Origin of the sequence: Sphingomonas sp. CBMAI 2297, from assembly GCF_029870595.1 — a bacterium.
Lineage (GTDB): Bacteria > Pseudomonadota > Alphaproteobacteria > Sphingomonadales > Sphingomonadaceae > Sphingomonas.
Genome location: NZ_JAPDIR010000024.1, coordinates 1 through 54523 on the forward strand (window position 1 = coordinate 1; position 54523 = coordinate 54523).

Consider the following 54523-nt stretch of genomic DNA (forward strand, 5'->3'; position numbering starts at 1 on the left):
CCGCCCGGCACGGGCACCGGCTTGGGCCGCGGTGCCGGATCGACCGCGCGGGAGCGGACGGCGAACTGCAGGTTCGACGCGGCCTTGCCGCCGCCGGGCCTGGCCAGGACGGTGCGGAAAGTGACCAGGTCGTGCTGGCGGATCTCGTCGACATCGCCCGCGGGCATGTCGCCCAGCCAGAAGGGGCCGTAGCGGGTGCGGATCAGCCGGTTCACCTCCAGCCCCAGATATTCGAGCACCCGGCGCACTTCGCGGTTCTTGCCCTCGGTCAGCGTCAGCTCGATCCACACATTGGCGCCGGTGCGCCGCTCGATATTGGCGTTGATCGGCCCGTAGCGCACGCCTTCGATCTCGACGCCGAGCATCAGCGATTCGAGCTGCGCCTGGGTGACGTTGCCATAGGCGCGGGCGCGGTAGCTGCGCTCCACTCCGGTGGCGGGTAGTTCGAGCGCACGCTTCAGCTCGCCATCGGTGGTGAGCAGCAACAGGCCCTCGGTGCTGAGGTCGAGCCGGCCGACGGGCATCACCCGGGGCAGCCCGTCGGGCAGGCGATCATAGATGGTCGGGCGGCCCTTGGGGTCGCGCTCGGTGGTGAGCAGCCCGGCGGGCTTGTGATAGCGGAACAGGCGCGCCGGGGCGGGCGCGGCAACCGGCTTGCCGTCGACGGTCACGCCGCGCAGCGAGGGGAGCAGCGTCGCGGGCGTATCGAGCACTTTGCCGTCGAGCGCGATTCGCCCGTCCGCGATCATGCGCTCCACATCGCGACGCGACGCGATTCCGGCACGGGCCAGCAGCTTGGCGATGCGCTGCGCTTCTTTGGTATTGGATGATGACACCCGGGCGATATAGCGATTGTGGCGGTCGCTTCAAAAATTATTGCGCCCTCGAAAGGGATTGGCGCGTTAGCGCCTCGGGTTCAGTGGCTTGGCGGGTTTTCAGGCGAGATGATGTTCGGGCGGAAGAAGCGGCGGATCGAGCGGTTGCTGGTAGTGGAGGACGAGCCGCTGGTGGCGTTCGACACGGAACATTTCCTGACGGGCGAAGGCTTCGCGGTGGCGGCGACGGTGGACACCGTGGCCGAAGCGCTGCGGGTGATCGCGGCGGATGCCGGGCTGGACCTGGTGCTGGCCGATGTGAGCCTGGCCGATGGCAGCGGCGTGGAAGTGGCGCGCGCGGCGCAGGGCCGCGGCCTGCCCGTGCTGTTCGTGACCGGCAGCTTTCCCGAGGAAGCGCGCGCGCTGGCGGCGGGATGCCTCGCCAAGCCCTATCCGCAGCGCGACCTGCTCGCGGCGATCACGGCGATCGAGGCGGTGCTGGAGGGGACCCGGGCGCCCCGGCGGCTGCCGGGCAGCTTCAGCCTGTTCCTGAGCGCGGCCTAGGATCCATTGGCATTCAGCTCCAGCGGCGATATCGCTGGTGGCATATTGGACCCTTAAACGAGTTCAGGGTGGCGAGGGAGGGGCGAAGTCCGCGCCCTTGGCCTGAATGTCGCTTGGCCCCGGGCGATCCTAATAGCGCAGCACGATCAGCGCGGCGGCGACGACGATCGCCCAGCTCAACGCGCCGATCCCGAACGCGATCAGCAGCCCGGTGCCGCGCGGCTGGCGGGGTTCGTTGCTGGTCTCGAGCAGTTCCTTGGGCGGCAATCGAAGCGACATCGGGCGATCCTCTCGAACTACTTCATAGGTAGGCGGGAGGCCGGGCGCGCGAAATCCTGAGGAATTCCGCTCCGGATTCTACCGGAGCCGGGCGTTCACCGCGTCGTGGAAATGGCGAATGCCGAGTTCGAGGGTGCCCAGCGTCACCCGCTCGATCGCGCCCGAGGCGAGGCCCTGCTGGCCGAGCTCGCAGGCGCGGAAATCCTCCGAGGCGAAGACCCCGCCGTCGAGCAGCTCCCAGCTGCGCTCCCAATGGGCGAGCGCCTTCTCGGTGGCCGGCGGCTCCGGGATCAGCATGAAATCCTCGACCAGCACCCGCCCTTCGGACTGGGGCATCAGTACCATAAGGTTGATATAGTCGGGGCTCACCACCAGCACGGTGCCGGGGAACATCTGATAGGTATAGGTGATCGCGGCGCGCAGCGTCGCCCAGTCGCTGGAGGAAAGCGCGGCGAGCGCGGCCTCGCGCCCCACCGCCGAGCGCTGGTGCGGGCCGATCGCGTCGGCGGTGGAGACGCCGTCCTTGAAGAACGGGGCGATCGTGTCGGCATGGAGCCGCTGGATGTGATAGCCTTCGAGAAAGGCATCCATGATCAGCTTCCAGTTCGCCTGCACCGCATGGGTGCGGCGGCGGAACAGGTGCTGGCCGGCCAGGTCGAACGCCTCGAAATCGCGCGCCAGCGTCTCCGCCTCGGCGAAATCGGCTTCCTCCGCGAAGGAGAACCAGATGAGCCCGCCCGCCTCGTGCGTGGGCAGCCGCCTGAGGCCATATTCGCCCTTGTCCAGGCCCGGAAAGGCGTCGGGGCGGGGAAGGCCGACCAGCCGGCCGTCGAGCGCATAGGTCCAGGCATGATAGGGGCAGACCAGCCGTCCGCCCTTCACCGGGTCGCAGCCCTCGACCAGCCGCGTGCCGCGATGCCGGCAGACGTTGAGGAAGACATGTGCCTGGCCGGCCTTGTCGCGCGCCACCAGCAGCGGCTTGCCGAAGCCGTCATGCGGGATCGCCATGTTGGCCTCGGGGAGCAGCGCCGAGGGCGCGATCACCAGCGGCACGCGGGCGAAGATGCTCGCCTGCTCGGCGGCGAAACGCTCGGCGCTGGTATAGACCGAGGCCGCGACATACGCGATCTCGCCCTCGCCGCGCGATCCGCCCCGGGCCAGTGCCCCGGCCAGTGCCAGCTGTCCTTCGGTCGGCGCGTTCATGCCATGCTCTCCTCTGGCCTTCCCGATATTTTCGGCTAGTTTCCACCCAACACAGCGAGGGTGCAAGGTGAGCGACAAATTGAAAGGCTGGGCGCTGCTGCGCGCGGCGATGCGTAACCGCAAGACGGCGGCGATGCTGGTGCTGGGGTTCGCATCGGGCCTGCCCTTCGTGCTGCTGATCGGCACGCTCAACGCCTGGCTGGGCGAGCTCAAGGTGAGCCTGGCCACGATCGGCGTGCTCTCGTGGATCGGCCTGGCCTATGCCTTCAAGTTCCTGTGGTCGCCGCTGGTCGACCGGGCCCGGCTGCCGCTGATCGGGCAATTGGGCCGGCGCCGCTCCTGGCTGGTGCTCTGCCAGGCCGGGCTGGCGGTGCTGCTCTGCGGGCTGGCGCTCACCGATCCGCTGACCGCGATCGGCAGCTTCGCCGGGCTGGCGGTGATCGCGGCCTTCCTGTCCGCGACCCAGGACGTCGTGATCGACGCCTGGCGGATCGAGATCGCCGACGAATCGGCGACCGTCGACCTGCTCTCGGCGATCTACCAGCTGGGCAACCGGCTGGCGGCGCTGACCGGCGGCGCCCTGGCGCTGATCCTGGCGGCGCGGGTGAGCTGGCCGACCGTCTATATCGGCTTCGGCGTGGTGATGATCGGCGCGCTGGTGATGACGCTGTTCACGCCCGAGGCCGAGCGCAACGCCGCCGACGAGGCGTCGCCGCTGGCCGGCCATTCGGTGCCCGCCGCCGGCCAGCGCGCCGTCGCGCTGGGGATCGTGGCGGTCTGCTGGGCCTGGGCGATCTACATGCTCGGCAGCTTCATGATCGCGGCGCTGCGCCCGCCGGTGCCCGGCGTGCCGGCGCCGTCCGCGGGCGCGTTCACCCAGGTCTGGGGGCCGTGGATCATCGTCGCGACCGTCATCCTGCCGGCGCTGGTCGCGGGCTGGACCAACCGGCTGCCGCGGCATGTCGAAGGCGTGGATCCCGCGCCGAGCGCGCTGCGGGCAGCGGCCAACCACAGCTATCGCGCGCTGATCCTGCCGCTGGCCGAGATCGTCCAGCGGCTGCGCTGGGGGGCGATCCTCGTCCTCGCGCTGATCCTGCTCTACCGGATCGCCGATTCGATCTGGGCGCCCTTCGCCTTCCCCTTCTATCTCGACTTCCTCCACTATACGAACGACGAGGTCGCCTTTGCCTCCAAGGTGTTCGGCGTGGTGATGACGATCCTCGGCGTGGCGATCGGCGGGGTGATGCTCGCGTCGATCGGCCGGTTGCCGACCCTGCTGGTGGGCGGCATCGTCGCGGCCGCATCGAACCTGCTCTATGCCGATCTGGCGCTGGGCGGGCCCGGGATCGACGGGTTCGCGCACCTGCTCATGCTCGATCATGTCGGCATCGATCCGCGGATGATCCGGCTGATGCTGGCGATCTCGGGCGAGAACATCGCGGGCGGCCTCGCCGGCACGGCGTTCATCGCCTATATCTCCTCGATCACCTCGCGCGAATACAGCGCCGTGCAATATGCGCTGCTCTCCTCGATGACGTTCCTGGTCGGCGCGCTCGGCCGCGCCGCGGTGGGCGAGGCGATCGAGAAGCATGGCTATGCCAATATCTTCTACGTGACCGCCGGGCTCGGCATGATCGCGGTGGTGCTGGTGCTGATCGAATGGTGGCGCCCGGCGCCGCTGCCCAAGGGCGAGCCGATCGCCTCGACGCCGGAAGGCGCCGGCGCCTGATGCCCTATCTGCTTATCATCGGGCTGCAGGTGGCGTGTATCGTCCATCTGATGCGGCGCGGCGGCAACCCGATGTGGGTGACCGCGCTGATCTTCCTGCCCGTGGTCAGCGCCATCGCCTATTTCTTCGTCGAGATCCTGCCCGGCCTGGGCCAGAACCGGCACGTGCGCACCGCGCGGGCCAGGGCGGTGGCGACGCTCGACCCCGAACGCGAGCTGCGCGCCGCGCACGCCGCGCTGGAGCTGGCCGATACCGCCGCCAACCGGCTGCGCGTCGCCGATGCTCTGGCCGGGCTCGGCCGGCACGGCGAGGCGGTGCCGCTCTATCGCGAATCGATCCGCATGACCGCGGGCGAGCCCGATGTGCGGACCCAGGGCAAGCTCGCCGACGCGCTCTACGAAGCCGGCCAGAGCACGGAGGCGCTGGCGCTGCTCGACGCCGCGCCCGAGCCGCTCGGCCAGAGCGATCGCGATCGCCGGATCCTGTTGCGCGCCAAGCTGCTCGAGCATCTCGGCCACCCGGAAGAGGCGCTCGAGCTCTATGCCGATGTCGTCACCCGCCTGCCGGGCGAGGAGGCGCGCTGCCGCTATGCCGCGCTGCTGATCGCGCAGGGCTGGGACCGCAAGGCGCTGACGGTGCTGGAAGAAGTGGAGAAACGGATGAAGCGCATGGATCGCCAGCAGCGCGCGGCGGAGGCGGACATGTATCGCTGGGCGATGGATGCGCTGGCGGAATTGCGCGCGAGGGGCGTGGCGGCGTGAAGAAACGCTGGCTGATCGCGCTGCTGGTCCTGATCCTGTTCGCGGCTGGCGGCTGGGTCTGGGGATCGCCCTATTACACGCTGTGGCAGATGAAGCACGCGGCCGAGGCGCGCGACGTCGACGCGCTGGCGCGCCATATCGATTTCCCGAAGGTGCGGGAGAGCGTGAAGGCGCAGCTCGCGGCGCGGGCGGGCGGCGAGGGCGGCGGCATGCTGGATGCGCTGGTCCGTGCCGGGATCGCCGATACCGTGGTCGATGCGGCGGTCTCGCCCGAGGGGATGCGCTTCATCTTCGCCGCGGCGCCGCTGGCCGATACCGCGCGCCCGGGCACGATCAAGCTCAAGGCGAACGAGATGCGCTATCGCCGCGTCGCCTTCGGGCGCTTCCTGCTGACCCGCAAGGACGGGGCGGCGCTGGAGTTCCGGCTGCACGGCGCGAACTGGCTGCTGACCGACCTCAGGCTGCCGCCCGACGCGCTTCACTGATCGAGCGCCAGCCCCATATCGGCGAAGCTGTTGGCAAGGGCATGGGCGGTGATCAGCACGCCCGTCGCGTCGCGCACGCCGAGCATGTCGGCGAGCAGCACCGCCGAGACCTGGGGCTGGGTGCGCACCCGGGCGAGGATCTGGAGCAGCGCGGATTCCGCCCCGGTCATCCGCGCGCAGCACCAGGGCGCGATCTGGATCGGCCCGGCCGATAGCGCCGACATTTCCTGCATCAGCGCGCGCAACAGCACGAGCGGGCGCCGGAAGCTCTTGCCGAATGCCGTGACAAAGGCATGCGCGGTGCAGGCATCATGGATACCGTGCGCGCCCATCTGGCGGACCCCGAACAGCAGCAGCCGCGCACCGGGATCCTCGGGCTGGAGTTCGGGCAGGGCGGTGAGCGTGGCACTGACGGTCATGAGGACTCCGATCGCTGTGATCGGAAATCTTGCCCATCCGCTATTGATAGTCAATCGCAATAAAGGGGTTTGCGGCGGACGGTTCGCCGCGGGCGAGGCGCGGCTGCGCGGAGGCTCACATGGTTCGCCTCCGGTTGGGCACGCATATTCCTGCAACCGTCATTCCCGGTGGCGAGGGAGGAAGTTGAATGTCGAAGCCTCCCGCTCTTCCGCCATGCTGAACTCGTTTCAGCATCCAATTCTCCACCGGCGCTATCGCTGGTGGCACGTTGGACCCTGAAACAAGTTCAGGGTGACGAAGGAGGTTGGTTCGACGTGTTCCCCGCCAAACCACGCGCTTAGCCTGAACGTCGATTGGCCCTAGTAGGGCATTTCCCCATTCGCCTCGAGCACCGTGCCGGCCAGGTACAGCGAGCCCAGCACCAGCACCACCGGCGCGCCGCCTTCGCGGGCGATGGCGGTGAGCGCGCGGGGCACGTCGGGCGCTACTGCAGCGTGCGGGATGCCGAGCCCCTGCGCCGCTTCGGCAAGTCGTGCGGGCGGATGATGTTCATGGCCCGGGACCGGCACCGCATGCAGTTTCGCGGCGTGCTTCGCAAAGGGGGCGAGCAGGCCCCGGGCGTCCTTGTTGGCGAGCATGCCGAGCACGAGCTGCACCGGGCGGCCCCGTGCGACCTGGGCGAGCGTGGCGCTCACCGCCGCGGCGGCGGCTTCGTTGTGCCCGCCATCGAGCCACAATTCGCTGCCCGGGGGCAGGAGGCGAAGGAGCGGGCCGTCGCCCAGCTTCTGCATGCGCGCGGGCCAGCGGGCATTGCCGGGGGCCGCGCCAAGCGCTTCGTCGGGCACGGCCAGGGCCTGCTGGTGCCGCAGCATCGCGATGGCGAGCGCCAGGTTGGCGGGCTGGTGCGGCCCGGCCAGGAGGGGGAGGGCGGTCTCCACCGCGCCCCGGGCATCGCCATAGTGGAGCTGGTCGCCGCGCACTTCGAAGTCCCACGCCGTCCCCTGCGCGAACACCGGCGCGCCGGCGACCGCGACGATCTGGGCGATGTGGGGGGCATAGCGCATCGTCACCAGCGGCACGTCCGGCTTGGCGATGCCGGCCTTTTCCGCGGCGATCTTCTCCAGCGTGTCGCCCAGAAACGCCTGATGGTCGATGCCGAGCTGGGCGATGCCGGTCACTGCCGGCCGCGCCACGACATTGGTGGCATCCAGCCGCCCGCCCAGGCCGACCTCGAGGATGAGTGCATCCGCCGGCACCCGGGCAAAGGCGAGGAAGGCGGCGGCGGTGGTCACTTCGAAGAAGCTCGCCCCGATATCGCCGCCGGCATCCAGCACTTCCTCGAGCAGCGGCGCGAGCATGGCGTCCTCGATCAGCGAGCCGGCGAGCCGGATCCGCTCGTTGAAGCGCACGAGATGCGGGCTCGAATAGACATGCGCGCGCAGGCCGGCGGCCTCGATCGCGGCGCGCAGAAAGGCGCAGGTGGAGCCCTTGCCGTTGGTGCCGGCGACATGGAGCACCGGGGGCAGCGCCAGCTGCGGATTGCCGACGCGCTCGAGCAGCCGGGTGATGCGCTCGAGCCCGAGAATGTCGGCACCGGGCGAGAGCGCGCCGAGCCGGTCGAGCTGGCGTTGGACGTGCGGGTCGGAGGAGATTGCGTGGTCGGCCATCATTCCTTCTCCCCGTTGGGGGAGAGGGCCGGGGAAAGGGGGAATGCGGAGAACTGGCGATTCATGCCCCTCTCCCTAGCCCTCTCCCCGCAAACGGGGAGAGGGAAAATCATGTCACGCCGCCTTCTTCCCCTCGCACAGCAGGCCGATGAGCTGGCCCAGCGTCGCGCGGAGTTCCTTGCGGTGGGTGACCATGTCGATCAGGCCGTGCTCGCGATAATATTCCGAGGTCTGGAAATCGTCGGGCAGCTTCTCGCGGATCGTGTTCTCGATCACGCGGCGGCCGGTAAAGGCCAGCATGGCGCGCGGCTCGGCGATCTGGACGTCGCCCAGCATCGCATAGGCCGCCATCACCCCGCCCGAGGTCGGGTCGGTCAGCACAACGATATAGGGCAGGCCCGCATCATGGAGCATCTCGATCGCCACGGTGGTGCGCGGCATCTGCATCAGCGAGAGGATGCCCTCCTGCATGCGCGCGCCGCCCGATGCGGTGAAGGCGATATAGGGCGCCCGCGCGGCGATCGCCGCCTCCACGCCCTGGATGAACGCCTCGCCCACGGCCTGGCCCATCGAGCCGCCCATGAAGGCGAAGTCCTGCACGCCGATCACGGCCTTGCGGCCGAGGATCGTGCCCGAGGCGTTGAGGAACGCGTCCTGCTCGCCGGTGCTGGTCCGCGCCGCCTTGAGGCGCGCCGGATAGGGCTTCTGGTCGCGGAACTTGAGCGGATCCTCCGCCACCCTGGGGCTGGGCAGCACCGTGTAGCTGCCCTCGTCGAACAGATATTGGAAGCGCTCGGCCGGACCGATGCGATCGTGATGATCGCAATGCGGGCAGACATGCTGGTTCGCTTCCAGCTCCTTCATGAAGGTCATCTGCCCGCATCCCTTGCACTTGTGCCAGAGATTGTCGGGAGTTTCCTTCTTGGGCGTGAAGGCCAGGACGTTGCGGACGCGATCGATCCAGCTCATGCGACTTCTTTCCTTGCGGCTTCCACGGCCGTCTTGAGGGAGCGGATATAGGCGCGGATCTGCTCCGGCGCATCTGCTCCGTGTTTTCCAACCAGCTCCACGATCGCCGAGCCGACGACGACGCCGTCGGCCACCCGGGCGATCGCTTCCGCCTGTTCGGGCGTGCGGACGCCGAAGCCGACCGCGACGGGCAGATCGGTGGCGGCTTTCAGGCGCGCGACGGCATCTTCGATCGAAGCCTGGGCGGCCTGTTGTAACCCGGTGATCCCGGCGACCGAGACATAATAGAGGAACCCGCTCGCGCCTTCGAGCACCGCCGGCAGGCGCGCGGCATCGGTGGTGGGCGTGGCGAGGCGGATCACGTCGATGCCGTTGGCGGTGAAGGAAGCGACCTCGGCGGCCTCCTCGGGCGGGATGTCGACGATGATGACGCCGTCCGCGCCTGCCCGAGCCGCCGCCTCGGCAAAGGCCGTGGGGGTGGGGCGGGTCATGGTGTTGGCATAGCCCATCAGCACCAGCGGCACGTCCGGATGGCGCGTGCGGAAGCCGCTGACGATCGCCAGCACGTCGGCGGTGCGCGTGCCCCGGGCGAGCGCGCGCAGGTTGGCGGCCTGGATCGCCGGGCCATCGGCCATCGGATCGGTGAAGGGCATGCCCAGCTCGATCACATCGGCACCGCCCGCGACGAGCGCGTCGAGGTTGGCGGCAGTGTCGCCATCGCCGGCGGTGATGAAGGTGACCAGCGCGGCGCGATACTGCGCGCGTGCGGCGGCGAACGCGGCGGCCAGACGATCGCTCATGATTCCTTCTCCGCCATCATGCGCCGACGGGCATGCGCCGTGCCGACGCCGAACAATAATGCCCCACCGATCAGAAGGGCCAGCATGCCGAGAACTGGTAGGCTGCCGAACCATGTGTTGAACCACGAACCGCAGCCATGGGGATCGCAATCAAAACAATAATACGGGCCTCCCGCCTCTGTCACACAAGCCGCGATCCATGCATTCCTCCAGGCAGCCATGAATGGCGTACCCAGGCTCCAGAGAAACAGCAGGAAGGCAATGCCAGCCAGCAAGCCGCCGCGTATCAGGCTCAAGCCGACCCGTCTCACAGCTCGAATCCCAGCGCATCCGCCACGGTGAAGATGTCCTTGTCGCCGCGGCCCGAGACATTGACCACGATGATCTGGTCCGGGCCCATCTCGCGCGCCTTGGTCTCCAGTGCCGCGAGCGCGTGCGCGCTTTCCAGCGCGGGGATGATCCCCTCCAGCTTGCAGCAGAGCTGGAAGGCGTCGAGCGCCTGCTGGTCGGTGACGGGCAGATACGCGACCCGGCCGCTCTCGTGCAGCCAGCTATGCTCGGGGCCGATGCCCGGATAGTCGAGGCCCGCCGAGATCGAATGCGCCTCGGTGATCTGGCCGTCCTCGTCCTGGAGCAGATAGGTGCGGTTGCCGTGCAGGATGCCCGGCGCGCCGCCGGTCAGGCTGGCGGCGTGCTGGCCGGTCTCGATGCCGTGCCCGGCGGCCTCGACGCCGATCATCGCCACATCGGCATCGTCGAGGAACGGGTGGAACAGCCCGATCGCGTTCGATCCGCCGCCCACCGCGGCGATCAGCAGGTCGGGCAGGCGCCCCTCGGCCTTCTGGATCTGCTCGCGCGCCTCGGTGCCGATCACGCTCTGAAAGTCGCGGACCAGCTCGGGATAGGGGTGCGGGCCCGCCGCCGTGCCGATGATGTAGAAGGTGTCGTGGACGTTCGCGACCCAATCTCGAAGGGCCTCGTTCATCGCGTCCTTGAGCGTCTCGGCCCCGCTCGTCACCGGATGCACCTCGGCACCGAGCAGCTTCATGCGGAAGACGTTCGGCTTCTGGCGCTCGACATCCTTGGCGCCCATGAAGATCGTGCAGGGCAGGCCGAACCTGGCGGCGACGGTGGCGGTGGCGACGCCATGCTGGCCCGCGCCCGTCTCGGCGATGATCCGCGTCTTGCCCATGCGGCGGGCGAGCAGGATCTGGCCGATGCAGTTGTTGATCTTGTGCGCGCCGGTGTGGTTCAGTTCCTCGCGCTTGAAGTAGATTTTCGCCCCGCCGAAATGCTCGGTCAGCCGTTCGGCGAAATAGAGCGGGCTCGGCCGGCCGACATAATGCTCGAGCAGGTCGTCGAACTCGGCCTGGAAGACGGGATCGGCCTTGGCCGCGCGATATTCGCGCTCGAGCTCGAGGATCAGCGGCATCAGCGTCTCGGCGACGAAGCGGCCGCCGAACTGGCCGAAATGCCCATGCTCGTCGGGAAGATTGCGCAGGCTGTTGGGCAGCGTGGTGGTATCGGTCATTGCGTCTCTCATGGGTTCGGATGGCGGATGCGGGCTTGGGAGCTAGCGATCAGCGCCATCGAAATCCGATGCGGACAGGGGCGAACGGCCTCAACATTGCGCCACCGCTTGGAGGAATGCGGCGATCTTGGCAACATCCTTGACGCCCGGCGCACGCTCCACGCCCGAGGAGACGTCGACCAGCCTGGCGCCGGTGACGCCCACTGCCTCGCGGACATTGCCGGCATCGAGCCCGCCGGACAGCGCCCAGGGCAGCGGCTGGGGAATGTTCTCGAGCAGCTTCCAGTCGAAGCGCAGGCCCATGCCCCCGGGCAGCGCGGCGCCGTCGGGAGTCCTGGCGTCGTACAGGATGCGGTCGGCCGCGTCGCGATAGGCGGCCGCCTGGCCGATATCGGCGCGGATCTTCACGGGGATGGCGGCCCAGACCGGAACGCGCAGCCGGATCGCGGCGGCGCGTTCGGCGGAGGTCTTGTGGAGCTGCACCGCCTGGATGCCGGTGGCGAGCGCCGCCGAGAGCAGCGCTTCGTCGGGATCGACGAACACGCCGATCGTGCCGACATGCGCCGGCACGCGCCGGATCAGCGCCCGCGCCTGGTCGAAGCCGAGATTGCGCGGCGACGGCGGGAAGAACACGAAGCCGACATGGCTCGCCCCGCCGGCAATGGCGGCATCGAGCGTCTCGGGCGTGGACAGGCCGCAGATCTTGGCGGTAACAGGCATGCGGCCGCCTTAGGGCGATAAGGCCGCGACGTCACCAGCCAAGGCCGCTAGGAAATTCCATGGCCGAACGCATTCTCGTCATCGGATCGCCGGGCAGCGGCAAGTCGACGCTGGCGCGCCAGCTCGGCGAGCGGACCGGCCTGCCCGTCCATCATCTCGACCAGCTCTACTGGCGGCCGGGCTGGGTCGAGCCGGACGCGGAGACCTGGCACGCGCAGGTGCGGGCGCTTGCCGCCCGCCCGCGCTGGATCATCGACGGCACCTATGCCGGCACGCTTCCGGTCCGTCTCGCCGCCGCCGACAAGGTGGTGCTGCTCGACCTGTCGCCGCTGCGCTGCTTCTGGCGCGTGATTCGCAGGATCCTCGGCCATCTCGGCAAGGTGCGCCCGGACATGGCGGAGGGCTGCCCGGAGCGTTTCGACCTCGGCTTTCTCGGCTATGTCCTGCTGTTCCGCCTCAGGACGCTGCCGCGGGTCGAGGCGATGCTGGAGGGCTATTCCGGCGCATTCGCCTGGCTCGGCAATCGTCGCGAGATCGCCGATTTCCTGAAGGACTTCAGAGGTTCTTGACCAGCACGTCCATGAACAGCGGCGGATCGAGCGGGATCACGAAATCGCGCTTCTCGCCCGAGCTCGCATAGCCGCGGCGCGCATAATAGGCGATCAGCTCGACCCGGGAGTCGATCACCGTCATCTCCATCCGCGCCGTGCCGAACACATCGCGCGCGCAATCCTCCGCCGCCGCGACCAGCCGCTTGCCCAGCCCGCCGGCCTGGAGCAGCGGGTCGACGCAGAGCAGGCCGAGATAGGCGAGGCGATCGCCCCTGTCCGTCACCTGGACGCAGCCGATCGGGCCATTGTCGTCCAAGGCCACCAGCAGCCGCTGGGCGGGATCGGCCAGGATCGCCTCCAGCGTCGCCAGCTCGGTGCGGCTGCCTTCGGTGATCAGATCGGCCTCATGCGTCCAGCCTCCGCGCGCCGCATCGCCGCGATAGGCGCGCTCGATCACCCGGTGGAGGGCGGGCAGGTCGGCTGGCGTGGCGGGGCGGATCGTCAGCTTGTCGGACATGGCCGGCTCTGTCGGATGCCGGGGCGCCTTTGGCAAGCGTCTACTCCGCCGCTCGCGCGTCGAAGGCGGCGCGCGACGCCTCGATCCGTTCCAGATTGCGGGCCGCCCAGACCCACACGCCGCAAAAAGCCTCGGCCAGGCTGCCGCCCAGCTCGGTGAGCCGATAGTCGACATGCGGCGGGATCACCGGATGAACGGTGCGGATCAGCAGCCCGTCGCGTTCCATCTGGCGCACCGTCTGGGTCAGCATCTTCTGGCTGATCCCGCTGCATTCGGCGCGCAGCTTCGAGAAACGCAGCTCGCCATGTTCGGCGAGCGCCTCGAGCACGATCATCGTCCACTTGTCGGCGACGCGGCCGATGATCTCGGTGACGAGCGCTTCCACCCGGGGATCGAGATCGGGATAGCGATGGGGGTCGTAATCAGCCATGGTTTCCAGATGGTATGTATGAATGTTCTGGGTGCCTACTCCCCAATGGGTACCACGATACGATATTCAGCGTCCAGGCATTCGCGGAAAGGAACCCGACATGGACATGACCGGCAACACCATCCTGATCACCGGCGGCGGCTCGGGCATCGGCCGCGCGCTCGCCGAGGCGCTGCACGCGCGGGGCAACAAGGTGATCGTCTCCGGCCGCCGTGCGAGCGCGCTGGAGGAAGTCGCCGCCGCCAATCCGGGTATCGCCACCGCGACGCTCGACGTGGCCGATGCGGATGACATCGCCCGCTTCGCCCGCGACATCGTCACGGCGCATCCGGCGCTGGACGTGGTGATCCACAATGCCGGGATCATGCAGGCCGAGCATCTCGCCGCGCCGGGATCGGACCTCGCCATCGGCGAGGCGACGATCGCCACCAATCTGCTCGGGCCGCTGCGCCTCAACGCCGCGCTGCTGCCCCATCTGCTCGCCCGGCCCCGGGCGACCATCGCCACGGTGAGCTCGGGCCTCGCCTTCGTCCCCTTGACGACGACGCCCACTTATTGCGCGACCAAGGCGGCGATCCACAGCTGGACCCAGTCGCTGCGCCACCAGCTGAAGGGCACCAATGTCGAAGTGATCGAGATCGCCCCACCGGCGGTGGCGACCGACCTGATGCCCGGCCATGCCGAGAACCCCAATTCGATGCCGCTCGCCGACTATATCGCCGAGACCATGGCCCAGCTCGAGGCGGGCGCCGCCGAGAACCTGACCGAGCGCGTCAAGTTCCTCCGCTTCGCCGAGGCGCGGGGGGATTATGGAAAGGTGTTCGCCGTCCTCAACGACGGCACTCACTGATTGCTGGCGACCCAGTTGTTGGCGGGCAGGAAGGCGTCGCTCAGGCCGTAACTTCCCTTGCAATAGCGCTTGCAGCCCGCCGACGCCATGGCGTCGATCCGCGTGACATGGCCATTGGCGTCGCGCGTCAGCGCGAAGTCGATCCTGCACGCGCCGGCGGCCCAGCTCGCCTTGGCGGGCGAGGCGAGGGTGGCGATCGCGCCGGCCTCGCCATCGCCGGCCGGCAGCTTGCAAAGCGCCTTGCCGTCGAGATCTCGGCGCAGCGCGAAATCGAACTGCCGTGCGTCGATATGGTTGATCGTCAGCTGGGCGATATTGGCGGTCTTGTAGCTGGCTTCCCACAGCTCCTCGCCGAAGCTGCGCAGGGAATCGCGCTGGACGATATAGTCGCGCTCCACCGAAGCGGGATCGCACGCCTTTGCGCAGCGGGTGCGCAGGATCTGCTGCCAGTCCCGTTGCTGGCCCCGGAAGGCCTGCTTGTCGAACAGGATGGCGAGCCTGGCCTTGTAGAGCGCCGCGACCTCGCCATCGAGCGCGCGCAGCTTCGGGCTGGCGCAGATCGTCTTCTCCAGCGGGTGGCTGGCCCTGGCGCAGTCGAAGCTGGCCGATTGCGGCGGAGAGGCGGCGCGAAGACTGGAGAAGGCGAGGAAAAGGCCGAAGAGTCCGAAACTCGCGATCCGCATCATCCCTGCCTCCTGCTATAGTGTCGCCTCGATCTCGCGCGCGGCCAGGTCGGGGTCCTGGGCCTGGGTGATGGGGCGGCCGATCACCAGGATCGACGCGCCGGCATCGAGCGCGGCGCGCGGCGTGACCACCCGCTTCTGGTCGCCCACCGCGCCATTGGCCGGGCGGACGCCGGGAATGACGAAAAAGCCGTCGCGCCACAGCGCCTTGGCGGCGGCGACTTCGTTGCCGGAGCAGACGATGCCGTCGACGCCCGCCGACTTGGCGAGTTCCGTCAGGCGCATCACCTGCTCGTGCGGATCGGGCCTGAGGCCGACCGAGACCAGGTCGCTGTCGTCCAGGCTGGTGAGCATCGTCACCGCCACCACCTTGGTGCCCACGGGCGCCGCCGCCTTGGCGTCCTCGAGCATGGCGCGGCCGCCCGCGGCGTGCACGGTCAGGATCGCGGGCTCCAGCGGGCGCAACGCCTGGATCGCCTTGGCGACGGTGTTGGGAATGTCGTGGAACTTGAGGTCGAGGAAGATCGGCAGGCCGATCTCGTGCATCTCGTGGATGCCGGCGCGACCGTTCGCCATGAAGAATTCGAGGCCGAGCTTGATCCCGCCGACATGGGCCTTGACGCGCGTGGCGATGGCCCTGGCGCGCTCCAGATCCGGGGTGTCGATCGCGACATAGACCGGGCTCATTGCACGTCTCCCAGCGGCAGGGCCGTCTGGGGCGGGGTCGCCGCCGGCGCGGGTACGGGCATGGCCGCCGGCTCGGGCATCGCGTTGATCGCGCGCAGGTCGTTCAGGGCGCGCTCGAGCCCGGTGATCCGCTGGCGCATCCGCCAGCGGAGCGCGTGATAGGCGAGCAGCACCGGCAACAGCCCGGCGAGGAACACGAGGATCAGGAGCAGCGGCAGGCTGAAATCGGCGATCAGGCCGCTCCACAGGTGCACGTTCACGCGCTCGTCGCCATTGTAGATCACGAAGCCAGCGACAAGGCCGCCCAGCAACAGCCAGAACAGCACCTTCAGAAACCGCATTCCTCTCCCTTCCTGCGTGAGGCGGGAGTGGTTCTATGCCGGGAAGGGCGGTTTGGCCAGCCTCGGCCGGAAATGGGATCGCGTCGCCCGCCCGGCCCCTACGGCCTGGTATAGCTCGCTTCGATCCGCTTGGCCGCCTTGTCGATCTCCGGGAACAGCGTGCTTTCGGTGATGCCCAGCAATTCGAGCGCGGCGCGGATGCCGGGCTTGGCCCTGGCGGGAACGATGAAACGCGTTTCCTGGATCAGATGGGCGAAATTGATCTGCTTCGGCGGCTTCAGCCCATAGATGATGAACCCGCCCGCCTGCGACAGGATACGGCGATTGCTCATCTTGGGATGGACATAATAGGGCTTGAACAGGTCGATCGGGTCGATGATCGGCAGGAAATGCGGCTTTTCCACCTGAATGAACCGGTGGAGCCGCTTATAGACCTGCTTTGCATTCACGCGGTCCCGCTCGGCTTCCTTGTCGGTCCCTTTCACCCGGCCTTCGCGAATTGCGATGATCTCGGCCTTCTCTTCCTTGGTCATGTTGGCGAGATTGGCCAGGCAGCTGACCGAATCGCTGTCGAAATATTTCTCGCGCCCTTCCGGCACCGCAAAGGCGGTGACCATGCTGTCGCTCCGACTGCCCTCCGGCCCGGGATCGGTGGCGAAATACAGCGCGACCAGCGGGTTGCGCGAGACGTCCATCAGCCGCGTCGGCAAGCCGAAATGTTGCATCCGCACCAGCCGGTCGAACATCGACTGGTCGCCGCCGAACTCGTGCGGATGCACGGAGATCAGGTCGCGGATCGCCCGCTTCTCGCATTCCTCGAGCTTCTTCAGATCGGGGCGGAAGAGCCCTGGAATATTCTCCCAGGACGAATCCCGTTGCCCCCGATAGCATTTGAAGAGCGGTTCCGCCGCCGCATAGGCCATCACCTTGCCGATGAAGTCGGTCAGGTCGGATACCGGTTCCGGGATCGTGACGGGGCCTGTGGATCTCTTCTTCGCGGGACTGGTCGTCATTCCCGGATCCCTAGGAGCCGGCACGCGCCTCGCAAGCGAAACAACAACGAGATCGGCAGCATCGCGCCATGGGGCTAGCCGATCTCCGCCCGCAGCTCCGCGAACAGGCCCGGGATCTTCGTCAGTCTCTTCTCCTCCTCGTCGAGGATGGCGTGAAATGCCCGGCGCTTGATCGCCGCCGCGCGCTCCTCGGACGGACGGTTCCCGGGGTCGAGCGTCGAGAGCACGATGTCGATCAGCCGGTCCGCGCCGTGCAGGCGCCCCCAGAGATAGTCGTTCTCGCGATAGGCGCGGCTGAAGAACGCGCCGAAGCTGTTGAACTGGATCCCCTTAAGCGTCGCCTCGGCACCGCCCGCGCGGATCGCCGTGGCGTCGTCGGGAGCGATGCGATCGACCCGGATCGGATCAAACTCGTCCACGCCCTCGCCCTGCAACAGGGGCAGGGTGGCGATGTCGTAGAAGGGAAAGCCCAGATGCGAAAGGAGCAGCGGGCGGCGCTGCTCCTTGGCCAGGGTGCTCAGCCCTTCGGCCAGCCGCGCATCGGTCTCTCCGTCGAGCTTCTTCAGCTGCATCCGCTCGGCCAGCCGGTCGAGCATCGGCCCGGCATCGTCGGTCATCATCCTGATCTCGTCGCGCAGGTCCGCATAGGTGTCGGCGCGCTTGAGCTCGAGATAGGTTGCGAGCGAATCATAGATCGCCTCGCGCATCGGCCGCAGCATGCCATGGCTGGTCGGCAGGTCGATCTCGGTGAGCCGGCGCGCGAGCAGGCGCAGGCGGCGGATGCGGAAGCCGAGATCGTGGGCGCGCAGGAATTCGAGCGTCTCGGGCGAGGCGCCGTTGGAAAGCGTCGCGCCGAACCGGTCGGCGCCGCGCGACTGGACCGTGGCGGCCAGCGCCTCGCGGATCTCGTGCAGCCGCTCGGGGCCATGCTGCTCGCCGACCGTGTAGAGCAGCCGCGCGGTGCGGTCGATCGCGCCTTCCACTTTCAGCAGGCCATAGGCGGTGTGGCCATAGCCGGCCTTCGCCGCAGCGGCGACCTGGGCGCGGCGGCGCCATGTCGCGAGCCGCTTGGGGGTGGGATAATCGAGCCACAGCGTATAGCCGAACAGCGCCTCGACCTGGGTTTCCACTTCGGCGCGGATCTCGGTGACGATGGCGAGCATCCGCTCGATCCGGTGCGAGCGCCGGGCGATCTCGTCGAGATTGTCGCGGATCGGCTGCTCGCGCGGCAGCTCGGAAAGGGCGCCGATGATCGTGGCGAAGAAGCCGGGCTTCTTGTCCGCCTCGGTGCCGTAGAAGTCGAAGCGGAAATTGGGAAAGGGGTCGACGAAGATGAAGCGCCGGTCGACCTGGCGGCGGGCGGGGCGTTCCTTGAGCGCTTCCATGGCCGGGCGGAAGGGCGCGTTGGCCAGCACCGATCCGTCGATCAGGATCGCCTTCTCGGCGCGGTTGTCCGCCCATTGGCGCGGCAGGACGCGTTCCAGGAAGGCGTCGCGTTGCGGCCAGGCCTGTTTCCGCTCGGCGAGCAGCTCGTCCATCTCGTCCACCGTCATCGGCGGGAAGGCGCCGGGGAAGCTGGAGGTGGCCCGCGCCGCGAAGGTCAGGCTCGCGGCATCGGCGAAGCGCTCGCCCGGCAGGCCGTGATCGGTGAAGGAGAAGACCAGCCGGTGCTCGTTCTCGATCACCGATGTGGGCGAATTGAGCCGCAGCGCCTCGGGATGGCCGCGGAAATCGGTGACGGTGACGAACAGGTCGAGCGGCTGGCCGTCGGGCAGCAGGCGCTTGTCCCTGGGGCTTCGGGCCATGGCGGCGAAGGCGTCGAGGATGGTGTTGGCCAGCCGCTTGCCGCCGAACGGCGGCTCGAACCAGCGCGAGCGGACGAAATGTTCGAGCTTCAGCCGCACTTCGTCGCGCGCCTCCACCGCGACCGTCTCGTCCACGGTCTTGGAGCGATTGGCGACCAGCCAGGCGATCGGCACCGCCCAGATCTTGGCAAAGCGATGCGAAGGGCGCTGGCGCGGCTCGAGCAGCGCCTCGACATCGGCATTGTCCATCCACAGGTCGGTGAGCGGATCGAGCGACTGGCCGGTGGCGATGGCCTGGGCCAGGAACACCGTGTTGATGCCGCCCGCGCTGGCGCCGGCCAGGATATCGACCAGCACCCGCAGATTGACGCCCGAGGTCTCGCGGATTTCCTCGATCAGCTCGCGATACACGTCGGGCCGCCCGTCCGCGCCGTCGCGCTCGGCGCAGCTGGCGCGGGCGAGGCGCCACACCTCCTTGGTGATGCCGTGCATGTAAACGGCCAGGCTGATGCCGCCGTAGCAGACGAGCGCGAGGCGCAGTTCCTTGTCGCGGGTTTCGGTCATCAGGCCTTTTGCAGTGTCGCCCAGATGGGCAGGTGATCGGAAGCCGTACGCGCCTGGAGGCTGTCATGCACGCCGGCATCGGTGATGGTCAGTTCCGGGCTTGCCATGATCCGGTCGAGCCGTGCCATCGGGCGCCGGGCATGGAAGGTCTTGCCGGTGGGGGCGAAGGCGAAATGGCCGGCAAAATCGCGCAGGCAGCCGGACTGGGCGCTCCATTCGTTCAGGTCGCCCATCAGGATCGTCGGATATTGGCGCGTGCTCGCCTGGAGATGGGTGATGATCGCATGCGCCTGGCGCCGCCGCCACAGGCCGGACAGATCGAGATGCATGCCGACCACGCGCACCACCGGCCCGCCGGACAGGCGCAGATCGGCCATCACCGCGCCGCGCGGCTCGAGCGCGGGCAGGTGGATCGCCTCGCAATCGAGGATCTGCGCGTCCTTGCGCACCAATAGCGCGTTGCCGTGCCAGCCCATCGAGCGCGCCTTGGTGCCCAGGGGGACGGGCTTGTAGTCGCTGTGCTCGGCGAGGAGATGCTGGGTGAGCACCGCCGAACGCTCGCCGAAGCGGCGATCGGCTTCCTGGAGCGCGACGATGTCGGCATCGATCTCGCACAGCACTTGCAGCGTGCGCTCGGGGCGCCGCCGGCGATCGGTGCCGATCGACTTGCGCATATTGTAGCTGGCGACCTTGATCATCGGCGCCCCTTATCGCGGGGCTTGCGGAACATGTGCAAGGGCCTCAGCTCGGATGCGCCTCGGCGCTGCCCTGGCTGGCGGCTTCGTGCGCCGCCGCGACGAGCCGGCGGCCGGTCTCCTCCGCGGCGCGGGGCGTCATCGCGATGGCGACGCCATCGGGGCCGTCGAGCAGCACCACGCCCTGTTCGGCGGTCGCGACTCCCGGATCCTCCGCGGGTTCGGCGGGCGAGATCTTCTGTCCCATGCTTTCTCCGTTCGCCATGCCGCCGCAGCGCGGCGGGAACTGGGGGACAAACTCGGGTGAACGGGAAAATATCCAGGGCTCCGGGGAAGTTCGCCCGATTTCAGCGGCCGCCGGCTTCCAGCAGCCGGCGCGGGGCGGCGAGTTCCCAGCTGCGCGCGATCCGGTCGCCGACGAAATCCCAGTCGATATCGGGCCCGGCGAGCGAGATGCCCAGCCAGCCGATGCCGAAATAAGCCACCCTGGAATAGGTCTCGGGCGCGATGCCGATCAGGTTGGGGCCTTCCTCGTCGTCGGCGGTCTTCACCGCCACGATGGTGCGGCCGTCGCCATGATGGTCGTGGCGGAACTGGGCGAACTGCTTGCCGGCGACGAAGAAGGTCGGCTGGCCGTGGCTCGGCCGCTCCTCGGCTTCGGGAAGCTCCAGCGCGATCGCGCGGACCTGGGCAAGGGCGGAGTCGGGATCGGGGCTCAGCGGCATAGGAACTCGGCGACTATCCGTGGATAGAGCCGATGTTCCTCCCTGAGCACGCGTTCCGCAAGGCTTTCCGGCGTGTCGCCGGGCAGGATCGCCACTTCGGCCTGGCCGAGCACTTCGCCGCCGTCCAGCTCCTCGGTGACGATGTGCACCGAGGCCCCGCCATGGCTGTCGCCCGCCGCGATCGCGCGGGCATGGGTGTCGAGCCCCTTGTACCTGGGCAGCAGCGAGGGGTGGATGTTGACGATCCTGCCGCGCCAGGCCGCGACGAACTCGTCGCTGAGCAGGCGCATATAGCCGGCCAGCGCGATCGCCTCGACGCCGGCCTGGCGCAGCGCCGCGTCGATCCTCGCTTCATATTCGGCCTTGGCGATGCCCTTGGGGCTTTGCGCGAAAGTGGTGATGCCCTGTCCAGCGGCCCAGGCGAGCCCCTCCGCCGCCGGCCTGTCGCTGGCGACGAGCGCGACCTCATAGGGGCAGTCGGGCGCCTTCGCGGCCTCGACCAGCGCCGCCATGTTGGAGCCGCGCCCGGAAATGAGGATGCCGAGCTTCCTACGCATTGTGCGTGGCGGACCACTCCGCGCGCGCGCTCCAGACTTCCTCGGCGCCGAACACGGTGCAGCCGCGCCCGCCCGCCTCGACGGTGCCGATCGCGAACACTTCCTCGCCCGCCGCGTAGAGTGCTTCCTTCACATCGTCCGCCAGCTCGGGCGCCACCACCGCGACCATGCCGATGCCGCAGTTGAAGGTGCGCGCCATTTCCTCGGGCTCGATGTTCCCCTGTGCCTGCAGGAAGGCCATCAGCCGGGGCAGGGGCCAGGAACCGGCGTCGATCCGGGCATGGCAGCCCTCGGGCAGCACGCGCGGGACATTCTCGAGCAGGCCGCCGCCGGTGATGTGCGCCAGGCCGCGGATATTGCCGTTGCGAAGTTGCGGAAGCAGGCTTTGCACATAGATGCGGGTCGGCGCCATCAGCGCGTCGAGCAGGATCACCTCCGGATCGAACAGGGCAGGGCGATCCATCTTCCAGCCCTTGTCGGCGGCGAGGCGGCGGACCAGCGAGAAGCCGTTGGAATGGACGCCGGTCGAGCCCAGGCCGAGGAGCACGTCGCCGGGGCGGATCGCGCTGCCGTCGAGCAGCCGGTCGCGCTCGACCGCGCCGACGCAGAAGCCGGCCAGGTCGTAATCGCCCTCGGCATACATGCCCGGCATCTCGGCGGTCTCGCCGCCGATCAGCGCGCAACCGGCCTGGCGGCACCCCTCGGCGATCGAAGCGATCACGCGCTCGGCGGTCTCGGGCACCAGCTTGCCGCTGGCATAATAGTCGAGGAAGAACAGCGGCTCGGCGCCCTGGACGATCAGGTCGTTGGCACACATCGCGACCAGGTCGACGCCGACGCCGTCATGCGCGTCATGATCGATCGCGAGCTTGAGCTTGGTGCCGACGCCGTCGTTCGCGGCGACCAGCAGCGGATCGGTGAAGCCGGCCGCCTTCAGGTCGAACACGCCGCCGAACCCGCCCAGATCGGCATCGGCGCCGGGGCGCCGGGTGGACTTGGCGAGCGGGCCGATCGCGCGGACCAGCGCGTTGCCGGCCGCGATCGAGACGCCCGCCTGGGCATAGGTATAGTTCTTCTGGTCGCTCATGCCGGGCGCTTAGCGCCATCTTCCCGATACGGGAAGTAACACCGTGCGTTACATCTACGCTTGGATTTCCCCGCTCGCTTCGCCAAAAGGGCCGCTGCATGACCCTTGCCCGCAAATCCCTCACCATCGGCATCGCTTCCGCGCTCGCGCTTGCGGGTCTTGGCGCCGTGTTCGCCGAAGGGGACGGCAAGGCGCCCGCCGGCGGCAGCGCCGTGCCGATCGACGCCTCGGGCAGCTTCGAAGTGTCGGGCGTCGATGTCGACGTGAAGGGCAAGGACGCCGATGCCGCGCGCTATGGCGGCTGGCGGCTCGCCCAGCGCAAGGGCTGGGAGATGCTGTCGCGCAAGCTGACCGGCAAGGTTTCCGCCATGTCCGATTCGGCGCTCGATTCGCTCGTCACCGGCATCGTCGTCGAGAAGGAGCAGATCGGCCCGACGCGCTACATCGCGCGCCTCAGCGTGCTGTTCGATCGCAACAAGGCGGGCGGCATCCTGGGCGTTTCGGTGGCGGTGAACCAGTCGCCGCCGATGCTGATCGTGCCGCTGGAATATTCGGGCGGCGCGGGCCTGGTGTTCGAGCGGGAGACCGCCTGGGCGCGCGCCTGGAACCGCTTCAAGAGCGGCGGCAGCACGGTCGACTATGTCCGCGTGCAGGGCAACGGCCCCGATTCCATGCTGCTCAACGCGGGCCAGGTGCTGCGCCGCGGCCGCAACTGGTGGCGCTCGGTGCTCGATCAATATGGCGCCGCCGACGTGCTGATCGCCGAGGTGCAGCTGCGCCGCGAATATCCGGGCGGGCCGATCATCGGCATCTTCTCGGCCACCCATGGCCCCGATCGCCAGAAGATCGCCGATTTCGCGCTGCGGGTGGACAATGGCGATTCGCTCGACACGCTGATGGATGCGGGCGTCCAGCGGCTCGACAAGGCCTATCAGCAGGCGCTCGCGCTCGGCCAGCTCAGCACCGACCGGCTTCTCGCCACTCGTCCGCCGGGCGCGAAGGCCGAGGAGAAGCCCAGCGACGAGGCGACCGAGGCGGCGACGCCCACGCCCGAGCCCAGCGTTGCCGCCGGCACCGCGATCAGCGTCCAGTTCGACACGCCCAATGTCGGCTCGGTCAATGCCGGCGAGGCGGCGCTGCGCGGCATCCCGGGCGTGCGCTCCGCCGTCACCTCCAGCCTGGCGCTGGGCGGCATCTCGGTGATGCGCGTTTCCTATGACGGCCAGATCGCCTCGCTGCACGCGCAGCTGGAGGCGCGGGGCTGGAGCGTGCAGGAAGGGCCGGGCGTGCTCCGCATCCGGCGTGCCGGCGGCGGCGGTGCCCAGCCGGCGCCCACGCCGCAGGCGACGGAAGCGCCGAACGGCGGATGACGCAGCTTCGCCTGCCGCTGGGACTGCCCGAAGCGCGCGAGACGGAATTCCTGGTCAGCGACTCCAACGCCCGCGCCGTCCACCAGCTCGAACATTGGGGCACCTGGCCCGTCATGTCGGCGCTGCTCATCGGTCCGCGCAAGTCCGGCCGCAGCCTGCTCGCGCGCATCTTCGCGTCGAAGACCGGCGCGCGCATCTTCGACGATGCCGATCTCGGCAAGGAGGCCGAGGTCTTCCATGCCTGGAACCAGGCCCAGGCCGAGCATCGCCCGCTGCTGATCGTGGCCCAGGCCGCGCCGCCCGCCTGGGCGGTGAAGCTGCCCGATCTCAAGTCGCGCCTCGCCGCCTCGCCCCTGCTCGAGATCGGCCCGCCCGACGATGCGCTGATCCCCCAGCTGCTGGAGCGCGCATTCGAGCGCCATCTGCTCCATGCCCGTCCGGACGTCATCGCCTGGATCGCCAGGCGGATCGAGCGCAGCCATATCGCGATCCTGCGCGTTGCCGATGCACTGGAGCTGGAGGCGGGGCGGCGCTTGTCGATCCCCGCGGTTCGCGCCACATTGGCCGCGGCTGGTCTCATAACCGAAACGGACGGTGACTAACGGCGATGGCCAAGGCAGCGAACAGGCAGGCCGTCGAAGGGACCCAGATGACCGAATTGCCGGAGAATTCCACGCGTTACTTCAACCGCGAGCTCAGCTGGCTCGCCTTCAACCGCCGCGTGATGGAAGAGGCGACCAACCCTGCCCATCCGCTGCTCGAGCGGCTGCGCTTCCTGTCGATCTCCGGCTCGAACTTCGACGAATTCTTCATGGTCCGCGTGGCGGGCCTGATGGGCCAGCAGCTCCAGAAGGTCGAGGCGCGCTCGGCCGACGGGCTCACGCCCGGCCAGCAGCTCGCCGCCATCTCCGCCGAGGCTGAGACGCTGGCTGACAACCAGCAGGCGGTGTGGACCGCGATCCGCGCGGACCTGGCCGAGACCGGCATCCACGTCCTCGACGCCGATGCCATCGAGGGCGAGACCGAGACCTGGCTGGAGGGGCATTTCCGCGACCAGATCTTCCCGATCCTCACCCCCCAGGCGCTCGACCCCGCGCACCCGTTCCCGTTCATCCCCAACCAGGGATCGAGCGTGATCTTCGACCTGGTCCGCAAGTCGGATCGCGAGCCGGTGCGCGAACTCGTGCTGCTGCCCACCGCGATCAAGCGCTTCGTCCGGCTGCCCGGCAATCCGGCGCGCTATGTCGCGGTCGAGGCGGTGCTCAAGCATTTCTCGCACCTGCTCTTCCCCGGCTACACCTCGCTCGGCGCGGCGGCCTTCCGCGTGCTGCGCGACAGCGACATCGAGATCGAGGAAGAGGCCGAGGACCTGGTCATGACCTTCCGCTCGGCGATCAAGCGCCGGCGGCGCGGCCGGGTGATCCGCCTGGAAATGGAAGAGAGCATCTCGCCCGAGCTGGAGGCGGTGCTCAAGGAGGAGCTGGGCGGCAGCGAGGCGCTGCTCACCGAGACGGGCGGTTTCCTGGGCATCGGCGATCTCGCCATGCTGGTCGACGAGGACCGGCCCGACCTGAAGTTCACGCCCTATTCGGCGCGCTTTCCCGAGCGGATCCGCGAATATGGCGGCGATTGCTTCGCGGCGATCAAGGCCAAGGACATCGTCGTCCACCACCCCTATGAGAGCTTCGACGTCGTGCTCTCCTTCCTGGGGCAGGCCGCCGCCGATCCGGACGTGGTGGCGATCAAGCAGACGCTCTACCGCGCCGGCAAGCAGCCCGCCGTCATCAACGCGCTGATCGCCGCGGCCGAGGCCGGCAAGTCCGTCACCGCAGTGGTCGAGCTGAAGGCGCGCTTCGACGAGGAGCAGAACCTGTACTGGGCGACCGCGCTGGAGCGCGCCGGCGTCCAGGTTGTCTATGGCTTCATCGACTGGAAGACCCATGCCAAGGTCTCGATGGTCGTGCGGCGCGAAGGCAATGGCTATCGCACCTATTGCCACTTCGGCACCGGCAACTACCACCCGATCACCGCGCGCATCTACACCGATATCAGCTTCTTCACCGCCGATCCGCGGGTGGGTCGCGATGCCGCGCAGATCTTCAACTATGTCACCGGCTATGTGGAGCCGCACGGGCTGGAGCTGCTCGGCATCTCCCCGCGCGACCTGCGCAACCGGCTGGTCGAGCTGATCGACGACGAGATCGCCCATGTCCGTGCCGGACGGCCCGGCCAGATCTGGGCCAAGATGAACTCGCTGGTCGATCCCGCCGTGATCGAGAAGCTCTACGAGGCCAGCAATGCCGGAGTGGAGATCGAGCTGATCATCCGCGGCATCTGCTGCCTGCGCCCCGGGGTTCCGGGGATGAGCGAGAACATCAAGGTCAAGTCGATCGTCGGCCGCTTCCTCGAGCACAGCCGCATCTGGGCGTTCGGCAACGGCAAGGCGCTACCCAATGACGGCGCGCGGCTGTTCATCTCCTCGGCCGACTGGATGCAGCGCAACTTCGATCGCCGTGTCGAGTTCATGCTGCCGATCCTCAACAAGACGGTGCACGACCAGGTGCTGGACCAGGTGATGGTGGCGAACCTGCTGGACAATGAGCAGAGCTGGGTGCTCCAGCCCGACGGGCATTATACGCGCATCGTGCCGGGCGAGGACGGCAGCTTCAACCTGCATCGCTATTTCATGACGAACCCGTCGCTCTCCGGGCGAGGCGCGGCGCTCGAATCGCGCAAGCCGGTGCCCAAGCTCCAGCTCAAGCGCCGCCGCGATCCGGCAAAGGCCAAGGCCAAGGCATGAACACGCTGCCGTTTCGCCGGGCGCGCACCAGGCCGGAAGGGATTCAGGGCCGCACCGCGATCATCGACATCGGCTCCAACTCGGTGCGCCTGGTGGTCTATCAGGGCTCGGCACGGCTGCCGGCTACCCTGTTCAACGAGAAGGTGATGGCCGGCCTGGGCCGTGGCCTGGCCGAAACCGGGGCGATCGACGCCGCCAGCCTTGCCGTCGCGCGCGGCGCGCTCGCCCGCTTCGCCACGCTTGCGCGCGAGATGCAGGTTGACGAGCTGCGTACCGTGGCGACGGCGGCGGTGCGCGATGCTTCCAACGGGCGCGAGCTGATCGAGGCGGCGCGCGGCCTGGGCCTGGAGGTCGAGACGCTGTCGGGCGAGGAAGAGGCGATGGCCTCGGGCCTGGGCGTGCTCTCGGGCATTCCGGAGGCGGACGGCATCGTCGGCGATCTCGGCGGCGGCTCGCTGGAGCTGGTGCGCGTGGTCGCCGGCACGGTGACCGATCGCGTGTCCTTCCCGCTCGGCGTGCTCCGGCTCGGGGCGATCCGGGCGGAGGGCAAGACCGCGCTGGATCGCCGCGTCGCCAAGCTGCTCGGCGATGCCGGATGGAAGGGGCGGGGGAAGGGGCTGCCCTTCTATCTTGTCGGCGGCTCGTGGCGCAGCCTTGCCCGGCTCGACATGCACCTGAAGCATTATCCGCTGCCGATCGCGCATCAATATCCGATGGCGGTCACGCGGATCGGCGAGCTGGCCAGCTCGATCGCGGCGATGCCGCGCGCGGATCTGAAGGCGATCCCGAACATCTCCAGCGCCCGTATCGGCTCGCTGGAGGACGCGGCGCTGCTGCTTGGCGTGGTGCTCCGGCAGCTTGGCAGCAGGGGCACGATCGTCTCGGCCTATGGCTTGCGCGAGGGGCTGCTCTTCCAGCGGCTTTCGCCCGAGCAGCGCCAGGAGGATCCGCTGATCGCCGCGACGCGCGACGAGGGCGAGCGGCTCGGCCGTTTCCCGGAGCATGGCGACCTGCTCGACCGGTGGATCGCGCCGCTCTTCGCCGGCGAGCCGCACGAGCTGGGCCGCTTGCGCCACGCCGCCTGCCAGCTCGTCGACGTGGGCTGGCACGCCAATCCCGAGTTCCGCGCAGAGCGCGGCCTGGATGCGGCGCTGCATGGCAATTGGGTGGCGATCGATTCGATGGGGCGCGCGGCGCTGGGGCAGGCGCTCTATACCGCGCTGGGCGGCGGGCTCGACACGCCGGCGCCGCTGCCGCAGCTCGCCGACGACGACACCTTGTGGCGCGCCAAGCTCTGGGGCCTGGCCATCCGCCTCGGCCAGCGCCTGTCGGGCGGTGTCGCCGCGCCGATCCGGCGTTCGGAGCTGCACATGGACGAGGAGACGCTCGCCCTTTGTCTCGATCCCGAGGACGAGGCGCTCTATGGCGAAGCGGTGGAGAAGCGCCACAAGGCGCTCGCCGCGGCGTTCGGCAAGGAGCCGGTGCTGGAGGTGTGAGCGACGTACGGAGCGTTCCGCCATCCCTGCCTTTGCGGGGATGGCGACAGGCGCTGCGTCGAACTGCTACACGCAGCGCATCCCGGTGATCCGGCCGCGCTCGTTCAGATCGACGGTCAGCCGGTCACGGCGATAGTCCATCGTGATCGCTTCGCCCGGGCGCACCACGCGGACCGACGCGGCACCGCTGCGGGCGCGCAGCCGCGACTGGAGCCGTGGCGACATCTGCGCGCCCACGAACCCCTGCACCGCGCCGGCATTGCACATGCGTGGCCCCGGCATCGGGCCGGGATGGCCGTCCATGCAGCCCGTGGCCAGCAGGGCCGTCGCGATCATGCCGATAGCGCGCATCCAGTCTCTCCTCGATCGCCCCCCGGCCGCGCCGCTTATATCCCGGACGCGAAACGAAGGGGAGAGGCGTTTCAGCCGCAATGGGCGGAGGCGATCTTCCCGTCGGCGTCGAGGTGCAGGTTCAGCCGGTCGGGCCGGAAATCCATCGTCGCTGCGGCATCGGGCGCGAGCCAGCGTATGGTCTTGGCGCCCGAGAGCCGCAGCGCCTCGCCCTCCGCCTCGGGGCCGCGCGGCTTGCCGTTCAGCCCGCCCAGTCGCTCGGCATTGCATTCTACCCCGGGGACCGCGCGGGGCGGCCCCTTCGGAGCGCAGCCGGCCAGGGCGAGCAGGGCGGCGGCGAGCGGGAGGGCGAGGCGGATCATTCGCTGGGTTCCTCGGTTCGGGTCATCTTCAGCTTGCCATTCTTGACGGTGAACCCGAGCTGACCCTCGACCAGCGCCAGCGCGTCGCGGCCGAACTGTTCGTAGCGCCAGCCGCCGAGGATCGCGAGCCCGTCGCGCACCCCGGCCGCCAGCGATTCGAGATCGTCCGAGCGGGCGAGCAGGCGCGGGGCGACGTTGATCTCCTTGGCGCGGATCTTGAGCAGCAGCTTGAGCAGGTCGGCGACCAGCGCGCCGTCCTTGCCGAGCGAGGGCTTGCGGTCGTCGCGCGGGGGCAGCTCGTCGGAGGACATCGGCGTGGCGCCGTCCAGCGCCGCCATCAGCCGTCCGCCGATGTCGTTGCCGGCCCAGGCCGCCGACAGGCCGCGCACCTTGCCCAGGTCGCTCTGCTTGCGTGGCGGATTGCCGGCGAGATCGGCCAGCGTCTCGTCCTTGACGATGCGGCCGCGCGGCAGGTCCTTGCCCTGAGCCTCGAGCTCGCGCCAGCGGGCTAGCGCCTTGAGGCGGCCCAGCACTTCGGGCTTGCGGCTGGAGACGCGCACGCGCTGCCAGGCCTCGTCGGGATCGTTATGGTAGTTCTCCGGATCGGCGAGCCGCTCCATCTCCTGGTCGAGCCAGGCGCCGCGCCCGGTCTTCTTGAGCTTCTCCAGCATGCGCGGGAAGATCTTGGAGAGGTGCGTGACGTCGGCGATCGCATAGTCGATCTGGCGCTTGTCGAGCGGGCGGCGGCTCCAGTCGGTGAAGCGGGCGCCCTTGTCGATCTGGAAGCCGAGATAGGTATCGACCAGGTTCGAATAGCCGATCTGCTCGCCCAGCCCGAGCGCCATGGCGGCCACCTGGGTGTCGAACAGCGGGTGCGGAGTCTTGCCGGTGAGGTTGTAGACGATCTCGATGTCCTGCCCGCCCGCGTGGAAGACCTTCAGCACTTCCTCATTGTCGACCATCAGGTCGAGCAGGGGAGTGAGGTCGATCCCGGGCGCCATCGGGTCGATCGCGGCGGCTTCCTCGTCGTCGGCGATCTGGATCAGGCAGAGTTCCGGCCAATAGCTGTTCTCCCGCATGAACTCGGTGTCCACACAGATATAGGGCTTGTTGGCGAGGCGGGCGCAGAGGTTGGCGAGAGTCGCGCTGTCTTCAATCAGACCATGGATATGCATCCAAGGCCCATAGACCGGTCTTCGGGTTGACAAAAGTGGGGTCTGCAAGGAATGCGCGCCCACGCTAATTTATTCGTCATCCCCGCGAAGGCGGGGATCCAGGGGCCAAGACGACCTCGCGCGTGACCCTGGCCCCCCGGCTTCGCGGGGGTGGCGAGCAAAGGAAAGACCGGAAATGCACGCCTATCGCACGCACACCTGCGCCCAGCTCCGTGCCGAACATGTCGGCCAGGACGTCCGTATTTCGGGCTGGATCCACCGCACCCGCGAGCATGCGAACGTGCTGTTCGTCGATCTGCGCGATCATTACGGCATCACCCAGGTGGTGATCGAGACCGGCTCCGACCTGTTCCCGATCGTCGACAATGCCGGCCCCGAGTCGGTGATCACGGTAACCGGCAAAGTCTCCGCCCGTTCGGCCGAGACGCTCAACCCGAAGCTCGACACCGGCGAGATCGAAATCTTCCCGACCGCGGTGGTCGTCCAGTCGCAGGCGGCGAAGCTGCCGCTGCCGGTGTTCGGCGATGCCGAATATCCCGAGGAAATCCGCCTGCGGAACCGCTTCCTCGATCTGCGCCGCGAGAAGGTCCACAAGAACATCATGCTGCGCTCGAGCGTCATCGCCTCGCTGCGCCGCCGGATGATCGACCAGGGCTTCACCGAGTTCCAGACGCCGATCCTCACCGCCTCGTCGCCGGAAGGCGCTCGCGACTATCTGGTCCCGTCGCGCGTCCATCCGGGCAAGTTCTACGCGCTCCCTCAGGCGCCGCAGATGTTCAAGCAGCTGCTGATGGTCGCCGGCTTCGACAAATATTTCCAGATCGCCCCCTGCTTCCGCGACGAGGATGCGCGCGCCGATCGTAGCCCGGGCGAATTCTACCAGCTCGACTTCGAGATGAGCTATGTGACGCAGGACGACGTGTTCGCCGCGATCGAGCCGGTGCTGCACGGCGTGTTCGAGGAATTCGCCGACTGGGAAGGCATGGGCCGCTCGGTCTCGGCGCTCCCGTTCAAGCGCATCCCGTACCGCGAATCGATGCTGAAGTACGGCAATGACAAGCCCGACCTGCGCAACCCGCTACTGATCACCGACGTCTCTGAGTTCTTCAAGGGCTCGGGCTTTGGCCGCTTCGCCTCGATCGTCGAGGGCGGCGATGTCGTCCGCGCGGTCCCGGCACCGAACACGCACGAGAAGAGCCGCAAGTTCTTCGACGACATGAACAGCTGGGCCCAGTCGGAAGGTTTCCCGGGCCTCGGCTATGCCACCCAGAAGGACGGCGTGTTCGGCGGCCCGATCGCCAACAACCACGGTCAGGAAGGCATGAAGGCGATTGCCGACGCGATGGGCCTCGGCCCGAACGACGGCATCTTCTTCGCCGCCGGCAAGGAAGCGGTCGCCACCAAGCTCGCCGGCCTGGCACGCACCCGCGCCGCCGAGCAGCTCGATCTGATCGACAGGAAGCGTTTCGAATTCTGCTGGATCGTCGACTTCCCGATGTTCGAATATGACGAGGACGCCAAGAAGGTCGATTTCAGCCACAACCCGTTCTCGATGCCGCAGGGCGAGCTGGAAGCACTGGAGACCAAGGACCCGCTCGACATCCTCGCCTATCAGTACGACATCGTCTGCAACGGCATCGAGCTGTCCTCGGGCGCGATCCGGAACCACCGTCCGGAGATCATGTACAAGGCGTTCGAGATCGCCGGCTACACCCAGGCAGATGTCGACACCAATTTCGCGGGCATGATCAACGCGTTCAAGTTCGGCGCCCCGCCGCACGGCGGCTCGGCCCCGGGCGTGGACCGCATCGTGATGCTGCTCGCCGACGAGCCGAACATCCGCGAGGTCATCGTCTTCCCGATGACGCAGAAGGCCGAGGACCTGATGATGCAGGCTCCGTCGTTTGTCAGCGAGAAGCAGCTCAAGGAGCTCAACATCCGCCTCGCGCCGCAGGTGGCGGCGGACCTCGCCAAGAAGGGCACCGACGGCATCGTCGATCCCTCGGCGGGCTGAGCCAACCCATCACCGTCATTCCGGCGAAAGCCGGGATGACGGTTAGGGGGAACACCGGCCCACTCCAGCGGGAGTTCCCGTTGCTCGCCGGGCCAGCGCATGGAAGGATGGCGCAATGCTCTTCCTCCTGCCATCGCTGCTCGCGGTCGTCGGCATATCGCCGCTGGACGACGGATTGCTCTGCACCTCCGAATATGTCGAGGGGAGCCGGCTCGGAATCGTGACGCTCACGGTTGATGCGGCATACAAGCCGGTATCGATGCGGCTGATGTTGTCGGAAAGCCCGCGTCAGTTCAGCGCCGAGATCCATCTGGATCCCGAGAGGCGCGCGCTGCCGGGCGTGCTGACCGGCGCATTTTTCGGTGTCCGCCTCGCCCGGAAGCCGCGGCTGCCGCTGACGATGCGTGTCTATGCCGATGGCAGCCAGCGCTGGCAGCGCCGCGTCGACGAGCTTTGGGCGCCGCCGCAGCCCGGCGACCCGGAGATGCGACCCTTTCCCGGCCATGCCGATCATATCGGGCAAGCCGATGACGGATTGCCCGTGACCACGCCGCACGCGCTGCACGTCACCCTCGCCGATGCCGGCGGCAAGCTGGTGGGGGAAGAGCATTTCACGCTGTCCGACACGAAGACCAGCGAAGCGCTCGCTACGGTCGAAGACCATCTTCGCACACGAAAATGCTACGCTCTGCCGCCCTTGATCGATTGACCGGCCAGGGCCCGCCGACCGCACCCCCAATCCAGCTTCCGGGTTGAAGTTATAAAACTTCAACCTACAGACATAAAACTACAACGCATTTGGGCAATCCGGCCGGCAGAGCCGGGACGCAGGAGTAGAAATGTCTGACGAGACCAACGCCCGGGCGCGTGCCCGGGTGGAGGCGACCATCGGGCTCGCCGATCTGTTCACCATCGGCATCGGCCCGTCGAGCTCGCATACCGTGGGACCGATGCGCGCTGCCGCGGCCTTTGCCGAAGCGGCGCTCGATCGCGGGACGCCGACTGCCGTCTCCTGCGAGCTGTTCGGCTCGCTCGCTCTCACCGGGCGGGGGCACGCGACCGACATCGCCACGATCCTCGGCCTTGCCGGCTATCAGCCCGAGAGCGTCGATCCCGATGCGGTGAACACCATCGTCGAGACGATTCGCGCCGAGCAGCAGCTGGCGCTCGGCGGCCATGTCGTGGTGCCGTTCGTCGAGGGCCGCCATCTGATCTTCCGCGAGGACCGTTTCCTGCCCTCGCACCCCAATGGCATGCGCTTCGTCGCGCATTATCCCGAGGGCGAGCCCTGGGAGACCTTCTACTACTCGATCGGCGGCGGCGCGATCGTAGAGGGTGGCTGCGAGGCACCGCAGACCAACGTCAAGCTGCCCTTCGCCTTCACCTCGGGCGCCGAACTGCTCGCGGTTGCCGAGGCACAGGGTGCCAGCATCGCCGATATCGTCCGCGCCAACGAAGCGGCCTGGCGCGACGATGCCGAGACCGACGCGTTCCTCGACAGTCTGCGCGGCGCCATGTCGGCCTGTATCGATCGCGGCATGCGCGGGGAGGGGGAACTGCCCGGCGGCCTCAAGGTCAAGCGTCGCGCTCGCGACCTCCACAACCGCCTGCTCGCGCGCGGCCCGCGCAGCGATCCCTCGCTCGTCTTCGACTGGGTGAGCCTCTGGGCGCTTGCGGTGAACGAGGAGAATGCCGCGGGCGGCCGCGTCGTCACCGCACCCACCAATGGCGCGGCGGGCGTCATCCCCGCGGTGCTCCGCTATTACGAGACCTTCTGCGCCAATCCCACCCCGGCGGGATCGCGCACTTTCCTGCTCACCACGGCGGCGATCGGCTTTCTCTACAAGAAGCGCGCCTCCATCTCGGCCGCCGAGATGGGCTGCCAGGGCGAGGTCGGCGTCGCCTGCTCGATGGCCGCGGCCGGGCTGGCCGCCGCGCTCGGCGCCACCAACGCCCAGATCGAGAATGCCGCCGAGATCGGCATGGAGCATAATCTCGGCCTCACCTGCGATCCCATTGGCGGCCTGGTCCAGATCCCCTGTATCGAGCGCAACACCATGGGCGCGATCAAGGCGATCAACGCCGCCTATCTGGCGATGCACGGTGACGGCAGCCATGTCGTCAGCCTCGACGCGGTGATCGAGACGATGCGCCAGACCGGGGAGGACATGCGCTCCAAATACAAGGAGACGGCCCAGGGCGGCCTCGCGGTGAACGTGGTGGCCTGCTGAGCCCTCCTTGTCGTCATCCCCGCGAAGGCCGGGACCCAGGGTAACAGAGCGAGGCCCTTCGTGGCTCTGGATCCCCGCCTTCGCGGGGATGACGCGGAATAGGGACGCGGAGGCCCTTGCCAGCGGCACCTGCCCAGGGGATCGTGCCCGCATGCGCATCGCCGTCTTCAATACCAAGCCCTATGACCGCCGCTTCCTGGCCGAGGCGAACGCTCCCTATGGGCACGACCTGCATTTCCTCGAGCCTCGGCTCGAGCCCGCTACCGCCGCGCTGGCGGCCGGCCACCAGGCAGTGTGTGCCTTCGTCAACGACATCGTCGATGCCGAAGTGCTGGAGACGCTGGCGGGGCAGGGGATCAAACTCGTCGCCCTGCGCTGCGCCGGCTTCAACAATGTCGATCTCGCCGCTGCCCGGCGGCTGGGCATCGATGTGGTCCGCGTGCCGGCCTATTCGCCGCACGCGGTCGCCGAGTTCACCATCGGCATGATGCTGGCGGTCGACCGCAAGATCCCCCGCGCCTGGGCCCGGGTGCGCGAGAATAATTTCGCGCTGGACGGGCTGATCGGCCGCAACCTCCATGGCCGCACGGTCGGCGTGATCGGCACCGGCAAGATCGGCGCGCTGGTCGCCCGCAGCCTGCGCGCGGGCTTCGGCTGCGAAGTGCTGGCGAGCGACCTTTATCCCGATCCCGCGCTGGAGGCGATCGGCGTGCGCTACCTGCCGCGCGACCAGCTGCTGCGCGCGGCGGAGATCGTCACGCTCCATTGCCCGCTCACGCCCGACACCCGGCATCTGATCGATGCGGCGGCGATCGAAGCCGCCCGGCCGGGGCTGATGATCGTCAACACCAGCCGCGGCGCGCTGATCGACACGGCCGCGCTGATCGAAGGCCTGAAGTGCCGCAAGGTGGGCGCGGTCGCGCTCGACGTCTATGAGCAGGAGGCCGACCTGTTTTTCGAGGACCTGTCGAACGAGATCGTCTCGGACGACATGTTCCAGCGGCTACTCACCTTTCCCAACGTGCTGATCACTGGTCACCAGGCCTTCCTGACCGAGGAAGCGCTGGCCGCCATCGCCGAGACCACGCTGCGCAGCGCCGCCGACGCCGAGGCGGGCAGGCCGCTCGAAAACCGGGTTGATGCCGAGCGGATAGCGCCTTCGAAGTGAGAATGTCGGCTTTGGTCGCAGCGCCGTTCCCGAGGTGCCGCGGCGCCGGATAGTCCCGCCCCGCTCGTGTCGGGAGGGTTTTTCATGCGCAGGTTGGGAATGGCGGCCGCCTTGGCCATGGTCGCGGCGATGCCCGTCCGGGCGGACGGAATCGACGATTATGTCCGCCGCCAGATGGAAGTGGGACATATTCCCGGCGTCGCGGTCGCGGTGGTGCGCAAGGGCAAGGTCGAGACGGTGCGCAGCTATGGGCTCGCCAATCTCGAATGGGATGCGCCGGTCACGCCCGAGACGCGCTTCCAGACCGCGTCGGCGACCAAGATCTTCACCGGCATCGCGTTGATGCGGCTTGTCGAGGCCGGCAAGCTGCGCCTCGACGATACGCTGGACCGTTTCTTCCCCGACGCGCCCGCCGCCTGGCGCGGCATCACGATCCACCAGCTCGCCAGTCACAGCTCCGGCCTGTCCGACCAGCTGGGCGAGCATGCGGACACGGTGGCCGGGACCATCGCTGCCGCGCAGAAGGCGCCGCTCGCCTATGCGCCCGGTACCGAGACCCGCTACGGCTTCACCGATTTCGTCGTGCTGCGCGCCGTGATGGAGAAGGCGGCGGGCAAGGGCATCGCGGCGATCTTCCGCGACGAGATCTGCGCGCCGCTCGGCCTGCTGGACACCGGCTTCAACGACGAGCGCCAATGGGGACCGTTCCGTTCGGCGCTGCCCCTGGCGCGGCGCGCGACCGTCCATGCCTGGAAGGACGGCGAACAGCGGATCAGCGGCTTCCTCTATGGCGAGACCGGCTATGCGGCGGGTGGTCTGTTCAGCTCGGCGCGCGATCTCGCGGCGCTGTTCGCCGCGCTCGATCGGGGCGAGCTGCTCAAGCCCGAGAGCCGGGCGCTGCTGCAGACGCCGCCACTGCTCAAGACAGGCAAGCCGGCGGGCTTCGGCGTGGGATGGACCGCCGGCACCTGGCATGGCGTCAAGGTGGTGGGGCACAGCGGCGGGCCTGCCCTGGCCGACATCCTCCATGCCGAGGGGGAGGGGCTGACGGTGATCGTGCTCACCAACCAGCAGCGCTATTATCCGCTGCTGGCGCGCCGCGTCGCCGATTTCTATCTGCCCGCGCCGCCACCGCCCGCAACCCTGCCCGACGGCGCGCCTGCGCTCACCGCGCTGATGCGCGCGGCGCTGGCCGAAGCGGCGGCCGGCAAGCTCGATCGCGGCCGCTATGCCGCCAGCGCCATGCAGGGGCCGGTGCCCTTTCTTGAGGATTTCGGCCAGGCGCTGCTCACCGCGCTGGGCCCCATTGAGCAGGTGAGCCTGATCGAAGACGTGCCGGGCAAGGACGAGCATGTCCGCCGCTATGCGATCACTTTCCAGAACCAGGCGATGATCTGGCGCTTCGCGGTCGATGCCGCGGGCAAGATCACCGATCTCCATCCTCCGACGGACGACTGATCATGGCGCGAAATCCATATATGCCGATCCTTGCCGCCACCTTGGTGCTGTTGCCGGGCCAGGCCGGCCTGGCCGCGGCGCAGGACGTTCCTGCCCCGCAGACTCCGACTGTCGAGGCCGCGCCCGCCCAGCCGGCCGCGCCGGCGAAGGATCCGGCCTGCGCCGCGCTCCGCGCCGAGGTCTCGCAGATCGAGATCGACATTCAGCGCGAGGGCGTGGTGATGTCGAAACAGGCCAATGCGATGCAGAAAAAGGCGCAGGCACGCCAGAGCGCGATGCGAGCGACCGGTTTGCTCTCGATGATACCGGGGGGCGGCATGCTCGGCTCGCTGGTGTCGCGGGCGGCGGGTGCCGGGATGAGCGGCATGCCCAAGGACATGCAGGCATCGATGGACCGCCAGATCGCCCTGAGCGAGCGCATGGTCAATGCTTCCCAGGCGCTGCACGACAAATGCGGCGAGGATGCCTATGGCGGCCCGCCCATGTCGCCCGAGGAGATCAAGGCGATGCAGGCGGAAGCGGCCGCCGCCGTGCCGCGCTGATCGGGGACAGGGCGGCTCAGTCGCGCGGGCGTGGCGGCAATCGCCGGCGCTGGCGCGCTTCCGGCGGTGTCGGATCTTCGCCATGGCGATTGGGCCCCACGGTCCCGTCGCCCGCGAGCAGGACCATGAGCCAGCCGAGTGAGGCGAGATAGAGCAGGTTGTTGACGAACAGCAGGGGCAGGAGCGACAGGTCCGGCCCATCCGGCGCGGTGCCGAACAGCCGTGGCATCAGCATCATGCCGATCACGAGGAAGATCAGCGGCGGCAGCGCCCAGGCGCCGCTCTTGCCGCGATCGTGCAGCCGCCGCACCACCGCCGCGGCGACCAGCGCCACGAAGACCAGCAGCACGATCGCCAATCCCGGCAGGATGCCGCCCATATCGGGCATCAGCTCGGGATGGGAGCCCTGGATCTGGATCGAATAGGAGCCGGGTCCCTGCCGGATGGTGGCCTGGTCGGGGTGCTCGGCGGCGAAGCGCTGCATCTTCGCCATCGCCCCGAGCACCGCCGGCATCACGGCCAGGGCGGAGGCGGCCATCGCCAGCACGAACAGCGTGAGGGCATAGGGCCAGAAGGTCTCGCGCGTGTCGCGCCCCGAAAAGCGCGCCAGTCGCGCGAGATTGTGCGTGATCGGCTTGAACATCGTGCCTCCCCCGTTTTGCCGGCCAGCGTAGCGCGGCGCCTTCCTGCTTGCCAGCGGGAGCGACAAGGCGGATCGTGCGTTGGGCGCGCACGGAGGCGGCATGAAGATAGACCTGGGCGATTATGAAGCGGGCAAGGATTTCGACGGCGACTATGACAAGGCGCTCGCCAAGATCCAGAAGCGGCTGAGCCACATCCATTATGCGCACATCGTCCACCGGCGCCGCGCGATCATCGCGTTCGAGGGCTGGGACGCGGCGGGGAAGGGCGGCATCATTCAGCGCCTCACCGCCGAATGGGATCCGCGCTATTACGAGGTGTGGCCGATCGCCGCGCCCACCCAGGAGGAACTGGCCCATCATTTCCTCTGGCGCTTCTGGCGGCGGCTGCCCGCCCAGCACAATATCGCGATCTTCGACCGCAGCTGGTACGGCCGCGTCCTGGTCGAGCGGGTCGAGGGTTTCGCCAACCGGGCCGAATGGGAGCGCGGCTATGACGAGATCAACGATTTCGAGGCGCAGCAGGTCACCGCGGGCACGACGCTGGTGAAGGTCTTCGTCCATGTGACGCAGAAGACGCAGGACAAGCGCCTCAAGGACCGGCTGGAACATCCCTGGAAGCGCTGGAAGACCGGGCTCGACGACTATCGCAACCGCGCCAAGCGCCCGCAATATCTCGAGGCGATGCACGAGATGTTCGCGCGCACGAGCACCCAGCATGCGCCCTGGATCGTGATCGACGGCAACGACAAGAAGGCGGCGCGCATCGCCGCCCTCACTTCCATCGCCGATGCGCTCGAGGCGCATGTGCCGATGGAGCCGCCTAAGCTCGATCCCGAAGTGGAGAAGGTTGCGAGGAAGGCGCTGGGGCTCTGACGGCGGTTCCGGTTGCGGAATAGTCCCTTTTCGTCGCGCGCGCATGGCCAGGTCCGCGATAGTGTGTTATGCAAATAACTCACAAAGGTTTCGGGAAAATCATCCATGCGTATCTTCGCCGTTGCGGGCCTGATGCTGCTCGCCGTTCCCGCGGCGGCCGCGCCCGGCGACTTGCCCGCGTCCGCTGTCGCCCATGCCGTGGATGCGCTGATCGCGTCGATGAACGGCTATATCGATCCGCGGACCGGCGCCCGGATGCAGGCGGTGCTGCGCAAGGAGCGCAAGCGCCTGCTGGCGATCCGCGATCGCGAGACGCTGGTGAAGGAAGTCAACCAGCTGCTCGCCGACTCGCGCGACCAGCATCTGAAGATCCGCATCGATACGATCGATCCCGGGCGGGCGGCGCAGAGCCCGGAGGACGAGGCGCTGCTGGAGCGGCACCTGGCGCACGGCCTGATGGCGGTTCGCCGGCTGCCGGGCAATATCGGCTATCTGAAGCTGCGCTACTTCGCCGCCGATGCCGATGGCGCTCGCATGGTCGATCAGGCAATGGACATGTTGAAGGACAGCGGCGCGCTGATCATCGACCTGCGCGAGAATACCGGCGGCGGCGGGGCGACCGATACGCGCCTTCTCGGGCATCTCTCGGCCACCGCGATCCCGATGGCGAGGATCCACTGGCGCAAGCCCGATGGCAGCTTCGATGTCGAGCAACGGGTGGCGGATAGGCCCGCCGGCGGTCCGCTCTATGCCGATCGTCCCGTCTTCGTCCTCATGGCGAAGCGCACTTTCTCGGCGGCCGAGGGCGTCGCCTATGATCTCCAGGCCGCGCACCGGGCGGTGCTGGTCGGCGAGGCCAGCCGCGGCGGCGGCAATCCCGCCAATCGCAATGTCGAGCTCGGCTCCGGCATGAGCGCCTTCGTGCCCAATGGCCGGGTCGAGCATCCGACGACGCACGGCAATTGGGAAGGGAAGGGCGTGCAGCCCGATATCGCCACCGATCCGAAGCTCGCGCTGGTCGAGGCCTATCGCCGCGCGCTTGCGGCGGCGAAGCCGCTGGTCGCGACGCCCAAATCCGAGAAGGAACGCGCCGAAGCGATCGCCGACCCCGAAGCCACGCTGCGCGCCGACTCGGGCCTTTAGGCCGTCAGGCGGGCGCGAACGCCCCGTCTTCGCCCATCACGTGCAGCACGCCGTCGGCGATGGCGAAATAGGCGCCGTGGAGCTTGAGCCTGCCCACCGCAACCCGCTCGGCGACGAACGGGAAAGTCAGCAGGTTGACCAGCGACACCCGCACCGTCTCCAGCTCGAGCGCGCGCACCGCCTCGGGCCCGGTGCCGTGCTCCGCGACGATGCGCTCGCGTGCCGGGTCGAGCATGTCGACCCAATGGGCGATGAAGCCGCCCTGGCCGTTCGGCGCGCCCTTGAAACGCTGCGAAAGCGCCGCCGCCACGCCGCCGCACGCGCCATGCCCCAGCACCAGTATCTCGGGCACTTCCAGCTGGTTCACTGCGAATTCCAGCGCGGCGGAGACGCCGTGGCGGCTGGCATCGTCCTCGAAGGGCGGCACCAGGTTGGCGACGTTGCGCACCACGAAGATCTCGCCCGGCACGGTGTCGAAGATCTGGGCGGGATCGACTCGGCTGTCCGAACAGGCGATCACCATCACCCGCGGGCTCTGCCCCTCGCTCAGGCCCGACCACCGGTCGCGATGGCGGCGATATTCGCTGGTCCGGAAACGCTGATAGCCGTCGAGCAGGTCGGTGAAATCGGTCATGGCCGATGCCCTAACGCCCGCGCGTGCGGCTGCCAAGATTTGTATCGAACTGTTGCTCCGGCCTTCGATTGACGAAAGTGCAACCGGGACTGGAATCGCCGGCCCAGCCGCTCTATCTGGCCAGCATGAACGATCTTTCCGCAGCACCGCGCCCCGAGCGCCAGCGCAAGCCCGACTGGATTCGCGTCAAGGCGCCCACCTCGGAAGGCTTCGCCAAGACGCGTGCGCTGATGCGCGCGAAGAACCTCGTCACCGTGTGCGAGGAAGCGGCCTGCCCGAACATCGGCGAGTGCTGGACCAAGAAACATGCCACGGTGATGATCCTGGGCGACGTCTGCACCCGCGCCTGCCGCTTCTGCAACGTCAAGACGGGCATGCCGCGCAAGGTCGATCCGCTCGAGCCGCAGCATGTGGCCGAGGCCGCCGCGCAGATGGGCCTGGAGCATATCGTCATCACCTCGGTCGATCGCGACGACCTGCCGGACGGCGGCGCGTCGCAGTTCGTCAAGGTGATCGAGGAAATCCGCAAGGCCAACCCGACCACGACGATCGAGATCCTGACGCCCGATTTCCGCAACAAGCACGAGGCCGCGGTCGAGGCGATCGTCGCCGCGCGGCCGGACGTCTACAACCATAATCTCGAGACGGTGCCGAGGCTTTATCCCAACATCCGCCCCGGCGCGCGCTATTACGCGTCGCTGCGGCTGCTGGAGACGGTGAAGCGGCTCGATCCGACGATCTTCACCAAGTCGGGCATCATGCTCGGCCTGGGCGAGCAGCGCCTCGAAGTCCATCAGGTGATGGACGACATGCGCTCGGCCGACATCGATTTCCTGACCATGGGCCAGTATCTCCAGCCGACGCCGCGCCATGCCAAGGTCGAGGAGTTCGTCACGCCCCAGGCCTTCCAGGCCTATGGCGCGATCGGCCGGGCCAAGGGCTTCCTCCAGGTTGCCTCGTCGCCGCTCACCCGCTCCAGCTATCATGCCGGCGAGGACTTCGCCGAAATGAAGGCCGCGCGCGAGGCGAAGCTGGCGAAGGGCGCCAAGTGAGGTTCTTCCCCGAGACGAGCTCGGGGAGGAATTAGAAGAGACGATGCCCAAGCATACCGAAACCCGTCCACTGCCCTACAGCCCCGAGCAGATGTTCGACCTGGTGGCGGATGTCGCGCGCTATCCCGAGTTCCTGCCCTGGGTCAGCGCGATCCGGGTGCGCTCGAACAGCGACAGCCAGATGGTCGCGGACATGATCGTCGGCTTCAAGGGCCTGCGCGAGACCTTCACTTCGAAGGTGGAGAAGCGGCGCCCCGACGGATTGCACATCGAATATGTCGATGGGCCGCTGAAGCACCTCCACAATGACTGGGGGTTCCGGGCGGACGGGCAGGGCGGCTGCCTGGTCGATTTTTCGGTCGACTTCGCCTTCAAGAACCGAGTGTTCGAAATGCTTGCCGGCCAGATGTTCGACCGGGCGCTCCGCAAGATGATCAATGCGTTCGAGGAGCGCGCCGCGCGCCTCTACGGCGATTCGACGTCGGCTTCGTCCGCCTCGGGCGCGGAGGCGCCCGGCATCAGCAGCTCGAGCGCGCACAGCGCCGCCTGAAGCCGCACGCCGGCGCGGCCGTTATTCTCGAAATGGCGAGCGTCCGCCACGATGTGATCGGGATCGCCGCCGCGCACGGCCTGGGCGAACACCACGGTGCCGACCGGCTTCTTCTCGCTGCCGCCATCAGGGCCGGCGATGCCGGTGATCGCCACGGCGACATCGGCATGGGTGCGCTCCAGCGCGCCCCGCGCCATGCTCCAGGCGACGGCGATCGAGACCGAGCCGAACGTCTCCAGCACGTCGCTGCCCACCTTGAGCACATCGTGCTTGGCTTCGTTGGAATAAGTGACGAAGCCGGCGTCGAAGACGTCGGACGAGCCGGGAATCTCGGTGAGCGCGGCCGAGACGAGGCCGCCGGTGCAGCTCTCGGCAACGGCGACGCGGCGGCCGGCGGCGCGATTGGCATCGAGCACCTTGCGCGCGGCGGCGACCAGCTCCGGCGGGAGAATCGTGTCCATAGGCGCGGGCCTTTGCCACCGGAATGTTGCCGACGCGAGTCAGTTCGTTCCGATCCCCAATCGGCCCGGCTGCTCCGTCATCCCGGCGAAAGCCGGGATCTCAGGCGATAGCGCACGGAAAAGCTGTTTGTTCACGCGGAGGCGCTGCGAAGAAGATGGTTCGCGCAGAGGCGCAGAGAGCGCGGAGGGGTCTTGCTTGCGGCTGGCCCCAGCGCCGCGGCAGCGGCAGGTAATTCAGGAAGCGTCGCAAGGGAGGGCGCCGCTAGCGCGGCGCGAGACACCTCCGCGCTCTCTGCGCTTCTGCGCGAACGAGAATCTCCGCGCCTCCGCGTGAGAATCGAAAATATCCAGGACGAACGGTTGCGCCGCTCCCCCGAGGGCGAGAGGGCTTCAGGCGGCCGGCACTCGCACCGTGGCGATCGCCTGGGCCGCCATCCCTTCGCCGCGCCCGGTGAAGCCCAGCCGCTCGGTCGTAGTGGCCTTCACGCTCACCGCCGATACCGGCAGCCCCAATATCCCCGCGATGCTCGCCCGGATCGCCTCCCGGTGCGGCCCGATCTTGGGCGCTTCGCAGATGAGGGTCAGGTCGATGAAGTCGACCACGCCGCCCTCTGCCGCCACCAATGCGGCGGCATGCTCCAGGAACCGTGCCGAAGCCGCTCCGCGCCATCGCGGGTCGCTGGGCGGGAAGTGCATGCCGATATCGCCGGCGCCGATCGTGCCGAGCAGCGCGTCGGTGATCGCGTGCAGCGCGACATCGGCGTCGCTGTGTCCCGAGAGCCCGCGCGCATGCGGCACCCGCACGCCGCCCAGCCAGAGTTCCTCGCCTTCGGCGAAGCGGTGCACGTCATAGCCGGTTGCGGTCCGCACCCGCATCGCCGCCCCGTGCCGCGCTTCGGCAGCGGCGAAATCGGCGGGGTGGGTGATCTTCTCGAGCATCGTGCTGCCTTCCACCACCGCAACGTCCATTCCCAGCGCGCGCAGCATCTGCGCATCGTCGGTCGCTTCCGCGTCCGCGGGCCAGGCCGCATGGGCCTGCACTATGGCGGCATAGCGGAAGGCCTGGGGCGTCTGCACGCGCACCAGCCCGTCGCGCGGAACCGACACCCCCGTCGCGGTAACGAGCGTGTCCGCCACCGGCAGCCCGGGTATGGCGCCGTCATGTGTCTCCAGCGCCGCCAGCAGCCGGTCGATCACCGCATGGGGCAGGAAGGGGCGGGCAGCGTCATGGATCAGCACCCGATCCGCCTGGCCCAGCGCGGCCAGCCCATTGGCCACGCTTTCGCGCCGCGTCGCGCCGCCGATGGCGAAGGGCACCTCGCCCAGCGCCGCGCGCAGGGCTTCCTCCTGGCCCGGGCCGATCACCACATAAACGTCGTCTACCGCCGGATGTGACGTCAAGGCGTCGAATCCATGTTCGAGCATCGGCTTGCCGGCGAGCGGAGCGAACTGCTTGGGCATGGTCCCGCCGGCACGCGTGCCTTGCCCGGCGGCGACAATGATGGCGATGGTCCTCATGGCGCGGGCCTAGAGCAAGCGCCTGCGGCCGTCACCCCCCGCCCCGGATCGTCATCCCGGCCTGGGCCGGGATCTCGACCGCTCGTCCCGGAGATCCTTGATTTCACGCGAAGGCGCGGAGATTCCTGTTCGCGCAGAGGCGCAGAGAGCGCAGAGGGGTTTTGCTCGTGGCTGGCCCAGCACAGCGGCAGCTAGCCTTGGAAGCGTCGCAATGGAGGGCATCGCCGAAACATCTCTGCGCTCTCTGCGCTCTCTGCGCCTCTGCGCGAACCACCTTCTTCTCTTCCGCGCCTCCGCGTGAGCAACAACTGTCCGTACGCCATCGCCTGAGATCCAGGTTTGTGCCGGGGCGGTTTTCGAACGGCCCGCCCATATATGCAGCCGATTTAAGGCGTCGGAAGCGTCGACTTGCCAATCGCCGCTTGTACCTGTAGGCGCCTCTGCCTATTTTTCAGGCAATAGCATGAGCGAACTCGCCCCCATCCAGATCGGTCCCGTCACGGTCGAAGCGCCGGTGCTGCTTGCGCCGATGACCGGCGTGACCGACCTGCCGTTCCGCCGCGCGGTGCGCCGCTACGGCTCGGGGCTGAACGTCACCGAGATGATCGCCAGCGCCGCCGCCATCCGCGATACCCGCCAGTCGATCCAGAAGGCCGCCTGGGACCCGATCGAGGAGCCGGTGTCGATGCAGCTCGTCGGCTGCTCGCCGCCCGAAATGGCCGAGGCCGCCAAGCTCAACGAGGATCGCGGCGCCGCGATCATCGACATCAACATGGGCTGCCCGGTCCGCAAGGTCACCAATGGCGACGCCGGCTCGGCGCTGATGCGCGACCTGAAGCATGCCGCCGCGATCGTCGATGCCTGCGTCAAGGCCGTGAAGGTCCCCGTCACGCTCAAGATGCGGATGGGCTGGTGCCATGACAGCCTCAACGCGCCCGAACTGGCCCGCATCGCCGAGGATCTGGGGGTGAAGATGGTCACGGTCCATGGCCGCACCCGCAACCAGATGTATCGCGGATCGGCGGACTGGAGCTTCGTCCGCACGGTCAAGGACGCGGTGCGCATCCCGGTTATCGTCAATGGCGACATCTGCTCGGTCGAGGATGCCCGCGAGGCGCTTCGCCAGTCGGGCGCGGACGGGCTGATGATCGGGCGCGGTGCCTATGGCAAGCCGTGGATCCTGCGCCAGGTGATGGACGCGCTGACCGGCAAGGGCGAGCGCGCCGATCCTGGTATCGACGAGCAATATCGAGTGATCATAGAGCATTACGTCGAAAGTCTCGAACACTATGGCGAGATGACCGGCGTCAACATGATGCGCAAGCATCTGGGCTGGTATACCAAGGGCCTCACCGGTTCGGCGGAGTTCCGCAACAAGGTCAATCAGATAGCCGACGCCAGGACGGTGCTGGCGATGCTCGACGAATTCTACGCGCCGTGGCGTTCCCGCGCGGCGGCCTGAGGCGGCGTCCGGCACCGGCCCTCGGGCCGAACTTCGCCGAGACGTTCGCCGCCCTGCCGGTCGCCGTCCTCGTCATCGATCCCGACGGGCGGATCGCCCATGCCAATGCGGCCTGCGAGGCGATGCTCAACCATGCCGAGACGACGATGATCGGCCAGCCCTATGACGCGGTGCTGAGCCCGCCCGACGGCTATGTCGAGCGTCGCGACGGGCATGGCTTCGCCGCCTTCGACACCGAGATCGAGGCGGTGCGCGGCCCGCGCATCCGGGTGGACTTCGTCGAGAGCCATGTCGCCGACCATCCGGGCTGGCGGATCGTCACGCTACACCACGCCCCCCAGTCGCGCCGCGTGGCGCAGGGGGCGGACCGCACTGCCGGGGCCCGCGCCGCGGTGGGGGCGGCGGCGATGCTGGCGCACGAGATCAAGAACCCGCTCTCGGGCATCCGCGGCGCTGCCCAGCTGCTGGCCAGTGCGGGCGAGGACCGCGAGCTCACCGGGCTGATCACCACCGAGGTCGACCGCATCGCCGCGCTGATCGACCGGATGCAGGACTTCACCGACACGCGGCCGCTCAAGCTCGAGCCGACCAACGTCTATCCGCTGCTCGACCATGCCCGCCGCGTCGCGCTGGCCGGGTTCGCGCGCGGCATGGTGATCGAGGAGCGCTTCGACCCTTCGCTGCCGCCGGTGCTGATCGATCCCCATGCCTTTCAGCAGGTGATGATGAACCTGCTCAAGAACGCCGCCGAGGCGCTCGCCGGGCTCGCCCAGCCGCGGATCGTCCTCGCCACCGCCTATCGCCACGGGGTTTCGGTGAGTACCGGCAGCGGCCGCCCCCGCCTGCCGCTGCCGATCGAGATCCTCGTCATGGACAATGGCCCCGGCGCGCCCGAGGATATTGCCGAGCATCTGTTCGAGCCCTTCGTCTCGGGCAAGCCGGAGGGGAAGGGGCTCGGCCTGCCGCTGGTGGAGAAGCTGGTCCGCGACATGGGCGGCATCGTCCAATATGCCCGGGAGCGCCCCCCCGAAATGACTGTCTTCCGCATCCTGTTGCCAAGGGCCCGGGCATGACCGGCGCGGTCCTGGTCGTCGACGACGACAGCGCGATCCGCACCGTGGTCGCCGCGGCGCTGCGCCGCGAGGGCCATGAAGTTACGACCGCGGCGAGCCTGGCGGAGCTGCGCCGCGCGATCGCGGCCGCCTTGCCCGACGTGCTCGTCACCGACGTCGTGCTGCCCGATGGCAACGGCCTGGACGAGGTGGCCAGGCTCACCGCCGAGCATCCCGCGCTGCCCGTGATCGTCTTCTCCGCCCGCAACACGCTGGCGACGGCGGTCCGCGCCACCGAGGTCGGCGCGTTCGACTATCTGCCCAAGCCGTTCGACCTGGACGTGCTCGGCCAGGCGGTGCGCAGCGCCATCGCCCGTGGCCGCCGCGCCCCCGCCGAGCTGCCCGAAGCGGAGATGGATGGCGGCCCGTCGCTGATCGGCCGCTCGTCGGCGATGCAGGAAGTGTACCGGGTCATCGCCCGCGTCGTCGCCAACGACCTCACCGTGCTCATCTCGGGCGAATCGGGCACCGGCAAGGAGCTCGTCGCCAAGGCGATCCACGACATGGGGCCGCGCCGCCGCGCGCCATTCGTCGCGCTCAACATGGCCGCGATCCCGCGCGAGCTGATCGAGGCCGAGCTGTTCGGCCATGAGCGCGGCGCCTTTACCGGCGCCCAGGCTCGCGTCGCCGGCAAGTTCGAGCAGGCGGCGGGCGGCACGCTGTTCCTCGACGAGATCGGCGACATGCCGATGGACGCGCAGACGCGCCTGCTCCGCGTGCTCCAGCAGGGCGAGTTCACCACCGTCGGCGGCGCCCGCGCGATCAAGGCGGACGTGCGCATCGTCGCGGCGACCAACAAGGACCTGGCCGCGCTGGTCCAGGCCGGGCAGTTTCGCGAGGACCTGTTCTACCGCCTCAACGTCGTCCCGGTCGCACTGCCCTCGCTCCGGGAGCGCCGTGACGACGTGCCGCTGCTCGCCCGCCATTTCCTCGATCGCGCCGCCGAGGACGGCCTGCCGCGCAAGAGCCTGGCCGCCGATGCGGTGCGGGTGCTCGAAAGCTATGACTGGCCGGGCAATGTCCGCCAGCTCGAGAATCTGATGCGCCGGATCGCGGCGCTCAGCCGCGACGAAGTGATCGACGGCGAGGCGCTGCGCCGCGCGCTGGGCGAAGCGGGGGCCATGCCGGTACAGGCGACTCGCGACGAAGGGATCGAGGCGGCGGTCCGCGCCCGGCTGGAGCGCATCGCGATCGAGGAGCCCCGCACGCTCGACGATGGCACGCTCTACGACCGGATCATCGGCGAGGTGGAGCGCCCGCTGATCGAGGCGATGCTGGCCCGGCATGGCGGCAACCAGCTGCGCGCCGCCCGCGCCCTGGGGATAAATCGCAACACCTTGCGCAAGCGCCTTGATACGCTGGGCATCGACCTCGGCCCCAATCGCCCGGATGGTGCCGAATAGCGACAGGCTGAGCAATATTATGTGTTCTTTTTGCCACAATCTCGCTCTAGCTTGGCGGGGATGGATGCCCTCACCGCCGAGCCCCTGATCCAGGCAACGCCGCAGACGCGGCGGCTGGCGCCTATCCGGTTGCTGGAGATGGTGGTGGTGGCGCTGGCCATCGCCACGCCGGTGGCGACTTTCCTGTTCGTCCGCAATTTCGCGCATCAGGTGTTCAATCCCGGCGTGGCGGCGTCGCTGCTGCTGGCGAACCTGCTGCCCTATGTCGCGCTGATCGTGCTGATCGGCCGGCGGATCGCCATCCACCGCGCCACCAAGTCGGCGCTGGCTGGCGGCGGCCGGCTGCATGTGCGGCTCGTCGCGGTGTTCACCCTGATGGCGAGCATCCCGATCGTGCTCACCGTGATCGCGGCCTCGGTGATGTTCCAGTCCGGCGTGCAGCTCTGGGGCTCGGAGCGCGCGCGCGGCGCGTTCGATGCGACGACCGACCTCGCCAAGGAAGGCCGGGGCCTCGTGGCCCAGCGCTGGGCGACCGAAGCGCGGACCATGGTCGACGACCTGACCGAGCTCTTCCCGAAGATCCCGGCCAACTCCTCGTCCTTTCAGCGCAAGCTGCTGGAACAGCTCTATTATCGCTCCTTCGACCAGGCAGTGGTGTTCCGCGTCGTCGACGGCAAGCAGGTCGAGGCGATGTACACCTGGGAAGCGCCCCCGGCGAAGATCTTCGCCGCGCGGGTTTCCGGCCAGGTGCTGAACCTGTTGCGCGACGAGCAGAGCTACACGAATTTCGACGCCGAGAAGCAATGGGTGGTGACGCCGCTCGATCGGTCGCGGAACATCTTCCTCTACGTCGCCAACAGCGTGAACGTGGGCTTCATGAACCGCCAGAACTCGGGTGCCGACCGGATCGTGGCCGAATTCAACGCGCTCCAGGCGCGCTCCCGCTCGCTCCAGCTCCAGTTCAACGCCGTCCTGTTCGGCGTGGCGCTGCTGATCGTCAGCATCGCCACCTGGATCGCGCTCGCCGTCGCCGATCGCCTGGTCAAGCCGGTCGAGCAGCTCGTCATCGCCGCGCGGCGCGTCGCCGGGGGCGACCTCACCGCGCGCGTCGACATTCCGCAGACCGGCGACGAGATCAGCACGCTGGGCAATGCGTTCAACGGCATGACCGAGCGGCTGGAGCACCAGACCGGCGAGCTGCGGACCGCCAATGCCCAGCTCGAGAGCCGCCGCAAGCTGATCGAGGCGGTGATGTCGGGCGTGTCGGCCGGCGTCGTCTCGATCGACGCCCAGCGCAACGTACGCCTCATCAACGAATCCGCCATCGAGCTGCTCCATCCTGGCGAGCAGGAACTGGTCGGCCACCCGCTCCGGGATCTCGCGCCCGAGCTCGACACGCTGCTCGACAGCGGCGATCGCGAGGCGGTGATCCAGCTCGGCACCGGGGGCGATGCGCGCACGCTCGCGGTGAAGGTCACGAGCGACGAGGCGGGCCGGGTGCTCACCTTCGACGACATCACCCAGCAATTGAACGACCAGCGCCGCGCCGCCTGGTCCGACGTCGCCCGCCGCATCGCGCACGAGATCAAGAACCCGCTCACGCCGATCCAGCTCGCCGCCGAGCGCCTGAAGCGCCGCTACGGCAAGAAGATCGAGCCGGAGGACGGCACCTTCGCCCAGCTGACCGATACGATCGTCCGCCAGGTGGGGGACCTGCGCCGCATGGTCGACGAATTCTCCTCCTTCGCGCGCATGCCCAAGCCGGTGTTCCGCCAGGAATCGCTGCTCGACATCGCGCGCCAGGCGATGTTCCTCCACGAAGTCGCGCATCCCACGATCCGCTTCGAGATGGATGCGCCCGATCCCGCGCCGGGCCTGATCTGCGATCGGCGCCAGATCGGCCAGGCCTTCACCAACATCGTCAAGAACGCGGTCGAGGCGATCGAGGCGCGCGGGGAGGGGGAGGCGCTGCCCCGCGGCGAGATCGTCATGGCGATCAGCCCGGAGGCGGAGGGCAGGATCACGCTCACCCTGGCCGACAACGGCATCGGCCTGCCGGTCGAGCGCGACCGGATCGTCGAGCCCTATATGACGACGCGCAGCCGCGGCACCGGCCTCGGCCTCGCGATCGTGAAGAAGATCGTCGAGGAGCATTTCGGCACCATCGCCTTTTCCGACCGCCCGGGCGGCGGCACGCTGGTGACGATCTGCTTCGATACCGATCAGCTCGCCGAGATGGCGAGCAGCTCCGACGGCGAGGGCGGCGAGGAGCCGCGCCCCGCCGTGCTTACGCGTAGTGGAAGTGCCAAATCATGAGCCTCGATATCCTGGTCGTCGACGATGAGCGCGACATCCGTGAACTGGTGGCCGGCGTCCTGGAGGACGAAGGCTATTCGACGCGCGGCGCGGCGGACAGCGACGCGGCGCTGGAGGCGATCGCGGAGCGCCGCCCCAGCCTGGTGCTGCTCGACGTCTGGCTGCACGGCTCGCGGCTCGACGGGCTCGAGATCCTCGACGAGATCAAGCGCCGCGATCCCTCGATCCCGGTGCTGGTGATCTCCGGCCATGGCAATCTCGACACCGCCGTCGCCGCGATTCGCCGGGGCGCCTCGGACTTCATCGAGAAGCCGTTCGAGGCCGAGCGGCTGCTGTTCCTGGTCGAGCGCGCGACCGAGACGGAGCGGCTCAAGCGCGAAGTCGCTTCGCTGCGCGCCTCGATCGGCCGCGAGGAGGATTTGACCGGCCAGTCCGGTGCGATCAACTCCGTGCGCGCCACGCTCAAGCGGGTCGCCTCCACCGGCAGCCGCGTGCTGATCACCGGCAGCGCCGGCACCGGCAAGGAAGTCGCCGCCCGCCTGCTCCATGGCTGGAGCCAGCGCGCCTCCGCACCCTTCGTCATCGTCAGCGCCGCGCGCATGCAGCCCGAGCGCGTCGAAGAGGAGCTGTTCGGCGTGGAGGAGGGCGGGGATCTGGTCCGCACCGGCCTCCTCGAACAGGCGCATGGCGGCACGCTGTTCCTCGACGAGATCGCCGACATGCCGGTGGCCACCCAGGCCCGGATCCTGCGCGTGCTGACCGACCAGAGCTTCACCCGCGTCGGCGGCACCCGCGTGGTCAAGGTCGATGTCCGGGTCGTCTCGGCCACGGCGCGCGACCTGATGACCGAGATCGGCGAGGGGCGCTTCCGCGAGGATCTCTACTACCGCCTCAACGTGGTGCCGGTGTCGATCCCGCCGCTCACCGAACGGCGCGAGGACATTCCCGTCCTGGTCGAGCATTTCGTCGCGCATTATGCCAATGAGCGCCGCGTGCCGACGCCGGAGATCGCGCCCGACGCGATGGTGGCGCTGCAGAGCTATGAATGGCCCGGCAATGTCCGCCAGCTGCGCAACGTGGTAGAGCGCACGGTGATCCTCGCACCCGGCGACCGGATCGGGCGGATCGACCTCGACCTGCTGCCGCCGGAGGTGCTTGGCCGCCCGGCCGACAATGCGGGCGGGATGGGCACCAGCGCGATCATGGGCGCCCCCCTCAAGGAGGCGCGCGAGAGCTTCGAGCGCGAATATCTCCGTGTCCAGATACGCCGCTTCTCGGGCAACATCTCGCGCACCGCCAGCTTCATCGGCATGGAGCGCTCGGCGCTGCACCGCAAGCTGAAGCTGCTGGGGATCACCGACAGCCGGGAGGAATGACGGTCGGGAGTTGTGGGCTCGAACCCGCCTCGTTCTTCACCGTCATCCCGGCCTTGAGCCGGGGTGACGATATGCGAGCCTGAGCCCCCAGTCCTAGGAGGAAGCGAGCTTCATCAGCGCCAGCCCGCCCAGGATCATCGCCGCGGCCGCGAGCCGCAGCGCTCCGGCGCCCTCGCCGAGCACAAGCACGCCCACCGCAAAGGCGCCGACGGCGCCGATGCCGGTCCACACCATATAGGCGGTTCCCAGCGGCAGACTGCGCATCGCGATCGCGAGCAGGCCGAAGCTGCCCAGCATCGCGACGACCATGGTCACCGTGGGAACCAGGCGGGTGAAACCCTGTGACTGTTTCATGGCGAAGGCCCAGACGATTTCGAGCAGGCCGGCGAAAAGCAACAATATCCAGGGCATATGGCCCCTCCTTTCGGACAAGGGCCGGGCCGTCCCGGACTTCTACCCTCGCGACGGAGGGGGAGGACGTTGCCCCGCGCCGTGCATCTAGGGATGCACCGTGCCGCTTGCAATGCGGGACTTCGCGCCGCCGCGGCTGGGGCGGCCTTTGTCGACTTCGGCAGGGGGAACCCCGCAACTCCGCTGGACGATTCGGCCCCTAGCGCATAAAAGGACCGCGCTGCGCGCCGGACGGGCGCGCGCTCCGACGCCAGAGAACGGCGCCATGCGGGAAACTCCCGCCAAGAATGAGAGTCACGACCGATGGCCGAAAAGCAGACCTCGCTTCAGGATCTCTTCCTCAACTCGCTGCGCCGGTCGAAGACGCCGGTCACGATGTTCCTGGTCAAGGGCGTCAAGCTCCAGGGCATCGTCACCTGGTTCGACAATTTTTCGGTGCTGCTCCGCCGCGACGGCCAGTCGCAGCTCATTTACAAGCACGCGATCTCCACGATCATGCCCTCGGGCCCGGTGGACCTTGCCCCGCTTCTCGAAGCCGTGGGAGAGTTCCAGTCCAAGAACCCGGTATTGCAGGAAATTTTCCTCAACGCGGTTCGCCGCCAGCAGGAAAATGTCACCATGTTCCTGGTCAATGGCGTGATGCTCCAGGGCCAGATCGCGGCCTTCGACCTGTTCTGCATGCTGCTCCAGCGCGAGGGCATGGCTCAGCTGGTCTACAAGCATGCCGTCTCGACGATCCAGCCGGCGCACCCGCTGAACCTCGCCGAGGAACAGAATAGCGACGACTGAGGCGCCCCCAGCATGACTACCGGTTTCGAGCGTGACCCCGACGAATTCACCCGGGGCGCGCGGGCGGTCGTGGTCTATCCGGACCTCGGCGGCAGCTCGCGCGACGCGGAGGCGCGCCTGGAGGAGACTGCCGGTCTCGCCGCGGCGATCGGTGTCGAGGTGGTCGAGCGGGTGCCGCTGCGCATCCGTGCGCCCAAGCCGGGCACGCTGATCGGTTCGGGTCAGGTCGAGGCGCTTGCCGAGACGGTACGCGATCGGGAGCTGCAGCTCGCGGTGTTCGACGCCAGCCTCACGCCGGTGCAGCAGCGCAACCTCGAGACCGCGCTCGGCTGCAAGGTGATCGACCGCACCGGCCTGATTCTGGAAATCTTCGGCGAGCGCGCACGCACGGCGGAGGGGCGCCTCCAGGTCGAGTTGGCGCATCTCGACTATCAGGCCGGCCGCCTGGTGCGCAGCTGGACCCATCTCGAGCGCCAGCGCGGCGGCTTCGGCTTTCTCGGCGGCCCGGGCGAAACCCAGATCGAGGCCGACCGCCGCCTGATCCGCGACCGCATGGCGCGACTGCGCCGCGAGCTGGATTCGGTCAGCCGCACCCGCGCGCTCCATCGCGACCGGCGCCAGCGCGCGCCTTGGCCGGTGATTGCGCTGGTAGGATATACCAACGCTGGAAAGTCAACGCTTTTCAATCGGTTGACTGGAAGTGACGTCATGGCGGAGAATTTGCTCTTCGCCACCCTCGATCCCACGCTCCGCCAGATCTCGCTGCCGGGAATCGACAAGGCGATCCTCTCCGACACGGTGGGCTTCGTCTCGGAACTGCCGACCCAGCTCGTCGCGGCCTTCAAGGCGACGCTGGAGGAGGTCGTCTCGGCCGATCTGCTGATCCATGTCCGCGATATCGCGCATCCGGATACCGAGGCGCAGAAGGACGATGTCGAGCAGGTCCTGGCGGAGATCGGCGTCGCTGAGACCACCCCGCGCTTCGAGGCGTGGAACAAGATCGACCTTCTCGAGGGCGAGGCCCGTGACGATCTGCTCGCCGAGGCGACGAAGCGCGAGGACGTGATGCCGGTCTCCGCGGTGACCGGGGAGGGGGTGGATGCTCTCATCACCGCCGTCGCCGCCCGCCTCACCCAGGGGCATCGCCGCTATACCATCCATCTCGACCCGGCCGACGGCGCCGCCGCCGCCTGGCTCCACCAGCATGGCGAAGTGCTCGAGCAGGGAATGGACGGGGAGCGGGCGGTCTACGAAGTCCGGATGGCGCCGCGCGACCATGAGCGGTTCTTGACGCGGGGGTGAAGGCCTACGCTTCCCGCGGCAGCTCCCGCACCTCGACGGTGCCGCCGCATTCATAGACGGGA

Annotated in this window: 58 protein-coding genes and 1 pseudogene (1 of these 59 cut by a window edge); 27 read left to right on the forward strand and 32 right to left on the reverse strand. The window is 68.3% G+C overall.

What is annotated here, in order from left to right:
• Together OMP43_RS21795 and OMP43_RS22845 are read right to left on the reverse strand one after the other, a co-directional pair.
• Window positions 1–749: pseudouridine synthase (locus OMP43_RS21795; protein ID WP_348538629.1), on the reverse strand; the 749-nt coding region annotated here is incomplete at its 3' end.
• Window positions 745–870 (reverse strand): annotated as a pseudogene (locus OMP43_RS22845) (hypothetical protein); the annotation flags it as partial. The gene OMP43_RS21795 and the pseudogene OMP43_RS22845, both read right to left, overlap by 5 nt.
• Before the next feature lie 74 nt (window positions 871–944).
• On the opposite strand from OMP43_RS22845, the gene OMP43_RS21800 reads away from it, so the two are divergent.
• A complete protein-coding gene (locus OMP43_RS21800; protein ID WP_280281669.1) occupies window positions 945–1379 on the forward strand; it encodes a response regulator in 435 nt (144 codons plus the stop codon).
• A 129-nt stretch (window positions 1380–1508) separates the two neighbouring features.
• Here OMP43_RS21800 and OMP43_RS21805 read toward each other — a convergent pair whose 3' ends face one another.
• The gene (locus tag OMP43_RS21805) at window positions 1509–1658 is read right to left on the reverse strand and encodes a hypothetical protein (protein ID WP_280281670.1); all 150 of its coding nucleotides are present in this window, start codon (window positions 1656–1658) and stop codon (window positions 1509–1511) included.
• Window positions 1659–1736: 78 nt separating this feature from the next.
• Window positions 1737–2861: an SRPBCC family protein gene (locus OMP43_RS21810; protein WP_280281671.1), complete on the reverse strand. Its 1125-nt coding sequence runs from the start codon at window positions 2859–2861 to the stop codon at window positions 1737–1739.
• A 67-nt stretch (window positions 2862–2928) separates the two neighbouring features.
• On the opposite strand from OMP43_RS21810, the gene OMP43_RS21815 reads away from it, so the two are divergent.
• From OMP43_RS21815 to OMP43_RS21825, 3 genes are read left to right on the forward strand one after another with little or no spacing between them, the layout of a single operon-like run.
• Window positions 2929–4590: an MFS transporter gene (locus OMP43_RS21815; RefSeq protein ID WP_348538628.1), complete on the forward strand. Its 1662-nt coding sequence runs from the start codon at window positions 2929–2931 to the stop codon at window positions 4588–4590.
• Window positions 4590–5351 carry a tetratricopeptide repeat protein gene (locus OMP43_RS21820; RefSeq protein WP_280281672.1) on the forward strand — a complete coding sequence of 254 codons (762 nt, stop codon included), beginning with the start codon at window positions 4590–4592 and terminating at the stop codon, window positions 5349–5351. The genes OMP43_RS21815 and OMP43_RS21820 overlap by 1 nt, the downstream gene beginning before the upstream one ends.
• Window positions 5348–5836, forward strand: coding sequence for a DUF2939 domain-containing protein (locus OMP43_RS21825; protein WP_280281673.1), 489 nt, complete (start codon window positions 5348–5350; stop codon window positions 5834–5836). The genes OMP43_RS21820 and OMP43_RS21825 overlap by 4 nt, the downstream gene beginning before the upstream one ends.
• Here OMP43_RS21825 and OMP43_RS21830 read toward each other — a convergent pair.
• The 7 genes from OMP43_RS21830 to OMP43_RS21860 all read right to left on the reverse strand — a co-directional run bounded on the left by OMP43_RS21830 (window position 5830) and on the right by OMP43_RS21860 (window position 11943).
• Window positions 5830–6255, reverse strand: coding sequence for a DUF6628 family protein (locus OMP43_RS21830; protein ID WP_280281674.1), 426 nt, complete (start codon window positions 6253–6255; stop codon window positions 5830–5832). The two genes, OMP43_RS21825 and OMP43_RS21830, sit on opposite strands and share 7 nt — an antisense overlap.
• Before the next feature lie 360 nt (window positions 6256–6615).
• Window positions 6616–7923, reverse strand: a complete 1308-nt coding sequence (locus OMP43_RS21835; RefSeq protein WP_280281675.1) for a folylpolyglutamate synthase/dihydrofolate synthase family protein — start codon at window positions 7921–7923, stop codon at window positions 6616–6618.
• A 114-nt stretch (window positions 7924–8037) separates the two neighbouring features.
• Window positions 8038–8892 (reverse strand): acetyl-CoA carboxylase, carboxyltransferase subunit beta, encoded by an 855-nt coding sequence (gene accD / locus OMP43_RS21840; RefSeq protein ID WP_280281676.1) that lies wholly within the window; start codon window positions 8890–8892, stop codon window positions 8038–8040.
• Window positions 8889–9692, reverse strand: coding sequence for a tryptophan synthase subunit alpha (trpA, locus tag OMP43_RS21845; protein ID WP_280281677.1), 804 nt, complete (start codon window positions 9690–9692; stop codon window positions 8889–8891). The genes accD and trpA overlap by 4 nt, the downstream gene beginning before the upstream one ends.
• Window positions 9689–9988 carry a hypothetical protein gene (locus tag OMP43_RS21850; protein ID WP_280281678.1) on the reverse strand — a complete coding sequence of 100 codons (300 nt, stop codon included), beginning with the start codon at window positions 9986–9988 and terminating at the stop codon, window positions 9689–9691. Before OMP43_RS21850 ends, trpA begins: the two co-directional genes overlap by 4 nt.
• Before the next feature lie 11 nt (window positions 9989–9999).
• Window positions 10000–11223 (reverse strand): tryptophan synthase subunit beta, encoded by a 1224-nt coding sequence (trpB, locus tag OMP43_RS21855; protein ID WP_280281679.1) that lies wholly within the window; start codon window positions 11221–11223, stop codon window positions 10000–10002.
• Window positions 11224–11313: 90 nt separating this feature from the next.
• Complete coding sequence (locus OMP43_RS21860; RefSeq protein WP_280281680.1) at window positions 11314–11943, reverse strand: phosphoribosylanthranilate isomerase; 630 nt, start codon at window positions 11941–11943, stop codon at window positions 11314–11316.
• A 59-nt stretch (window positions 11944–12002) separates the two neighbouring features.
• On the opposite strand from OMP43_RS21860, the gene OMP43_RS21865 reads away from it, so the two are divergent.
• Window positions 12003–12512 carry a topology modulation protein gene (locus OMP43_RS21865; protein ID WP_280281681.1) on the forward strand — a complete coding sequence of 170 codons (510 nt, stop codon included), beginning with the start codon at window positions 12003–12005 and terminating at the stop codon, window positions 12510–12512.
• On the opposite strand, the gene OMP43_RS21870 is transcribed toward OMP43_RS21865, so the two are convergent.
• Together OMP43_RS21870 and OMP43_RS21875 are read right to left on the reverse strand one after the other, a co-directional pair.
• A complete protein-coding gene (locus OMP43_RS21870) occupies window positions 12499–13011 on the reverse strand; it encodes a GNAT family N-acetyltransferase (protein ID WP_280281682.1) in 513 nt (170 codons plus the stop codon). The genes OMP43_RS21865 and OMP43_RS21870 overlap by 14 nt on opposite strands.
• Before the next feature lie 40 nt (window positions 13012–13051).
• Window positions 13052–13441: a helix-turn-helix domain-containing protein gene (locus OMP43_RS21875; protein ID WP_280281683.1), complete on the reverse strand. Its 390-nt coding sequence runs from the start codon at window positions 13439–13441 to the stop codon at window positions 13052–13054.
• A 100-nt stretch (window positions 13442–13541) separates the two neighbouring features.
• Here OMP43_RS21875 and OMP43_RS21880 point away from each other — a divergent pair, with 100 nt between their 5' ends.
• Entirely contained in the window at window positions 13542–14291 is a 750-nt protein-coding gene (locus OMP43_RS21880; RefSeq protein WP_280281684.1) for an SDR family oxidoreductase, read from the forward strand.
• On the opposite strand, the gene OMP43_RS21885 is transcribed toward OMP43_RS21880, so the two are convergent.
• The 10 genes from OMP43_RS21885 to purM form a co-directional block, all read right to left on the reverse strand.
• Entirely contained in the window at window positions 14285–14974 is a 690-nt protein-coding gene (locus OMP43_RS21885) for a lysozyme inhibitor LprI family protein (protein WP_280281685.1), read from the reverse strand. The genes OMP43_RS21880 and OMP43_RS21885 overlap by 7 nt on opposite strands.
• A 15-nt stretch (window positions 14975–14989) precedes the next feature.
• Complete coding sequence (gene pyrF, locus OMP43_RS21890; RefSeq protein WP_280281686.1) at window positions 14990–15661, reverse strand: orotidine-5'-phosphate decarboxylase; 672 nt, start codon at window positions 15659–15661, stop codon at window positions 14990–14992.
• Window positions 15658–16002 carry a lipopolysaccharide assembly protein LapA domain-containing protein gene (locus tag OMP43_RS21895; RefSeq protein ID WP_280281687.1) on the reverse strand — a complete coding sequence of 115 codons (345 nt, stop codon included), beginning with the start codon at window positions 16000–16002 and terminating at the stop codon, window positions 15658–15660. Before OMP43_RS21895 ends, pyrF begins: the two co-directional genes overlap by 4 nt.
• Window positions 16003–16100: 98 nt before the next feature.
• Entirely contained in the window at window positions 16101–17015 is a 915-nt protein-coding gene (locus OMP43_RS21900) for an FRG domain-containing protein (protein WP_280281688.1), read from the reverse strand.
• A 74-nt stretch (window positions 17016–17089) separates the two neighbouring features.
• Complete coding sequence (locus OMP43_RS21905) at window positions 17090–19384, reverse strand: patatin-like protein (RefSeq protein ID WP_280281689.1); 2295 nt, start codon at window positions 19382–19384, stop codon at window positions 17090–17092.
• A complete protein-coding gene (locus tag OMP43_RS21910) occupies window positions 19384–20082 on the reverse strand; it encodes an endonuclease/exonuclease/phosphatase family protein (RefSeq protein ID WP_280281690.1) in 699 nt (232 codons plus the stop codon). Before OMP43_RS21910 ends, OMP43_RS21905 begins: the two co-directional genes overlap by 1 nt.
• A gap of 43 nt (window positions 20083–20125) precedes the next feature.
• Window positions 20126–20326, reverse strand: coding sequence for a hypothetical protein (locus tag OMP43_RS21915; protein WP_167299025.1), 201 nt, complete (start codon window positions 20324–20326; stop codon window positions 20126–20128).
• Window positions 20327–20426: 100 nt separating this feature from the next.
• Window positions 20427–20804 (reverse strand): MmcQ/YjbR family DNA-binding protein, encoded by a 378-nt coding sequence (locus OMP43_RS21920; RefSeq protein WP_280281691.1) that lies wholly within the window; start codon window positions 20802–20804, stop codon window positions 20427–20429.
• The gene (gene purN, locus OMP43_RS21925) at window positions 20795–21361 is read right to left on the reverse strand and encodes a phosphoribosylglycinamide formyltransferase (RefSeq protein ID WP_280281692.1); all 567 of its coding nucleotides are present in this window, start codon (window positions 21359–21361) and stop codon (window positions 20795–20797) included. Before purN ends, OMP43_RS21920 begins: the two co-directional genes overlap by 10 nt.
• Window positions 21354–22448 carry a phosphoribosylformylglycinamidine cyclo-ligase gene (gene purM / locus OMP43_RS21930; protein WP_280281693.1) on the reverse strand — a complete coding sequence of 365 codons (1095 nt, stop codon included), beginning with the start codon at window positions 22446–22448 and terminating at the stop codon, window positions 21354–21356. Before purM ends, purN begins: the two co-directional genes overlap by 8 nt.
• Before the next feature lie 98 nt (window positions 22449–22546).
• Here purM and OMP43_RS21935 point away from each other — a divergent pair, with 98 nt between their 5' ends.
• From OMP43_RS21935 to OMP43_RS21950, 4 genes are read left to right on the forward strand one after another with little or no spacing between them, the layout of a single operon-like run.
• The gene (locus OMP43_RS21935) at window positions 22547–23818 is read left to right on the forward strand and encodes a heavy-metal-associated domain-containing protein (RefSeq protein WP_280281694.1); all 1272 of its coding nucleotides are present in this window, start codon (window positions 22547–22549) and stop codon (window positions 23816–23818) included.
• Complete coding sequence (locus OMP43_RS21940; RefSeq protein ID WP_280281695.1) at window positions 23815–24420, forward strand: DnaA/Hda family protein; 606 nt, start codon at window positions 23815–23817, stop codon at window positions 24418–24420. Before OMP43_RS21935 ends, OMP43_RS21940 begins: the two co-directional genes overlap by 4 nt.
• Before the next feature lie 5 nt (window positions 24421–24425).
• A complete protein-coding gene (locus OMP43_RS21945; protein WP_280281696.1) occupies window positions 24426–26618 on the forward strand; it encodes an RNA degradosome polyphosphate kinase in 2193 nt (730 codons plus the stop codon).
• Entirely contained in the window at window positions 26615–28114 is a 1500-nt protein-coding gene (locus OMP43_RS21950; protein ID WP_280281697.1) for a Ppx/GppA family phosphatase, read from the forward strand. Before OMP43_RS21945 ends, OMP43_RS21950 begins: the two co-directional genes overlap by 4 nt.
• A gap of 66 nt (window positions 28115–28180) precedes the next feature.
• Here OMP43_RS21950 and OMP43_RS21955 read toward each other — a convergent pair whose 3' ends face one another.
• The 3 genes from OMP43_RS21955 to rnd form a co-directional block, all read right to left on the reverse strand.
• Window positions 28181–28465: an I78 family peptidase inhibitor gene (locus tag OMP43_RS21955; protein WP_280281698.1), complete on the reverse strand. Its 285-nt coding sequence runs from the start codon at window positions 28463–28465 to the stop codon at window positions 28181–28183.
• 71 nt (window positions 28466–28536) lie between these two features.
• On the reverse strand, window positions 28537–28827 hold the full coding sequence (locus tag OMP43_RS21960; protein ID WP_280281699.1) for an I78 family peptidase inhibitor: 291 nt from the start codon (window positions 28825–28827) through the stop codon (window positions 28537–28539).
• Window positions 28824–30002: a ribonuclease D gene (gene rnd / locus OMP43_RS21965; RefSeq protein ID WP_280281700.1), complete on the reverse strand. Its 1179-nt coding sequence runs from the start codon at window positions 30000–30002 to the stop codon at window positions 28824–28826. Before rnd ends, OMP43_RS21960 begins: the two co-directional genes overlap by 4 nt.
• A gap of 175 nt (window positions 30003–30177) precedes the next feature.
• On the opposite strand from rnd, the gene aspS reads away from it, so the two are divergent.
• From aspS to OMP43_RS21995, 6 genes are all read left to right on the forward strand, one after another.
• A complete protein-coding gene (aspS, locus tag OMP43_RS21970) occupies window positions 30178–32016 on the forward strand; it encodes an aspartate--tRNA ligase (RefSeq protein ID WP_280281701.1) in 1839 nt (612 codons plus the stop codon).
• Window positions 32017–32131: 115 nt separating this feature from the next.
• Window positions 32132–32725, forward strand: a complete 594-nt coding sequence (locus OMP43_RS21975; RefSeq protein ID WP_280281702.1) for a hypothetical protein — start codon at window positions 32132–32134, stop codon at window positions 32723–32725.
• A 130-nt stretch (window positions 32726–32855) separates the two neighbouring features.
• Window positions 32856–34247, forward strand: coding sequence for an L-serine ammonia-lyase (locus OMP43_RS21980; RefSeq protein ID WP_280281703.1), 1392 nt, complete (start codon window positions 32856–32858; stop codon window positions 34245–34247).
• 151 nt (window positions 34248–34398) lie between these two features.
• The gene (locus OMP43_RS21985; protein ID WP_280281704.1) at window positions 34399–35415 is read left to right on the forward strand and encodes a 2-hydroxyacid dehydrogenase; all 1017 of its coding nucleotides are present in this window, start codon (window positions 34399–34401) and stop codon (window positions 35413–35415) included.
• An 84-nt stretch (window positions 35416–35499) separates the two neighbouring features.
• The gene (locus tag OMP43_RS21990; protein WP_280281705.1) at window positions 35500–36873 is read left to right on the forward strand and encodes a serine hydrolase domain-containing protein; all 1374 of its coding nucleotides are present in this window, start codon (window positions 35500–35502) and stop codon (window positions 36871–36873) included.
• Between the two features lie 2 nt (window positions 36874–36875).
• Window positions 36876–37415 carry a hypothetical protein gene (locus OMP43_RS21995; protein WP_280281706.1) on the forward strand — a complete coding sequence of 180 codons (540 nt, stop codon included), beginning with the start codon at window positions 36876–36878 and terminating at the stop codon, window positions 37413–37415.
• A 16-nt stretch (window positions 37416–37431) separates the two neighbouring features.
• Here the strand turns inward: OMP43_RS21995 and OMP43_RS22000 are convergent, their stop codons facing one another.
• Window positions 37432–38058: a DUF805 domain-containing protein gene (locus tag OMP43_RS22000; RefSeq protein ID WP_280281707.1), complete on the reverse strand. Its 627-nt coding sequence runs from the start codon at window positions 38056–38058 to the stop codon at window positions 37432–37434.
• Between the two features lie 100 nt (window positions 38059–38158).
• Here OMP43_RS22000 and OMP43_RS22005 point away from each other — a divergent pair, with 100 nt between their 5' ends.
• On the forward strand, window positions 38159–38932 hold the full coding sequence (locus tag OMP43_RS22005; protein WP_280281708.1) for a polyphosphate kinase: 774 nt from the start codon (window positions 38159–38161) through the stop codon (window positions 38930–38932).
• A gap of 105 nt (window positions 38933–39037) precedes the next feature.
• Window positions 39038–40075 (forward strand): S41 family peptidase, encoded by a 1038-nt coding sequence (locus OMP43_RS22010; protein ID WP_280281709.1) that lies wholly within the window; start codon window positions 39038–39040, stop codon window positions 40073–40075.
• Window positions 40076–40079: 4 nt separating this feature from the next.
• Here OMP43_RS22010 and OMP43_RS22015 read toward each other — a convergent pair whose 3' ends face one another.
• A complete protein-coding gene (locus tag OMP43_RS22015) occupies window positions 40080–40709 on the reverse strand; it encodes a carbonic anhydrase (RefSeq protein ID WP_280281710.1) in 630 nt (209 codons plus the stop codon).
• Between the two features lie 125 nt (window positions 40710–40834).
• On the opposite strand from OMP43_RS22015, the gene lipA reads away from it, so the two are divergent.
• Both lipA and OMP43_RS22025 read left to right on the forward strand, forming a co-directional pair.
• Window positions 40835–41761 (forward strand): lipoyl synthase, encoded by a 927-nt coding sequence (lipA, locus tag OMP43_RS22020; protein WP_280281735.1) that lies wholly within the window; start codon window positions 40835–40837, stop codon window positions 41759–41761.
• A 43-nt stretch (window positions 41762–41804) separates the two neighbouring features.
• Entirely contained in the window at window positions 41805–42311 is a 507-nt protein-coding gene (locus OMP43_RS22025) for a type II toxin-antitoxin system RatA family toxin (protein ID WP_280281711.1), read from the forward strand.
• Here OMP43_RS22025 and OMP43_RS22030 read toward each other — a convergent pair.
• The gene (locus tag OMP43_RS22030) at window positions 42227–42772 is read right to left on the reverse strand and encodes a CinA family protein (RefSeq protein WP_280281712.1); all 546 of its coding nucleotides are present in this window, start codon (window positions 42770–42772) and stop codon (window positions 42227–42229) included. The genes OMP43_RS22025 and OMP43_RS22030 overlap by 85 nt on opposite strands.
• 390 nt (window positions 42773–43162) lie before the next feature.
• Window positions 43163–44290: a bifunctional 2-C-methyl-D-erythritol 4-phosphate cytidylyltransferase/2-C-methyl-D-erythritol 2,4-cyclodiphosphate synthase gene (locus tag OMP43_RS22035; protein WP_280281713.1), complete on the reverse strand. Its 1128-nt coding sequence runs from the start codon at window positions 44288–44290 to the stop codon at window positions 43163–43165.
• A gap of 463 nt (window positions 44291–44753) precedes the next feature.
• Here OMP43_RS22035 and dusB point away from each other — a divergent pair, with 463 nt between their 5' ends.
• Genes dusB through OMP43_RS22060 form a run of 5 tightly spaced genes read left to right on the forward strand, consistent with a single transcriptional unit; the run spans window position 44754 to window position 51959 of the window.
• Window positions 44754–45752: a tRNA dihydrouridine synthase DusB gene (gene dusB, locus OMP43_RS22040; protein WP_280281714.1), complete on the forward strand. Its 999-nt coding sequence runs from the start codon at window positions 44754–44756 to the stop codon at window positions 45750–45752.
• Window positions 45728–46825, forward strand: coding sequence for an ATP-binding protein (locus OMP43_RS22045; RefSeq protein ID WP_280281715.1), 1098 nt, complete (start codon window positions 45728–45730; stop codon window positions 46823–46825). The genes dusB and OMP43_RS22045 overlap by 25 nt, the downstream gene beginning before the upstream one ends.
• Window positions 46822–48267 (forward strand): nitrogen regulation protein NR(I), encoded by a 1446-nt coding sequence (gene ntrC, locus OMP43_RS22050; protein WP_280281716.1) that lies wholly within the window; start codon window positions 46822–46824, stop codon window positions 48265–48267. Before OMP43_RS22045 ends, ntrC begins: the two co-directional genes overlap by 4 nt.
• A 60-nt stretch (window positions 48268–48327) precedes the next feature.
• Window positions 48328–50583 carry an ATP-binding protein gene (locus tag OMP43_RS22055; RefSeq protein WP_280281717.1) on the forward strand — a complete coding sequence of 752 codons (2256 nt, stop codon included), beginning with the start codon at window positions 48328–48330 and terminating at the stop codon, window positions 50581–50583.
• Window positions 50580–51959 (forward strand): sigma-54 dependent transcriptional regulator, encoded by a 1380-nt coding sequence (locus tag OMP43_RS22060; protein WP_280281718.1) that lies wholly within the window; start codon window positions 50580–50582, stop codon window positions 51957–51959. Before OMP43_RS22055 ends, OMP43_RS22060 begins: the two co-directional genes overlap by 4 nt.
• A gap of 93 nt (window positions 51960–52052) precedes the next feature.
• Here the strand turns inward: OMP43_RS22060 and OMP43_RS22065 are convergent, their stop codons facing one another.
• The gene (locus OMP43_RS22065; protein WP_280281719.1) at window positions 52053–52370 is read right to left on the reverse strand and encodes a multidrug efflux SMR transporter; all 318 of its coding nucleotides are present in this window, start codon (window positions 52368–52370) and stop codon (window positions 52053–52055) included.
• A gap of 303 nt (window positions 52371–52673) precedes the next feature.
• Between OMP43_RS22065 and hfq the strand changes: the two genes are divergently transcribed.
• Both hfq and hflX read left to right on the forward strand, forming a co-directional pair.
• Window positions 52674–53159, forward strand: coding sequence for an RNA chaperone Hfq (gene hfq / locus OMP43_RS22070; protein WP_086129801.1), 486 nt, complete (start codon window positions 52674–52676; stop codon window positions 53157–53159).
• A 12-nt stretch (window positions 53160–53171) separates the two neighbouring features.
• Window positions 53172–54461 (forward strand): GTPase HflX, encoded by a 1290-nt coding sequence (gene hflX, locus OMP43_RS22075; protein WP_280281720.1) that lies wholly within the window; start codon window positions 53172–53174, stop codon window positions 54459–54461.
• Between the two features lie 4 nt (window positions 54462–54465).
• Here hflX and OMP43_RS22080 read toward each other — a convergent pair whose 3' ends face one another.
• Window positions 54466–54523: the final stretch of a YciI family protein gene (locus OMP43_RS22080; RefSeq protein WP_280281721.1), read on the reverse strand. The gene runs 239 nt beyond the window's last position; 58 of the gene's 297 nt are visible here — the last part of the coding sequence; its start codon lies beyond the right edge, outside the window — the gene reads right to left on this strand; it ends in the stop codon at window positions 54466–54468.

Bases quoted from the DNA above. Each gene is read 5' to 3' on its own strand.
- OMP43_RS21875 (WP_280281683.1), bottom strand. From the start codon at position 13,441: ATGGCTGATTACGACCCCCATCGCTATCCCGATCTCGATCCCCGGGTG.
- trpB (WP_280281679.1), bottom strand. From the start codon at position 11,223: ATGACCGATACCACCACGCTGCCCAACAGCCTGCGCAATCTTCCCGAC.
- purM (WP_280281693.1), bottom strand. From the start codon at position 22,448: ATGAGCGACCAGAAGAACTATACCTATGCCCAGGCGGGCGTCTCGATC.
- OMP43_RS21820 (WP_280281672.1), top strand. From the start codon at position 4,590: ATGCCCTATCTGCTTATCATCGGGCTGCAGGTGGCGTGTATCGTCCAT.
- hfq (WP_086129801.1), top strand. From the start codon at position 52,674: ATGGCCGAAAAGCAGACCTCGCTTCAGGATCTCTTCCTCAACTCGCTG.
- OMP43_RS21920 (WP_280281691.1), bottom strand. From the start codon at position 20,804: ATGCCGCTGAGCCCCGATCCCGACTCCGCCCTTGCCCAGGTCCGCGCG.
- OMP43_RS22000 (WP_280281707.1), bottom strand. From the start codon at position 38,058: ATGTTCAAGCCGATCACGCACAATCTCGCGCGACTGGCGCGCTTTTCG.
- trpA (WP_280281677.1), bottom strand. From the start codon at position 9,692: ATGAGCGATCGTCTGGCCGCCGCGTTCGCCGCCGCACGCGCGCAGTAT.
- OMP43_RS21910 (WP_280281690.1), bottom strand. From the start codon at position 20,082: ATGATCAAGGTCGCCAGCTACAATATGCGCAAGTCGATCGGCACCGAT.
- OMP43_RS21985 (WP_280281704.1), top strand. From the start codon at position 34,399: ATGCGCATCGCCGTCTTCAATACCAAGCCCTATGACCGCCGCTTCCTG.
- OMP43_RS21990 (WP_280281705.1), top strand. From the start codon at position 35,500: ATGCGCAGGTTGGGAATGGCGGCCGCCTTGGCCATGGTCGCGGCGATG.
- OMP43_RS21860 (WP_280281680.1), bottom strand. From the start codon at position 11,943: ATGCCTGTTACCGCCAAGATCTGCGGCCTGTCCACGCCCGAGACGCTC.
- OMP43_RS21885 (WP_280281685.1), bottom strand. From the start codon at position 14,974: ATGCGGATCGCGAGTTTCGGACTCTTCGGCCTTTTCCTCGCCTTCTCC.
- aspS (WP_280281701.1), top strand. From the start codon at position 30,178: ATGCACGCCTATCGCACGCACACCTGCGCCCAGCTCCGTGCCGAACAT.
- OMP43_RS22005 (WP_280281708.1), top strand. From the start codon at position 38,159: ATGAAGATAGACCTGGGCGATTATGAAGCGGGCAAGGATTTCGACGGC.
- OMP43_RS21865 (WP_280281681.1), top strand. From the start codon at position 12,003: ATGGCCGAACGCATTCTCGTCATCGGATCGCCGGGCAGCGGCAAGTCG.
- OMP43_RS21950 (WP_280281697.1), top strand. From the start codon at position 26,615: ATGAACACGCTGCCGTTTCGCCGGGCGCGCACCAGGCCGGAAGGGATT.
- rnd (WP_280281700.1), bottom strand. From the start codon at position 30,002: ATGCATATCCATGGTCTGATTGAAGACAGCGCGACTCTCGCCAACCTC.
- OMP43_RS22065 (WP_280281719.1), bottom strand. From the start codon at position 52,370: ATGCCCTGGATATTGTTGCTTTTCGCCGGCCTGCTCGAAATCGTCTGG.
- OMP43_RS21905 (WP_280281689.1), bottom strand. From the start codon at position 19,384: ATGACCGAAACCCGCGACAAGGAACTGCGCCTCGCGCTCGTCTGCTAC.
- OMP43_RS21935 (WP_280281694.1), top strand. From the start codon at position 22,547: ATGACCCTTGCCCGCAAATCCCTCACCATCGGCATCGCTTCCGCGCTC.
- hflX (WP_280281720.1), top strand. From the start codon at position 53,172: ATGACTACCGGTTTCGAGCGTGACCCCGACGAATTCACCCGGGGCGCG.
- OMP43_RS22010 (WP_280281709.1), top strand. From the start codon at position 39,038: ATGCGTATCTTCGCCGTTGCGGGCCTGATGCTGCTCGCCGTTCCCGCG.
- OMP43_RS21880 (WP_280281684.1), top strand. From the start codon at position 13,542: ATGGACATGACCGGCAACACCATCCTGATCACCGGCGGCGGCTCGGGC.
- accD (WP_280281676.1), bottom strand. From the start codon at position 8,892: ATGAGCTGGATCGATCGCGTCCGCAACGTCCTGGCCTTCACGCCCAAG.
- OMP43_RS21915 (WP_167299025.1), bottom strand. From the start codon at position 20,326: ATGGGACAGAAGATCTCGCCCGCCGAACCCGCGGAGGATCCGGGAGTC.
- OMP43_RS21980 (WP_280281703.1), top strand. From the start codon at position 32,856: ATGTCTGACGAGACCAACGCCCGGGCGCGTGCCCGGGTGGAGGCGACC.
- OMP43_RS21870 (WP_280281682.1), bottom strand. From the start codon at position 13,011: ATGTCCGACAAGCTGACGATCCGCCCCGCCACGCCAGCCGACCTGCCC.
- OMP43_RS21945 (WP_280281696.1), top strand. From the start codon at position 24,426: ATGGCCAAGGCAGCGAACAGGCAGGCCGTCGAAGGGACCCAGATGACC.
- purN (WP_280281692.1), bottom strand. From the start codon at position 21,361: ATGCGTAGGAAGCTCGGCATCCTCATTTCCGGGCGCGGCTCCAACATG.
- OMP43_RS21830 (WP_280281674.1), bottom strand. From the start codon at position 6,255: ATGACCGTCAGTGCCACGCTCACCGCCCTGCCCGAACTCCAGCCCGAG.
- OMP43_RS21805 (WP_280281670.1), bottom strand. From the start codon at position 1,658: ATGTCGCTTCGATTGCCGCCCAAGGAACTGCTCGAGACCAGCAACGAA.
- OMP43_RS21835 (WP_280281675.1), bottom strand. From the start codon at position 7,923: ATGGCCGACCACGCAATCTCCTCCGACCCGCACGTCCAACGCCAGCTC.
- OMP43_RS21900 (WP_280281688.1), bottom strand. From the start codon at position 17,015: ATGACGACCAGTCCCGCGAAGAAGAGATCCACAGGCCCCGTCACGATC.
- lipA (WP_280281735.1), top strand. From the start codon at position 40,835: ATGAACGATCTTTCCGCAGCACCGCGCCCCGAGCGCCAGCGCAAGCCC.
- OMP43_RS22060 (WP_280281718.1), top strand. From the start codon at position 50,580: ATGAGCCTCGATATCCTGGTCGTCGACGATGAGCGCGACATCCGTGAA.
- OMP43_RS21810 (WP_280281671.1), bottom strand. From the start codon at position 2,861: ATGAACGCGCCGACCGAAGGACAGCTGGCACTGGCCGGGGCACTGGCC.
- OMP43_RS21975 (WP_280281702.1), top strand. From the start codon at position 32,132: ATGCTCTTCCTCCTGCCATCGCTGCTCGCGGTCGTCGGCATATCGCCG.
- ntrC (WP_280281716.1), top strand. From the start codon at position 46,822: ATGACCGGCGCGGTCCTGGTCGTCGACGACGACAGCGCGATCCGCACC.
- OMP43_RS22015 (WP_280281710.1), bottom strand. From the start codon at position 40,709: ATGACCGATTTCACCGACCTGCTCGACGGCTATCAGCGTTTCCGGACC.
- OMP43_RS22025 (WP_280281711.1), top strand. From the start codon at position 41,805: ATGCCCAAGCATACCGAAACCCGTCCACTGCCCTACAGCCCCGAGCAG.
- OMP43_RS21895 (WP_280281687.1), bottom strand. From the start codon at position 16,002: ATGCGGTTTCTGAAGGTGCTGTTCTGGCTGTTGCTGGGCGGCCTTGTC.
- OMP43_RS22035 (WP_280281713.1), bottom strand. From the start codon at position 44,290: ATGAGGACCATCGCCATCATTGTCGCCGCCGGGCAAGGCACGCGTGCC.
- OMP43_RS21800 (WP_280281669.1), top strand. From the start codon at position 945: ATGATGTTCGGGCGGAAGAAGCGGCGGATCGAGCGGTTGCTGGTAGTG.
- pyrF (WP_280281686.1), bottom strand. From the start codon at position 15,661: ATGAGCCCGGTCTATGTCGCGATCGACACCCCGGATCTGGAGCGCGCC.
- OMP43_RS21955 (WP_280281698.1), bottom strand. From the start codon at position 28,465: ATGCGCGCTATCGGCATGATCGCGACGGCCCTGCTGGCCACGGGCTGC.
- OMP43_RS22030 (WP_280281712.1), bottom strand. From the start codon at position 42,772: ATGGACACGATTCTCCCGCCGGAGCTGGTCGCCGCCGCGCGCAAGGTG.
- OMP43_RS21995 (WP_280281706.1), top strand. From the start codon at position 36,876: ATGGCGCGAAATCCATATATGCCGATCCTTGCCGCCACCTTGGTGCTG.
- OMP43_RS22055 (WP_280281717.1), top strand. From the start codon at position 48,328: ATGGATGCCCTCACCGCCGAGCCCCTGATCCAGGCAACGCCGCAGACG.
- OMP43_RS21960 (WP_280281699.1), bottom strand. From the start codon at position 28,827: ATGATCCGCCTCGCCCTCCCGCTCGCCGCCGCCCTGCTCGCCCTGGCC.
- OMP43_RS21940 (WP_280281695.1), top strand. From the start codon at position 23,815: ATGACGCAGCTTCGCCTGCCGCTGGGACTGCCCGAAGCGCGCGAGACG.
- dusB (WP_280281714.1), top strand. From the start codon at position 44,754: ATGAGCGAACTCGCCCCCATCCAGATCGGTCCCGTCACGGTCGAAGCG.